A 44,573-nucleotide genomic window follows, 5' to 3' on the forward strand; every position below is an offset into this window, starting at 1 on the left:
GGGTTGGGGTGGGGTCCATCGGCCTTGCGCAAGGCCGATGGACCCCACCCGCGGAGACTAAAGCCAGCAAGCTGGCAAGTCTCGCTGCCCTCCCCTGAAGGGGAGGGCGTGGACATCAAACCGCGTCCAGCGCCTGTGCAAAATCGGCGATCAGGTCGCCGGCGTCCTCGATCCCAATCGAGATGCGGACCAGATTGTCGGTGATCCCCATCAGCGCCTTGCGCGCGTCGGGGACCGACAAATGCGTCATCGCCGCCGGGTGGCTGGCGAGCGTTTCGGTGCCGCCCAGGCTGACCGCGAGCTTGGCGATCTTGAGCGCGTCGAGGAAACGGAAGCTTTCGGTTTCGCCGCCCTTGATGAACAGCGAAAAGGTCGATCCGGCGCCGGTGCAATGGCGGTCGAAAATATCCTTCTGCGATCCTTCGGGCAGGAAACCGAGGTAACCCAGTCCTTCGACCTTGGGGTGCTCACGCAACCACGCGCAGACCTTTTCGGCATTTTCGCCCGCGCGGCTCATGCGCAGTTCGACGGTTTCCATCGAGCGCAGCAGCATCCACGCGGTATGCGGGTCGCAGATCGTGCCGATGGTGTTGCGCATCATGCGGATCGGGCCAAGCCAATGCTTTGCGCCGAGCACGCCGCCCGCGACCAGATCGCTGTGGCCGCCAGCATATTTGGTCAGGCTGTAGAGCACGATGTCGGCGCCATGTGCCAGCGGCTTGGACCAGAGCGGGCCAAGGAAGGTGTTGTCGATGGCGATCGGCGGCCGTGCGCCCTCAGCGAAAGCCGCGTCGGTCGCGGCGCGCATCGCCTGCACATCGACCAGCGCATTGGTCGGATTGGCGGGGCTTTCCAGATAGACCATGGCAACCTTGCCGCCTTGGTCTTCGGCCATTTTTTTGGCGCGGACGAGAATCGCGTCCATCTCTTCGCGCGACGCTTCGGCGGGGAAATCGACGTAGGTTGCGCCGAACCGCGACAGGATGCGCGCGATCAGCGTTTCGGTCGCGGCATAGAGCGGCCCCGAATGGACGATAACGTCGTTCATGCTGACATGCGCGAGGAGCAGGGTGGCGATCGCCGACATGCCGGACGAGAACACCAGTGCATCCTCGGCCTTTTCCCACACGCCTAGCCGCGCCTCGAGGATTTCCTGATTCGGACCGTTGAAGCGCGAATAGACGAGGCCGTCGGCGCCGCCGGGACGCTTGCCGGTGATGCCTTCGAAATGATGCTTTCCTGCAGCGGCGCTTTCGAAGGCGAAGGTCGAGGTCAGGAAGATCGGTGGTTTCAGCGACCCTTCGGACAGCATCGGGTCATAGCCATAACCCATCATCAGCGTCGCCGGTGACAGTTCGCGCCCGCCGATTTCGGTGACGTCCTGCTTGGGCTTGCGGCGCGGCGTAGTGCCGGTGAGGTCGCTGTTGTCGATCGGGGGCATGAAGATTTCCTTGGGGCCAGTTTAGTTTCGATTGCAACTAGCGTCCTTTGCCCCGCGCGTCACCCCAGCATTGCAATCGCCCAGATCACCCCGATCAGCAGCGGCACCCCGATGATGTCGAGCGCCAGCCCCGCCTTTAGCATCCGCGGCAGTGCGATATGGTCGGTCGCCCAGGCGAGCGCGTTGGGGCCGGTACCGCTGGGCAGCATGAAGCCCCAGCTCGCCGCCATCGCCACGGGCAGCGCGAGCAGGATCGGGTCGACCCCGGTCGCGGCGATCAGCGCCGCGAGTACCGGCATGATGCCGCTCGCCGTCGCAACGTTGCTGGCGAATTCGGTGATGAGGATAGTGAGCGCGACGATGATCGCGGCGAGCGCGATCGTCGGGATGCTGCCGAGCGGGGCGAGGACGGCGCCGAGCCACGCGGCCAGCCCGCTCGCGGTGATCGCCGCGGCGAGAGCCAGGCCGCCGCCGAACATCATGATGACGCCCCACGGCGCGCGGTCGGCTTCTTTCCAGACGAGCAGCGGGCGGCCGGTGCCGTCGGGAAGGACGAACAGCAGCAGGCTGCCCGCGATGGCGATGGTGCCGTCGGTCAATGCCCCTTTGGGCAGCAGGGGTTCGAGCCACGGCTGCGCCACCCAGGCGAGGAACACGAGCAGAAAGACGGGGACGACGCGGCGTTCGGCCGTCGTCCAGATCGCCTGCTTGCCGAGCGCGGCGGCAGCGCCCGGACCATCGAACGCATGGGCCGACAACCGCTGCACCCGCGCGATGATGAAAAGCGCCGCAGGGGTGGCGAGCAGCACGACGGGGACGCCGTAAAGCATCCAGTCGAGGAACGAGATGCGCAGTCCCAGCGCCTTTTCGATCAATCCCGCAGCGATTGCGTTGGTGGGGCTGCCGACCAGCGTGCCGAGCCCGCCGATCGATGCCGCAAAGGCGATGCCCATCATCACTGCGCCTGCGAAGCCTTCGGTCTCGCCCTCGCGAACGCCGCCGGCGCGGACGACGGCGAGGGCTATCGGGACCATGATCAGGGCGGTCGAGGTGTTCGAAATGAACATGCTGAGCAGCGCGGTCGCCGCCATGAAGGCAAAGAGCAGCCCGGTCGCGGTCGGCGCCGCGCGCTTGAGCAGCGCGAGCGCGAGGCGCCGGTGCAGCCCGACGCGCTCGATCGCCAGCGCGAGGAATGCGCCGCCCAGGATCAGGAACAGGATGGGCGAATAATATTCCTTGGCGATGGCATTGGCGTCCATCACCCCGAAGGCGGGGACGAGCAGGAAGGGCAGCAATGCGGTGACGGTCAGCGGCAGCGCCTCGGTCATCCACCAGATCGCCATCAGCACTGTCATCGCCGCGACGTGCCAGGCGGTCGTTTCCATCCCCGCGGGTGCGGGGAGGGCAAGCATGACGATGAAGGTCAGCAGGCCGCCGAGCAGTCCAAACAGGCGCGTGCGTGTCATCCGTCCCCCAAATGTGTCAATTCAGGCCGATCACCGATAATTGGCGGCCATAGGTGTTTTCTCCCTTATGGCACGCGCGGCGATAGCTGAAATAATCCTCTGCCTCGGCATAGGTGTCCTGCCCGCCGATGGCAATTCGCGCGACCCCCGCCGCGGCGAGCCGCGCGGCGACATAGGCGGCGATGTCGAACATTGCGTGGCCGGGCTTGGCCGCGGCAAAAAAGCGTTCGTTGGCGTGATCGTCGGCGGTGAAGCGCTGCACAAATCCATCATCGACCTCATAGGACGCCCGTGCGATGCACGGCCCGATTGCGGCGGCAATGTTGGCGCGGTTGGCGCCAAGGCTTTCCATCGCCGCGAGCGCGGCGTCGGTGACCCCGGCCAGCGCGCCCTTCCAACCCGCATGCGCGGCGCCGATTACGCCCGCGTCGCGGTCGGCGAAGAGCACCGGTACGCAATCGGCGGTGAGGATGCCGAGGATGATGCCCGCGGTGCGCGTTGCGAGCGCGTCGGCTTCGAGCCGCGCCGTCAGGTCGCTTTTGTCATCGACGATGACACAGCGATTGCCATGGACCTGATACACCCCGGTGAGCGTCCCTCCCGAAAGCACCGTATCGGCCACCCGTCGGCGGTTTTCGGCAATCAGCGCCGGATCGTCGCCCGAGCCAAGGCCGCAGTTGAGCGACGCGAGCTCGCCGCTCGACACCCCGCCGCGACGGCCGAAGAAACCGTGCGGAATGTCGGCGAGCGGCAGCGCAGTGGCGAACGGCGCGGTCACAGGTCGAGCCTGTAAAAGCGGTCTTCGTCGATATGATTGCCGACGTGAAATTCATTGCGGCCGACGTCATGGAAACCGTAGCGGCGGTAAAAGGCCTGGGCGCGCGGATTTTCGGTAAAGACCGACAGGTACAGGATCGACGCGCGCTGCCGCGCCCAGGCGATGCCCCAATCCATCAACGCCGCGGCAACGCCGGTGCCTTTGGCGGCTTCGGCGACATAGAGCTGGTGGAGTTCGACGGCATCGTCCGTTGGCTGGTCCGCGGGCAGGTCGAAATCGACCGGTCCCATCTTGATATAGCCAAGGATCGCGCCGGCGGCGTCACGGACCAGCCCGATATCATGGTCGTCGCTCGCGATCTGCGCGCGGACCCGCTCGGGTGGATTCCAGGTCGCGAGAAAGGCGGCAAGATCGGCCGGGTCGTAGATATGACCGAAGGTGCGGGTGAAGGAGTCGGTGGCGAAAGTCGCGATCGCCTCCGCATCGTCCGGGGTCGCGAGATGAACGATGGTCAAGCACTGTCTCCTGTAAACCCGGCAGGGGTGGGCCAGCCCGCTGCGGTGATGGCCATGACTTTGAACAATTCGCCCATCGCGTTCGCGGTAACAAGCCGGTCGCGCTGGCCTTGCAATTCCTTGGCGCGGTCGGGCGCCGCCGCCGCGAGCGATTGCAGCCGTGCGTCGATGCCCAGCCGCTGCAGCCAGTCGCCCTGGGTCGCGACAGCGCTGACGGCTGCCCCGCCGCTCCGCGCCGCGTCGGCGAGGGCGGTGAAATCGACATGGGTGGTCAGATCGACCTCGCCCGGATCGGCGAAGGGGTCGGCGAAACGATGCGCCTTCACCGCTTGCAGCGTGTCGCCCGCCGCCGGGCCGCTATAACCATAGTCGATCACCAGCATCGCGCCGCCTTGCCGCGCGATGCGAAAGGCACAGCGCTGCATGATCGCCGCCGATACGGGGGCGGTTTCGACGATCGTCCCGACATTTTTGCTGCGCAGCATTTCGGGGATCGCGGCCGCCGCATCGGCGTCGCCCGGCACCGCGGCAAACACTTCGCCGCGACGTTCGACCATCCGCTCGCGCCAACCGTCCATGGTGCGGATATATTGATGCACCGGCAGCGCGTCGAAAAATTCATTGGCCACGATTAGCAGCGGCAGATTGTCCGGCAGCGCGTCGACCTCGTCATGATGGGTCGCGGCGGGAAGGCGCGCCCATTGCGCGGCGCGCAGCGTCGGGCTGGTTTCAACGAGATCGATCCCCGCGGGGATGCAGCCGAAGCGCGCCATCGCGCGCAGCGCATCGGCGGCCAGCGTCCCGCGCCCCGGACCCAGTTCGACATAGTGAAAGGCGGGGCTGCCCGCGCGGCCCCACAGGTCGGCGATCCATACGCCGATCATCTCGCCGAACATCTGGCTGATCTCGGGGGCGGTGGTGAAATCGCCCGCGGCGCCGAGCGGATCGCGCGTCGCATAATAATGACTGTTCGCGGCGGCCATATAGTCGGCGACCGTCGTCGCCCGCGCCGCCGCGATGTTGCCGATCAGCTGTTCGGGGGTCGGCGGTCCTTCACGCAACGCTGTCGGGTCCGGCGACCGGCTCGACCCGCTGGCGGCGTCCCTTGGCGGTGGCGACGAGCCAGAAACCGATGAGCAGCATCGGGATGGTCAGCGTCTGCCCCATCGTCAGTCCCCACGGCAGGATGCCGAGCTGGACATCGGGTTCGCGCACGAACTCGACCGCAAAACGGCTAAGCCCATAAATAATCGCCGCCATGCCGAATAGGAATCCGGGCTTGTAGCGCGCATCGGTGCGCCAGAAGAGAAAGCCCAGGATAGCCATCATCAACAGTCCTTCCAGACCGGCTTCGTAAAGCTGGCTTGGGTGGCGCGCTTCCATAGATCCACTGTCGGGAAAGATGATCCCCCAAGGCACCTTCGTTTCGCGGCCCCACAATTCGCCGTTGACGAAATTGGCCATGCGGCCAAAGAACAGGCCGAACGGGATGACGCAGGCGACATAGTCGCAAAAGCGCAGGAAACTGAGCTTTTCCTTGCGCGTCACATACCAGATCGCGATCAGCACCCCGATGACGCCGCCGTGGAGCGACATGCCGCCATCCCACAAACGGAAGACGCCGAGCGGCTCCTTGATATATTCGCCCAGGTTATAGAATAGCACATAGCCAAGCCGCCCGCCGATGATGATCCCGAGCATGGCGTAAAAGATCATGTCGTCGGCATGGCGCCGCGCCATGGGCGCGCCGGGCTGCGCGATCAGCTTGAGCAGATACCAATAGCCGACGAAGATGCCGGCGAGATAGGCGAGCGCGTACCAGCGGATCGGCAGGCCAAAGACGCTGAACGCAATTTCGCTATTCTCTCCCATCAGATCATGGAAGTTCACATATTGCGTTGCTTCGGCTAGGGTTGCAAAAAGAAACATAAAGTCGCGCGGTCCTTCCCCAGGAGAGGCCTCCCCATAAGGGGTTAGGCCAGCGAGACCAAGAGGAGAGATACAAGATGCCATCAGCGCTCGATTTGCGCCTGGAAGCCGCCTATAATCTGATCACCGGTCCGGGCGGACCGATCCAGGTCGGGTCCGTCGAACGCTTCGGCCGGCAGCTTCCCTTCATTACCAACGCGCCGACGAATCTGGCCGACTATGTCGCCTATTTCGCCATGCAGCACGGAGACGCGACCTTTCTGGTTGAGGGCGACGAGCGACTTTCGTTCAAGCAGGTCTATATGGCGGCGCGCCAGGTCGCGGCGGGGCTGATCGAGGGCTATGGCGTCCAGCGCGGCGACCGCGTCGGGCTGGCGATGCGCAATGCCAATGCGTGGTGCGTTTCCTATATCGGCATTTTGCTCGCGGGCGGCTGCGCGACCCTGCTCAATGGGTGGTGGCAGGGCGGCGAGCTGGCGGCGGGGATCGTCGATAGCGAGACCAAGCTGGTGATCGCCGACGAACAGCGCGCGGCCCGGCTCGACGAAGTTGCGCATGGCGCCAAGGTCATCACGCTGGATATTCGCCAGCCGATCGATCAGGCGATCGCGCCGATCACCGGCGCTGGCGGCAGCGCCGCGACGGTATTGCCGGTCCTGACCGGACAGGATCTGGCGACGATCCTGTTTACCTCGGGCTCGACCGGCCAGTCGAAGGGCGCCTATTCGCGCCACGAAGCGGTGGTGCAGGCGATTTTCAACTATGTGACGCAGACCGCCAGCATCGTCCACCTGCTGACCGAAGACGGGCAGATGTCGGACATCCAGCCTGCGACCTTGATCTGCACCCCGTTGTTCCACGTTACCGCTGAAATCCCCGTGTTCCTGCAAAGCTTTGCGCTCGGCCGCAAACTGGTGCTGATGCCGAAATGGAATGCCGAAGAGGCGATGCGGCTGATTCAGGACGAGAAATGCAATTATTTCGTCGGCGTTCCGCTGATGAGCTATGAGATCATGATCCATCCCAACCGCAAAAATTACGACCTGTCGACGTGCAAAAGCTATGCGGGCGGCGGCGCGGCGCGGCCGCCCGAGCATGTCAAACGGCTCGCGACCGAAATGGGGGAGGGCAAGCCGCTGCTCGGCTATGGCCTTACCGAAACCAATGCGGTCGGGTGCGGGATCATCAACGAAAATTACCTCGCCAAGCCGATGTCGACCGGGCCGGCGTCGAAACCGCTGGTCGACATGGCGATCCTCGACGACAATGGCAATGAACTGCCGCAGGGCAGCGTCGGTGAAGTGTGCATTCGCTCGGTTGCCAATTTCGAAGGCTATTGGAACAATCCCGCTGCGACCAAAGCGGCGTTCTTCGACAATGGCTATTTCCGATCCGGCGACCTCGGTTATGTCGACGAGGACGGTTATTTGTTCATCGTCGATCGCAAGAAGGACATCATCATCCGCGGCGGCGAAAATATCAGCTGTCAGGAAGTCGAAGCGGCCATTTACGAACATGCCGAGGTCAACGAATGCGCGGTGTTCGGCCTGCCCGACGAGCGGCTGGGCGAGGTGGTCGGCGCGGTGATCTGGGTGAAGCCCGGCAGCAGCCTGACGGCTGAGGACATGTGCTCATTCCTCAGCGCGCGGCTCGCGCCGTACAAGGTGCCTTGCAAAATCTGGATGTCGAACGACGCGCTGCCCAAGCTGGGCAGCGAAAAGATCGACAAGGTCAGCTTGCGCAATCGCTATCGCGCCGAATATGCCGCGGAGGCCGTCGCGTAACTTTTTCTTGTCGGGGAGCGAACCGGGATCATGGCCATGGCTGAAACTCCCGCCGCTCCGACGGCAAACGTCGCAACGCCGCCGGTGCGCGTCTATCGCCACCGGCGGGCGACGCGCATCTGGCATTGGATCAATGCCGCGACGCTGCTGATCCTGCTGATGAGCGGGCTGATGATCTTTAACGCACATCCGCGGCTGTATTGGGGCGAATATGGTGCGAACAACGACCCCGCCTGGCTGGTGATCGGCTCGACGCCCGACACCGGCTATTTGCGCGTCGGCTCGCTCAGGGTCGAAACGACGGGCGTGCTGGGTCGCTGGACCGACGCAAAAGGGGTCGAAAAGACGTGGGCGTTCCCCGGCTGGGCGACGATTCCGACCAGTTACAATCTGGCCGACGCGCGGCGCTGGCACCTGTTCTTTGCCTGGGTGCTGTCGATCGGGCTGACGCTTTACATGCTGTGGGCGGCATTCGGCGGGCATTTGAAAAAAGACCTGCATGTTCGCCGCGGCGAATGGTCGCCGCGCCACATCTGGCATGACATCAAGCAACATGCGCGGCTACGCTTTCCACGGGGCGAGGAAGCTGCGCGCTACGGCATCCTGCAAAAATTAAGCTATATCGGGGTCATCTTCATCCTGCTGCCAATAATGATCGCGACCGGCCTGACCATGTCGCCGGGCGTCAATGCGGGGGCGCCATGGCTGCTCGACCTGTTCGGCGGGCGCCAGTCGGCACGCTCGATCCATTTCATCGCGGCATGGGCGCTGGTTGCGTTCTTTTTTGTCCATATCGCCATGGTATTGCTGGCGGGGCCAGTAAATGAGATCCGGTCGATGGTGACCGGCTGGTTCCGTCTGCCGCCCGAGCGAGGGGAGCGCGCATGACAAGCTTTACGATGCCACGGCGACAGCTGATTGCGCGGGTCGGCGGCCTCGCCGCGACGCTGCCGCTGCTGTCGGCATGCGATGCGATCAACGAAGCGCCCGCGGTGCGCAAGATCCTGTCGATGGGCGAGGAGATGAACCGCGCGAGCCAGCGCGCGCTGATCGACCGCAATGCCCTGGCGCGCGAGTTCAGCCGCGCGGATCTGTCGCCGATTTTTCGCGCCAATGGCACCCGCCTGCCAGCGGGGACAGCCTATGCCGCCCACGCGGCCAGCGGGTTTGCCGATTGGCGCGTCGCGGTGACCGGATTGGTGGCGCGGCCGCTGTCGCTGTCGCTGGCCGACATTCGCGCGATGCCGCAGCGCACCCAGATCACACGCCACGATTGTGTCGAGGGGTGGAGCGCGATCGGGCAATGGACGGGGGTGCAGCTGTCGCGCATCCTTGCCGCTGCCGGGGTCAAGGACAGCGCGCGTTACATCGTCTTCCGCTGCGCCGACCGCATCGGCGATGCGCTCTACTACGAAAGCTGCGACATGGTCGATGCGCGCCATCCGCAGACGATCCTGGCCTGGGCGCTGAACGATGCGGTCCTGCCGATCGCCAATGGCGCGCCGCTGCGGCTGCGGATCGAACGCCAGCTGGGTTACAAGCACGCCAAATATGTGACGGGGATCGAAGCGGTCGCCAGCCTCGACGGCATTGGCGCGGGCAAGGGCGGCTATTGGGAAGACCGCATCGATTATGAATGGTATGCGGGGATTTAGAGCGGCGTGCGTTAAATGTGAACCGTTCGCCCTGAGCTTGTCGAAGGGCCGTTCTTCTTTGGGACGCTGAAAGGAAGAGCGGTGCTTCGACAAGCTCAGCACGAACGGGTGGGGTGATGATCCAGATTTAACGCACGATGCTCTAGGCGGGGTAGAGGGTGTTCATGCTGTCCCAGCTGAGCGCCACCAGCTGTTCCAGAACCTCTAAATCGACGTCCGCCAGCTTGTTGATGTACAGACAAGACTTGCCCGTCTTGTGCTTGCCCAGCCGCGCGAACAGCGCGTCGGCCTCGGGTTGCCGGTCGCAATAATGGCCCATCAGATACAGCGTCAGCGCCGCCTTGCGCGGACTGAACCCGGCGCGGCACATCGTCCCCGAATGGCCGCTGTCATATGTATAGTCATAGCTGCCGTAACCGATGATCGACGGCCCCCACATCTTGGGGTCCAGCCCGGTTACGCGGCGGTGGATCGCGTCGATCACCGCCGCCTCTTCGCGCCGCCGCGCCTCGGGGACGGCGGCGATGAAGTCGGCGACGCTGATTTCGGTGGCTTTGGTTTTGATCTCGGTCTTGCCCATCGCATGTCTCCCCTTAGTGGAGGATAGCGCCGTGATGCCGAAAATCCAGTCGGCGCGCGGACGGGCCTGCCGTCCGCGCGCCGGAAACCCGTTCAGCGGCGAGCGCGCTTGCCGGCGAGTTCGGCGACGAGCGCCGGAGCGGGCCAGATTTTTTCCAGCCCTTCCTGAATCGCCGCGGTCGATACCGCGACGGTGCGGTTCAGCGTGCCGTCATAGCCGAAATTACCACCCAGTGAGTGGATGTTGCCGTCGAAGGCGGTCCCGATGACGCTGCCGTCGCGCGCGATCACCGGCGATCCCGAATTGCCGCCGATGATGTCGTTGGTGGTGACGAAATCATAGACGGTGTTCTTGTCGATGCGCGCCTCGGCTTTGACGAACCCGTCGGCCAATTTGTAAGGAAGCTGACCCGTCGCCCGGTCGTACGTCCCGCCCATCACGGTGGTCGCCGGCACCGGCTTGCCGCGCTCGGTCCAGCCCTTCACCTGGCCATAGGACAGGCGCAGCGTGAAGGTCGCGTCGGGATAGAGCTTGTCGCCATAAGCGGCGAAGCGCGCCTTTGCGAGCCGCGCCTGCGCCGCGGTGACCGGCGCGTCATAATCGCGGTCGAATGCTGTCTTGATTTCGCGCGAGCGCGGATCGAGCTGGGCGAAAAAGCGGATCATCGGATCGTCCGATGCAGCGATCGCCGCGGCGCCGCCTTCCCACAATTGCTTGCGATAGGCGGGATCGGCGAGCTTGGTTGCCTCGACCAGCCGCTTGCCCAGCGCCTCAGGGCTTTCCTTGCCGAGCAGCGCTTTGACGTCGGCATTGTCGGCGCCCAGATATTCGCGCGCCTTGCTGGCCCAGAAGCTGACACCTAGTTCCTCGAGCCACGGATAGGTTGGCACCGGGTCGGTCAGCCGCTTTTCGGTGAGCGGCAGTGCCGAGTCGGTAAAGCCTGGCAGGCGTTCGCTGTTCGGTTTGCCGCGCTCAGCCGCGGCGCGCACCAGCGTCTGGGCATAGCCGGCAAGCGTCGAATAGCTGGCAGGGCCGCTTTGCAGGAATACGCTGTCGAGATAGGTGTTGCGCCGCTCGGCCATGGCCTTGTCGATCTCCGACCAGGGATCGCCGATTTCGGCATTGCCTTTGACCCGCGTGCGCAGGTCGGCTTCCTCGGCCGCCAGCTTGGCAGTGAAGGCGGGATCGTTGAGCGCGCGCAGCTGTCCCGACAGCGCCTTGAAGCTGTTTTCATATCCGAACAGCTCGTCCCCGCCTTCGCGCGTCTTGGCGGCATCGCCCTCCATGTTGGCGATCAACCGGCCGCGAAATTCGGACAGCAGGATCAGCGTCAGCGGCAGACGCTCGGCACGCTGGAACTCGCGCTGCGTTTCGGTCAGCAGGCGCTGTGTCGAACCCGGATTGCCGACGACGAAGGTGATCTCGCCTTCCTGCGGCGCGCGCGGGTTCCATTTGAGGTGGGTGGGCGTCGCCACCGGCTTGCCGTCCTCATAGGCGCGCAGGAAAGCCGCATCCATCGCGTAGCGCGGGAAGTTGAAATTGTCGGGGTCGCCGCCAAAGAAGGCGGCCTGGAATTCGGGCGCCCATGCGATGCGGACGTCGCTGTACTTGCGATATTGATACAGCTTGTACTGGCCGCCGCCGAACAGGGTTACGACCTGGCACCGCGTCTTGGCGCGGTCGGTGCAGCCCGCCGACTCCAGTTCGGCGATGCGCGCGTCGCGCGCCTTGACCAATGCTTCACCGGTCAGCGCGGCAATGGCGCCCTGAATATCGCCGGTAACATCGGTAATCGACGTGACGACCTCGGCCTGCTGCCCCGGACATTGGCGCTCGCGCGCCCGATCGGCGGCGTTGAAGCCGCCCGCGACCAGATCGCTGTCGGCGGTCGACAGATTCTGCAGGCAGCTGATCACGCAATGATGGTTGGTCAGGATCAGCCCCTCGCCCGAAACGAACGACGCCGAACAGCCGCCGGTCAGCCGTACCGCCGCCGCTTGCGTGCGGTCCAGCCATTGCTTGTCGGGCGCCCAGCCATAGGCCTTCCGGATCGCGTCGGTCGGCACGCCGTCGAATGTCCACATTCCTTCTTCGGCGGCGGCCGGGGCGGCGGTGGCGAAAGCTGCGGTGGCGGCAAAGGTCAAGGCAAGGGTCAGGCGCATGAGGATCCTTTTCAGCGTTACAAGGTATCATTTGATACTAGCGACAGCGGCGAGGGCGGCCAAGCAAATAAAGCGCGCCGGAACCGTGATATACATGCGCCGGTTGCACGCTGCGCGGGGGGCTGCTAGCCGCGCCCGCGTCTGTCTTGTGCCAAAGGTGCCATCATGTCCGAGTCCTTCAAGCGCGTTGTTCTTGCCTATTCGGGCGGTCTCGATACCAGCGTCATCCTAAAGTGGCTTCAGGTTACCTATGGCTGCGAGGTCGTGACCTTCACCGCCGATCTGGGGCAGGGCGAGGAACTCGAGCCCGCGCGCGCCAAGGCCGAGCTGATGGGGATCAAGCCCGAGCATATCTATATCGACGATCTGCGCGAAGAATTCGTCCGCGACTTCGTCTTCCCGATGATGCGCGCCAACGCCCGCTACGAGGGCGATTATCTGCTCGGCACCAGCATCGCGCGGCCGCTGATTTCGAAGCGGCTGGTCGAAATCGCGCGCGAAACCGGCGCCGACGCGGTGGCGCATGGCGCGACGGGCAAGGGCAATGATCAGGTCCGTTTCGAACTGTCGGCCTATGCGCTGAACCCTGACATCAAGGTCATCGCGCCGTGGCGCGAATGGGATCTGACCAGCCGCACCGCGCTGATCGCCTGGGCCGAACAGCATCAGATTCCGGTGCCGAAGGACAAGCGCGGTGAAAGCCCGTTTTCGACCGACGCCAATTTGCTGCACACATCAAGCGAGGGCAAGGTCCTCGAAAATCCGTGGGACGAGACCCCCGACTATGTCTATTCGCGCACCGTCAATCCCGAGGACGCGCCCGACACCCCCGAATATATCACGGTGGATTTCGAGCGCGGTGACGGGGTGGCACTGAACGGTCAGGCGATGTCGCCCGCGACCCTGCTCGCCGCGCTCAACGACCTTGGCCGCAAGCACGGCATCGGCCGCCTCGACCTCGTCGAGAACCGCTTTGTCGGCATGAAGTCGCGCGGCATGTACGAGACGCCCGGCGGCGAGATTTATGCCCGCGCGCACCGCGGCATCGAAAGCATCACCCTCGACCGCGGCGCCGCGCATCTGAAAGACGAGCTGATGCCGAAATATGCCGAGCTCATCTACAACGGCTTTTGGTTCGCGCCCGAGCGCGAGATGTTGCAGGCGGCGATCGACCATAGCCAGGAAAAGGTCAGCGGTACCGTCCGTCTGAAGCTGTACAAGGGCAATGCCAATGTCGTCGGGCGCAAGTCGCCGAACAGCCTGTATAGCGAGCGCCATGTGACATTCGAGGATGACGCCGGCGCCTATGACCAAAAGGATGCGGCGGGTTTCATCAAGCTGAACGCGCTGCGCCTGAAGCTGCTGGCGAAACGCGACCGATAGGAAGACGCCGATGCGCTTGTTCGATTTTTCATCATGGCAAAGCATCGGCACCACGTTACTCGGTCTGGCGCTCGTCACCCTGATCGGGGTCGGCATCCGGCTAATGGTCATGATGACTATCCAGCAGCGCCGCGAACGGATGAACCGCCAGATCAACGAGCGGCTGCGCACGCTGATGGCGGCGTACAAGACGCTGGGCGGCTCGTTCACCGGCGACCTGACGGTCGACCCGCGGCATTTGCGCGACATGCGGCGGCCTGTGCCCGTCGACGGCGAAGCTGCGCCGCCCATCGACCTCTCGGGTGAAGCTGGGAACGGCGATTCGAGCGAGGGCGAATCGGATCGCCCGCGCCGGATCCGCGATGCCGTCGAAGCGTCGCTGTCCGATATCATCCTGCTCGGCACCGAGGATCAGGTGCGCCTCGCGAGCCGCGCCGCGCGCGAACTGGCCGATGGGCGGCCGGTGCATGTTCACGACCTGGTGATCGCGCTGCGTGATTTCATTCGACAGGCGCTCGATCTCGACCCCGTGCCCGATGATGTCGTTATCCCGCTGCAAGGTCCGACCCGCCCGTCGAGCGGCGGCGGCAAGGGCGGCGGTTCGGGGCGCGGTCAAGGTGGCGGCGGCGGTGGACGCGGTGGCGGCGTGGGCGGCGGCATGGGCGGCGGCGGCGTTGGCATGGCTGGCGGGCTGGGTGTCGCCGGGGGTGCAACAATTGCCGGGGGCGCTGCTGATGCGGCGGGCGGCGAGGCTGTCAATGAAACGCAACCGAAATGAAGGGTTAGCATGACCGACAGACCTACGCTAAGGCGCGATTCGTGACCGCGACCCGCTTTTTCTCCGACAATGCTGCAACGGTGCATCCGGTGGTGATGGAAGCGCTGGCGGCTGCCAATCATGTCGACACCGCTTATGACGGCGATGCGCTCAGCCAGTCACTCGACGCGACCTTTTCCGAATTGTTCGAAACCGACTGTGAAGTCGTGTGGATCCCCACGGGCACCGCCGCGAACAGCATCATTCTCGCCCATTTCGTGCGGCCGTGGCAGGGGATTCTCTGTTACGAGGAGGCGCATATCGAGGTCGATGAATGCGGCGCCCCGACCTTCTATTCCGGCGGGGCCAAACTGATGACGCTGCCGGGACGCGGCGCAAAGATCGACGCCGAAGCCTTGAAGACGCGGATCGCAGGGATTCGCCAAGATGTGCATCAGGTGCAGCCCGCGGCGATCAGCATCACCAATGCGACCGAATATGGCCTCGTCTGGCGCCCTGACGAGCTTGGCGAGATCAGCCAGATCGCGCGCGCCAACGGCATGAAGCTCCACATGGATGGCGCGCGCTTTGCCAACGCGGTGGCTTTCCTCGACTGCGCGCCGGCCGACGTCACCTGGCGCGCCGGAGTCGATGCGCTGTCGTTCGGCTTCACCAAAAATGGCGCGATGATGGCCGAAGCGATCGTGTTTTTCGGCGGCAGCGGCGGGGCGGGGGTTCGCGAGCTCAAGAAACGCGGCGGCCATTTGCTCAGCAAGGGGCGGTTCGTCGCCGCGCAGATCCGCGCGATGTTGACCAACGATTTGTGGCTCGACAACGCGCGTGCTGCCAATGCGGGTGCGGCGACGCTCGCCGCGGCGTGCGGCGACCGGTTGATGCACGCGGTCGAGGCGAATGAGCTGTTCGTGCGGCTGACGCCGGACGAGGCTGCAAAATTGCGCAGTGCCGGATTCGACTTTTACGATTGGGGCGAAGGCGCCGCGCGACTGGTGGTCAGCTGGGATCAGGACGCCGACGCAGTCGCGCCGCTCGCCGCCGCGATTGCGGCGCTGTGAGTGCGCCGCCCGGCCTGCTGACGCCGCGCGTTCTTTTTCCGTTTCTCTTCGTCACCCTGATCTGGGGATCGACGTGGATCGTGATCACCGGACAGCTTGGCGTCGTGCCGCCCAGCTGGTCGGTCGCCTATCGTTTCTTCGTCGGCGCCGCGGCGATGTTTGCCTATGCGATGTGGCGGGGCGAACGATTGACCTTGTCGGGCGCGGGCTGGGGCTTTGCCGCGCTGCTCGGCCTCGCGCAGTTCGCGCTTAACTTCAACTTCGTCTATCGCGCCGAACAGCATATCACATCCGGGCTGGTCGCTGTGCTGTTTGCGCTGCTAATCGTTCCGAACACCTTGCTCGGCCGCGTGTTCCTGAAAACCAAGCTTGAGGGCCGCTTCCTGCTCGGCGCCGGGATCGCGATCGTCGGCGTCGGCATGATGATCCTCCACGAATATCGCGCTGCAAACGTCGGCCCAGAAGAGGTGCTGATCGGTACTTTGCTGACGTTGTGCGGGGTGATGAGCGCGTCGGCGTCCAACGTCATGCAGGGATCGAACGTCGCACGCGCACAGTCGATGGTGGTGATGATCGCGTGGGCCATGCTGTTCGGCGCGCTGGGTGACGCGGTGTTCGCCTGGATAACCACGGGGCCGCCGACGATTGAAATGACCCCCAGCTATCTGGGCGGCGTACTTTATCTGGGCGTGATCGCGAGCGCGGTCACCTTCCCGCTCTATTTCAACATCATTCGCGCCGTAGGGCCGGGACAGGCGGCATGGTCGAGCGTCCTGATCCCGATCATCGCAATGGGTTTTTCAACGCTGTTCGAGGGTTATCGCTGGGCTCCGCTGTCGATCGGCGGCGGGGTCGTCGCGCTGATTGGACTGGTGATCGCGGTCGCCAAACGACCCGACCGGCCGTCGGTCAGCGGGAATATGGTTTCGGTTGCGGTGGTGGAGGCCAAGGACTCCTGATTTCCATTCGTGTCGAGCGAAGTCGAGACACCCATCCGACTTGCGCCACAACGATGGGTGTCTCGACTTCGCTCGACACGAACGGAAGAGGGGTGGTCTTTAACCCGCGCTGATCCGTTCGATGTCGGCGCCGACCGCCTGGAGCTTTTCTTCGAGCCGTTCGTAACCGCGGTCGAGGTGATAGACGCGGTTGACCTCGGTCATCCCTTGCGCCGCCAACCCGGCGATAATCAGACTCATCGAAGCGCGCAGGTCGGTCGCCATCACCGGCGCGCCGACCAGATGATCGACACCGCGCACGACGGCGCTGCGGCCGCGCACATCGATGTCGCAGCCCATGCGCGCCAGTTCGGGAACGTGCATGTAACGGTTCTCGAAGATGGTTTCGGTGAACAGTGACGCGCCCTTGCCCAGCGTCGCCATCGCCATGAACTGCGCCTGCATGTCGGTGGCAAAGCCGGGATAGGGCGCGGTCGACAGGGTCACGGGTTCGGCGCGGCCCGACATCGCGACGCGGATGCCGGTCTTGGTTTCCTCGACCGTCGCGCCTGCCTGACGCAGCGCCGATAGCGTTGCCTCCATCTCGTCGGCCTTGGCCCCGACCAGCTCGACGTCGCCCTCGGTAATCACTGCGGCACAGGCGTAGCTGCCCGCCTCGATGCGGTCGGCCATCACGCGGTAGGTCGCGCCGTGCAGGCGATCGACACCTTCGATCGTCAGCGTTTCGGTGCCGATGCCGTCGATATGCGCGCCCATCGCGACCAGGCAGTTGCACAGGTCAACGATCTCGGGCTCGCGCGCCGCATTCTCGAGCACGCAGGTGCCTTTGGCGAGGACCGCAGCCATCAGCGCGTTTTCGGTCGCTCCGACAGATACGACGGGGAAGGTAAACTTGCCGCCCGCAAGGCGTCCGCCGGGCGCGACGGCTTTCACATAACCCGACGTCAGCTCTATCTGGGCGCCAAAGGCTTCCAGCGCCTTCAAGTGCAGGTCGATCGGGCGATTGCCGATCGCGCAGCCGCCGGGAAGCGATACTGTTGCCTCGCCGGCGCGCGCGAGCAGCGGTCCAAGGACGAGGATCGAAGCGCGCATCTTGCGGACGATGTCATATGGCGCGACGGTAGAGGTCAGCGTCGTCGTCCGCGCGGTCATCACGCGGCCGAAATCTTCGGGCCGCGATCCCTCGATCGTCGTCGAGCAACCGAGCTGGTTGAGCAAATGACCAAAGCCGTCGACGTCGGCCAGTCGCGGCAGATTGCGCAGCGTCAGCGGCTCGTCGGTGAGCAGCGCGCAGGGCAGCAGGGTGAGCGCCGCATTCTTGGCGCCGGAGATGGGGATACGGCCCTTGAGTGGCTGGCCGCCGCGAATGACGATTTGATCCATTTTCTGTCTTTAGCGCACGAGCGCGGGCGCGCAAGCGGGCGCGCCTTTCGCCGTGGCTTTCCAGTGCGAAATGTGAAACTATCCATCACTATATTCAGGTCAAACACGGGCGGTGCGATCTGAGCGGCTTTTCATGGGGGGAGAAGGTCATGCGGAGCAATTTCGTCACGATCGTTACGTCAACGGCGTTGATCGCCAGCCAGTTAGCTGTCCCGGCGATGCCGCAATCGACCTATCCCTATCCTCAGCCGGGAGGGCCGCAGATCCAGCCGCCGCGACCGGGGTATCAGGGTTACGCGGGGACGATCCGTTGTGAATCGCGCAACAACAAGATCCAGCGCTGTAACGTCCGCACCGACAATCGCGTCGATCTGCTGCGCGTGATCGGCGGGCGCTGTTCGAAGGGGCGCGATTGGGGCTTCACCGCGAACCAGATCTGGGTGTCGGGCGGCTGCCGCGCCGAATTCGGCTATGGTTATGCAAGCGGTGGCGGTTATCCGACCCCGTTGCCGCAACCTGTCGATGACTATGCGGGCACGCTGCGCTGTGAATCGCGGGGCAACCGCTACGAGCAATGCAATGTGCCTACCAGCAACCGCGTCGATCTGCTGCGCAAGCTCGGCGGCAAATGCAATGCCGGGCGGCAGTGGGGTTACACCAATGACTATGTCTGGGTGAACAATGGTTGCCGGGCGGAATTTGGTTATGGGTACCGCAATGTGCGGCCGATCGCGCCCGAAAAGGACAAGGGGCCGAGCACCGGACTGATCATCGGCGGCATCGTGGTTGCTGGCGGGTTGCTGGCGTTGCTGGCGAGCCAGAAGAAAAAGAAGGCCGAAACCGTCGCACCTGACAGCGGCGAGGCGACCTATCCTCCGGGTCCGCCGGCGACGCTGAGCGCGAATCTGAGCAGCTTGCCGAGCGCGGCACGCCCGTCGGTGCAAAATTGCATGACCGATGCAGCGCGCCAGATCGGAGTGACGGGCGGCACGCGTCTGTCCTATGACAAGCTGGTCTCGCTCGAACAGGGCAATGGCGGCTGGCGGATCCGTGCGGCGATGACAGCGACCTACCCCGACGGCGCCCGCCCGATCGAAATGTATTGCCGCGCGACGCCGAGTGACATCATCCAGCTCGATTTTTCGTAGCGGGAGTTTTGCCCCTTTTTGTCGTCATCCCGGCGAAGGCCGGGATCTCGCCGTCGCGATATGACGCCGCGTGGAGATCCCGGCCTTCGCCGGGATGACGATGTAGGGGGCTGAGATTACCCCAACAGTGCCTCCTCGGCCTGTGGCAGCCGATCTTTGCCAAAAAACATCGCATCGCCGACAAAGAAGGTCGGGATGCCGAACACCCCGCGCACGACCGCGGCTTCCGTGTTGGCGACGAGCTTTGCCTTGATCTCAGGTTCCTGCGTCCGCGCGAGCAGCGCGGGGCCGTCGAAACCGTTTGCCGACAGGAAGGTCGCGATCACTTCGGGATCGTCCATCTTCAGCCCGTCCTCCCACATCGCGCGGTTCACCGCGTCGACATAGTCGTCGAGCACACCCTCGTCATCGGCGACGATTGCGCCGCGCATGATGGTCAGCGTGTTGACCGGGAAATGCGGGTTGATCCGGAATTTGCTCAGGCCATGTTTTTCGATGAAACGCCGCATCTCCAGATTCTCATAGGCGAGCTTGGCGGGGGCATCGGCATATTGGATCATCGGTGCCTTGTTGCCCGTGGCCTTGAAGATACCGCCGAGCAGGCACGGGGTGATGAGCAGGTCGGCGCCGGTGCGGTCGAGCAGTTCGGGCAGCGTCTTCATCGACAGATAGGCGTTGGGGCTGCCGAAATCGAAGATCAGTTCGAGCGTCTTGGTCACCATTTTTCTCCCCAGGGGCGAAGGTCGAGTTCGTGCGTCCAGGCGCTTTTCGGCTGATTGTGGAGCATCACATAATTGGCGGCGATCGCGGCCGGATTGAGGATCAGATCCTGCGCCTTGGCATTGTCGAAATCGGGATGGCGGCCCTTGATGAAGTCGGTGTCGATCGCGCCGTCGATCACGGTGTGCGCGACATGGATGCCCTGCGGTCCGAGTTCGCGCGCCATGGCCTGGGCGAGCATACGCAGCGCGCCCTTGGCGCCCGAGAAGGCGGCATAGCCCGATCCGCCGCGCAGGCTCGCGGTGGCGCCCGTGAAGATGATCGTGCCGCGGCCGCGCGGAGCCATGCGCTTCGCCGCCTCGCGCCCCATCAGGAAGCCGCCGAGGCACGCCATTTCCCAAACCTTGGTGTAAACACGCACCGTCGTCTCGGTGATCGGGAAATTGACGTTGGCGCCGATGTTGAACACCGCGACTTCGACCGGGCCGACCTCGGCTTCGACCTGATCGAACAGCCCGATCATCTCCGCTTCGTCGCGCGCATCGCCGGAGAAGGCGCGGGCGCTGTAGCCGTCTTCACGGATCGACTGCGCCAGCGCTTCGAGTTGGTCGGCGTTGCGTTCGCGGCGGTTGACGCAGGCCGTCAGGCCTTCGGTGGCAAAAGCGCGGGCAATGGCGCCGCCGGTAGCGTCGCCGGCCCCGATGATGATGGCTGCAGGATTGGGCATAAGCGACTCTCCTCTTGCGTCCGATAGTAACTATGATAATCATAGTGACAAGAGATTTTTCGGGGCACCAAAGAGAGCTGTTGAGGTTGCGCGTAAGAATGTCGTCATTGCGAGCGAAGCGAAGCAATCCACAGCGGTTTACGCTACCCTGGATTGCTTCGCTTCGCTCGCAATGACATAGGTCGATTAACTCGATGCCCAAACGCACCGTTCTATCCGACACCTTCTGCCCCGTTGGCCGCTCAGCCGAACTGCTCGGCGACCGCGCGGTGCTGCTGATCCTGCGCGATCTGTTCTTCGGCAATCGGCGTTTCGATGTCATCGCCGCCAATACCGGACTTGGCCCGCAGCTCGTCTCGGCGCGGCTCAAGCTGCTCGAAAGCGAGGGCGTGGTCGAACGGCGCGCGTATCACGCGCGTCCGCCCCGCCACGAATATTGGCTGACCGCCAAGGGCAAGGACCTGTTCGACGTGCTCTATGCGATGCGCGGGTGGGCCGAACGCTGGGCGTATCGCGACGGTGAAACTGGCGGCGGACCGGCGATGCGCTATATCCATCGCGCATGCGGCACCGATGTCGGGACGGCGATGATCTGTCCGGGCTGCGGCGAAACGCTGGGCTATGGCGATTTAAAGGGCGAGCCGTCGCCAGCGCTCAAGGCCGAACGGGCGCGGCGCGCGGGCTAGACACATGGCCGCATTCGGATAAGCTTTCGTCTCGATGCCAAGGGAGGCGAAGTTGCGCGGTCGGTCATTTGTCAGCCTTGTCGCTTTCTTGGCCTTTGCTATTGCTATGCCGGTTCACGCTATCCCGCCGCCACCGCCGGAACCCGACCCGGCGGCGGTGATCGAAGCCGATTCACTGGCCCATGAACTGATAGTCTTGAACGAAAGCGATTTGCAGGATCGAACCGGTTTCGCCGTTGCCAGCGAGGCGACGGGGTGGCTTACGGCGACACATCCCGAAGTTCAAGACCCTGCGGTTCTCCGCCGATTTCATCGCGCCATTCGAGCCAGAGTGGACGCTGTGTGGTTAGAGGAGCGGTCCAATATACAGGCGGTTCTAGCCAATCTTTATCGTCAATTGATGTCGGCGAACGACTTGGCCGCCACGCGTGCTTTCATCGCCAGCCCGGCCGGGCAGAATTTTGGACGGATGATTGTCGGGGCCGACATCCACGTGCTCGACGGTGCGGCGTCCGACGCCTTGTATCACCGGTTGTTCCCGGAATTGCCGGGCCTACTCGACGCCGCGCAAAAGCGGGCCGCTGAATAGGCGTCAGGCTTTCTCCAGCGTGCATTGCAGCGGGTGCTGGTTCTGCCGCGCGGCGTCCATCACCTGATTCACCTTGGTCTCGGCCACCTCATAGCTGAACACGCCGCACACGCCGACGCCCTGTTGATGGACGTGGAGCATCACCTGCGTGGCCTGTTCGATGTCCATGTTGAAGAAGCGCTGGAGCACCATCACGACAAATTCCATCGGGGTGTAGTCGTCGTTGAGCAGCAGCACCTTGTACATCGACGGCTTTTTGGCCTTGGCGCGGGTGCGCGTGGCGATGCCGACGCCGGGGGTGCCGGGCGCGCCGTCGTCCTTGTCCGCCATCGCGCGAACAGGCTGGGTGGTCGAAACTGGAAACATCATGGGCAGGAATATCGCAAGCCGCGGGCGAAGCGCAAGGGGCGTGCGCGCGGTTTTTAACCTCTTGTTCGCCAGCCGGGGTCGGCTGGTCGCACCAAAACAAGAACCGCCCGCTTCCAAGGGAAGCGAGCGGTCTTGAGAGTGTCGGCGCAGGCGGGGGGAGGGGGAGGGTGCCCGCGCCAACGGAAGGTAAAGCGCCTTACGCGGCCTTCATCTTCGAAGTGATCACCGAAACGCGGTTCGAGATCGGCGCGAAGCTGTCGTTGGCCATCTTGACGACCAGTTCGCTGGTCTTCGAGGTCTGGGCAACGGCGGCGTCAAACGCCTTCTTGCTGTTTTCGGCATAGAGCTTGAAGAATTCGGTCGGCGACTTGACCGAGGTGTAGCCCTTCAGCGCGGCGGTCGTGTCTTCAAAGCTCTTGCGAGCGAAGGTCACGCCTTCCTGGCCCAGAACTTCCATGTTCTTGGCAGCGATCTTGCCGGCTTCGACCATCGCTTCGATGTTCGCCTTGTTGAATTCGACGGCTTCTTCGGCCAGCTTGCTGGTCTTGCTCATCGCTTCCTTGGCCTTCTCGTTGAAGTCGGCGGTCAGGGCTTCGGTGCGGGTCTTCGCTTCGTCGGCGAACTTCTTGACGGTGTCGTTCATGGTCTTGATTCCTTTGCTGACGGCGGCAACCGGCTTCGGTGCGGCCTTGGGGGCAAGCTTGGGGGAAATTTTCTTCACGGCCGCCTTCTTGGGGGCGACCTTCTTGGCAACTGCCTTGGGAGCAGCAGCCTTTTTCGCGGCCGGCTTGGCTTTTGCCTTAACCGTCTTGATCTTGGCAGGGGCCGCAGCCTTCACCGCTGCGGGAGCAGCGACAACGGCAGGGGCAGCCGGAGCTTCCACCGGCTTGGCGGCGGTTTCCAGCGTCGCGGCTTCGAAAGCCTTTTCGGCACTATCCATCTTTGTAGCCATGGGTAAAACTCCTTTATGTTGCAGTGCACAATATAGGAGTGGCTCGGCTATTTCAAGGATATTTTTGTGCAGCGCACAAAAAAACTCTCATCGCCGTCCATAGGCACGATAATCGCTAGATATTACCGCTGTTTGACATAGCTACCGGGGGCGTCCTCGATAACCTTTTTGGCACCCTTTCCGGGAATGCGGGCGCCCTTGACCGCGACCTTTTCGTCATCCTGCGCCGCAATCCAGTCGATCCAGTGCGGCCACCAGCTGCCCTTGGTCTCGCTGGCGCTCGCGATGAACTCGTCCAGTGTCGCGGCGTTGCTGTCGCCGGTCCAGTATTGATATTTGCCTGCGGCGGGCGGGTTGACCACCCCGGCGATATGGCCTGATCCGGCGAGCAGGAACGTCTTGGCACCGGCCAGATTGTCCATCAACCGCCAGACGCTGGCGAGGGGGGCGATATGATCCTCGCGTCCCGCCTGGATATAGGCGGGGGTCTCGATTTTCCTGAGGTCGATCGGTGTGCCGCATGCCGACAGGCTGTTCGGGATCACCATGCGATTGTCGCGGTACAGGTCGACCAGATATTGGCGGTGCCATTTCGCCGGCAGGTTGGTCGTGTCGCCGTTCCAGTAGAGCAGATCGAAGGGCGGATAGTCATTGCCAAGCAGATAATTGCTGACGACATAATTCCAGATCAGGTCGCGCCCGCGCAGGCTGTTGAACGTCGCGGCCATATAGCGCCCGTCGAGGTAGCCGGGCGCCGAAAGCTGTTCGAGCAATGCCAGATAGCTTTCGTCGACGAACATCTTGAGGTCGCCCGCCTGCTCGAAATCGACCTGCGCGGTGAAGAAGGTGACCGACTTCACCCGATCGGCCTCGCCCTTTGCCGAAAGGATCGCGAGTGTTGCGGCCAGCGTGGTCCCCGCCACGCAATAGCCGATGGTGTGGACCGCGGGCACGTCGAGCGCCGCGCGCACCGTGTCGATCGCATCGACCTGCGCCGCGATATAGTCGTCCCACACAATGTCTTTCATCGATGCGTCGGCCGATTTCCACGACACCATGAACACGCTCAGCCCCTGTTCGACTGCCCAGGCGACAAAGCTTTTCGCCGGGTTGAGATCGAGGATGTAGAAGCGATTGATCCATGGCGGAAAGATGAGGAGCGGGACGGCGTAGACCTCTTTGGTCGTCGGCGTATATTGGATCAGCTGATAGAGGTCAGTCTCATGGATGACTTTACCGGGGGTGGTCGCGATATTCACCCCGACCTCGAACGCGTCCGGGTCGACATGGCTAAGCTGCCCGCGCGACAGGTCGGTCAGCATATGTTGCAAGCCCTTAAGCAGGCTTTCGCCGCGCGTTTCGACCGCGCGTTTGATCACTTCGGGATTGGTGAGCGCCAGGTTGGTCGGCGCCATCGCATCGGCGATGCTTTTTGCAGCGAACTCCATTTTGGCGCGCGCGGCGGGATCCACCCCCTCGAACTGGCGCGTCGTCGTCAGCATCTGTTCGGCGAGTAGACCGTAGGTCTGGCGGATCATTGCAAACACCGGGTTCGACGCCCAGTCGGGGTCAGCAAAACGGCGATCCTTCGTCGCGGTCTCCGACGCGGGCGGGGTCATCGGGTTCAGCGTTGCGAGCGAGGTCCAGAACGCGACCCCTTGTTCCCACATCTTCGACGATTGTTGCGCCCACATTTGCGTCGCCGGGTGTTCAAGCCATGTCGCGGGATCGAACATCGCCGCGGCGCTGATCTTGCCATCATTGGCCTGACCCAGCGCATATTCGAGCATCATCTGCTGCGCGCGCCCGATTACGCTGGCCCAATGCTGCATGTCGTCGGGCGACGGCAGAAACGGGTTGGGAACGTCGGTCGTGTCGCTTTTGTCTGCGTCGCTCATGCTCGTTCCTGCTGGTCAGTGCCGATAGAAGCCTATAACAAGCCGCGGTGCGGCTGGCGAGGCGCCGTTCGCACCTATACCGATAACGAAAAGGAGTTGTTCTAGTTTCCCATGTCCGAAGATGAATTCTACCGCATCAAGCGCCTGCCGCCCTATGTCATCGCTGAAGTCAATGCGATGCGTGCGGCCGCCCGCGCCGCGGGGGAAGACATCATCGACCTGGGGATGGGCAACCCTGACCTGCCGCCGCCGCAGCATGTCATCGACAAATTGTGCGAAGTCGCGATGAAGCCCGACGCGCACGGCTATTCGCAGTCGAAGGGCATCCCGGGGCTGCGCAAGGCGCAGGCCAATTATTACGCCCGCCGCTTCAACGTCGAACTCGATCCCGAGAGCGAGGTCGTGGTGACGATGGGGTCGAAGGAAGGGCTCGCCAGCCTCGCGACCGCGATTACCGGCCCAGGCGACGTGGTGCTGGCGCCGAACCCCAGCTATCCGATCCACACCTTTGGTTTCATCATCGCCGGGGCAACGATCCGCAGTGTGCCGACCACGCCGGACGAGAATTACTGGCGCGCGCTCGACCGCGCGATGGCGTTCACCGTCCCGCGGCCGTCGATTCTGGTGGTCAATTATCCGTCGAACCCGACCGCCGAAGCGGTGGACCTTGCTTTCTATGAGCGGCTCGTCGCGTGGGCGAAGGAGAATAAGGTCTGGGTGTTGTCCGATCTTGCCTATTCCGAACTCTATTACGACGGCAACCCTACCCCTTCGATCCTGCAGATCCCCGGCGCCAAGGATGTTGCGGTCGAATTCACGTCGATGTCGAAAACATATTCGATGGCGGGCTGGCGCATGGGTTTTGCGGTCGGCAACAAACGCCTGATCGCCGCGATGACGCGCGTGAAGTCCTACCTCGATTATGGCGCCTTCACCCCGATCCAGGCCGCGGCGTGTGCGGCGCTTAACGGTCCGCAGGACATCGTCCAGAAGAACCGCGAGCTGTATCAGAAGCGCCGTGATGTCATGGTCGAGAGCTTCGGTCGCGCCGGGTGGGACATCCCGAGCCCCAAGGCGTCGATGTTCGCTTGGGCACCCCTCCCGCCCGCGCTCAAAGAAATGGGCAGTTTGGAGTTCTCGAAGCAGATGCTTATCCACGCCAAGGTCGCGGTCGCGCCCGGCGTCGGGTACGGCGAAGATGGCGAGGGCTATGTCCGCATCGCGATGGTCGAGAATGAGCAGCGGATCCGGCAAGCGGCGCGCAACGTCCGCAAATTCCTGGCGATGCACGGCGTCAATACGCCGTCGGTCGCGTCGGTCGCCGAGGGATGAGCATGACCGGCTCGGCGATGATCGCCGAGACGATCCAGCTGTCGGTCACCCCGGTTTTCCTGCTCGTCGCGACGGGCAGCCTGCTCAACGTCTTCACCGGGCGGCTGGCGCGGGTCATCGACCGGTCGCGCGTCCTGATGGAGCGATGGGCCGACACCGAGGGGTTGGATCATGAGCGCATCGTCGCCGAACTGCGCGTGGTCGACCGGCGGATCGACGTCATCAACAATTCGATTGCGGCGGCGGTTGCGTGCGGCATCGTCGTTTGTTTTCTGGTCGCGCTGTTGTTCGCGCAGGCCTTTGCCGGGTTCAATCTGGGCTTGGCAGCGGCGTGGGTGTTTGCGCTGGCGATGCTGCTGTTGCTGGTGTCGCTCGTGCTGTTCCTGATCGAGGTCCGGCTGGCGATCCGCACCATCCATGTGCCGATGGAGTTGCTCGAGCTGGAAGAGATGGGCTGGCGGCGGCGGCGGGATAAACGGTAGCCCTCTATCACACCCATCCAGTTCCGTTCGCATCGAGCGAAGTCGAGATGCCTATCGTGGGCGCCTTCCTTCGCGGTGTCTCGACTTCGCTCGACACGAACGGACATGTTAAGTTCAGCTAGGGAGCAACACCAACCCGATAGGTTGGCACCACCCGCTTCCGGCTCGCCTGCTCATAACCCGCCGCCAACACGTCCGCATCGGTCCACTTGCCACCGATAAATGATACCCCGATCGGCAGCCCCTGCACCTGCCCCATCGGCACCGTCAGGTGCGGATAGCCAGCAACCGCCGGAAGCTGGCTGGCGCTGGGGCCGGTATAATGGTCGCCGTTCACCAGATCGCTCGTCCAGGCTGGGCCGTTGGTCACGCCGACAAGCACGTCGACGTCATGCTCTTTCATCAACCGGTCGATGCCTTCGGGGCCGGCGAGCCGGGCCGCCTTGTCGCGCGCCGTCACATAGGCGGGACTGTCGAGCCCGCCCTTCGACTCCGCCAGCTCGAACAACGACTGGTCGAACCATTTGAGTTCGGCGGGATTGGCCTTGTTGAACGCGATGAGGTCGGCAAGCGTTTTGGGGCCGTCCTTGGCGGGCAGTCCCGCAAGATAGGTCGCCATATCCGCCTTGAGCTCGGCCATCAGCACTTCAAACTCCGCAGCGCCCAATTCTTCCAGCCCTTTGCGGCTGTCGGCGATCTCCACCACCGTCGCGCCGAGATCGGTCATCTGCTTCAACGCCGCATCGAACAGCGCCGTGATGTCGGCGCGGTCTCCGATGCGGTCGCGCAGCACGCCGATGCGCTTGCCTTTCAATGCATCCGGCGACAGCGCCGCGGTGTAGTCGACCTTGCGCGCGTCGGCCTCGGCGGTCGCCGGATCGGCGGGGTCGCTCCCCGCGATCACTGTCATCACCGCCGCAGCGTCGCGCACGGTCAGGGTCATCGGTCCTGCAGTATCCTGGCTATGGCTGATCGGGACGATATGCGTGCGACTGACCAATCCCACGGTAGGTTTGAACCCGACGATCCCATTGACCCCGGCGGGGCAGGTGATCGATCCGTCGGTTTCGGTCCCGATCGCAAGCGGCGCCAGCGAAGCGGCCACGGCGGCGGCGCTGCCAGCAGACGAGCCGCAAGTGTTGCGATCGAGTGCGTGCGGGTTCTTGGTCAGCCCGCCGACCGCGCTCCACCCGCTGGTCGAATTGTTCGAGCGGATATTCGCCCATTCGCTGAGGTTGGTTTTGCCGAGAATGACGGCCCCGGCGTCGCGCAGCCGCGCCACCAGCGGCGCGTCGCGGTTCGTGATATTGTCCTTCAGCGCCAGCGAACCGGCGGTGGTCGGCAGTGCGCCTTTTGCCTCGATATTGTCCTTCAGCAAGATGGGGATGCCGTGCAGCAGCCCGCGCAGCTTGCCGCTGTGGCGTTCCCCATAGAGCAGCTTGGCTTCGCGCTCGACCGACGGAAAGGTAGCGATGACCGCGTTCAGTTCCGGACCATGGTCATCGATCTTCGATATCCGGTCGAGATAGAGGGTGGTCAGCAGGCTGTCGTACAGCGTGCCGCTGGTCATTTCGGTCTGCAATGTCGCAGCGTCCTTTCCCTCGACCGGCGGCAGGGGCGGCGGCATGGCTATGGCGGGAGCGATCGTCAGCAGGGCTGAGGCGGCGAGCAGCGAAATTTTTTGCATGGGCAACACGCTGCCAGCCGTAGCGGCAATTGCAAGCGGCGATTTTCGGGATGCCGCAACGGCGTTGACACCGATCCCCCCGGTCTGCTCCCATGGCGATGGGAGAATGATATGACTGACAAGCCTGCCCTTGCCACGGGCATCGCCGCGCCTTCCGTCGATGGTGTTTCCACGCAAACCCGGACGATGCTGTGGATCCTGCTGATCGTCTATATCTTCAATTTCCTCGACCGGCAGATCGTCAACATTCTGGCCGAACCGATCAAGGCCGACCTTGGGCTTTCGGACACCCAGCTCGGGCTGCTGGCTGGGCCAGCCTTTGCAGTCTTTTACGCCCTGCTCGGTATCCCGATCGCGCGCTACGCCGACAAGGACGGTACCAACCGGGTGCGGCTGATCGCCATTTCGCTGGCGATCTGGTCGGCAATGACCGCGGTGTGCGGGTTGGCGCAGAATTTCGTTCAGTTGCTGCTTGCGCGGGTCGGTGTGGGGGTCGGCGAGGCGGGATGTACGCCGGCGGCGCATTCCTTGATTTCGGATAGCGTCCCGGTTGAAAAGCGGTCGTCGGCCATTGCCTTTTATGGCCTTGGGGTGCCGATTGGTTCGCTGCTTGGGCTGATCATCGGCGGGGTGGTCAACGACATCTATGGCTGGCGCATCGCGTTGATGATGGTTGGCGCGCCAGGGATTTTGCTGGCGCTGGTGGTGCTATTTGTGATGCGCGAGCCGCGGCACAGCCGAACGGCGGAGGCGGTCGCGACGGCGCGAGCAGTCGTGCCGCTCTCGACCGGCGAAGCCCTGCGCGAAATTTTCAGCTCGCGCGCCTTCATCTACATACTGATTGCGGCGTCTGTCGTTGCCGTGCTCGGCTATGGCAAGGCGCTGTGGACGATCAGCTTCTTCATCCGCAGCCACGGGCTGTCGACGACCGAAGCAGGCCTGTCGATGGCGGTCGTGCTCGGGTTGGCGGGCGCGTTCGGTACCTGGCTCGGCGGCAAGATGGCCGACAAATATGGCCCGCGCGACAAGAAGCATCTGCTGACCTTTCCAGCTTATGGGATGGCGATCGCGGCGCCGATCCTGTTCCTAGGCTATTATATGGAGGACTGGCGCGTCGCGGTGGCGATGCTGATCATCCCGACGATTCTAAATTCAGCCTATTACGGCCCCGCCTATGGCTGTGTGCAGGGGCTGGTCCAGCCGCGCGCGCGGGCGGTCGCGGCGTCGATCATGCTGTTCGGGCAGAATTTGATCGGGCTGGGCCTCGGGCCGTTCCTGTTCGGAGTGCTTTCCGATGCGTTGCAGCCGGTAGCGGGGCAGGAAAGCGTGCGCTGGGTGTTGTATGGCGCCGCGTGGCTGGGGCTGATCCCGGCGTTTTTCTTCTGGCGCGCCAGCCTGCGACTCAAGGCCGAGCTGAAGTCGGGTTAATAGGGCGGATCGACCTTCGCGCGCTGCGCCTTGGCAGCATCGATCCACCAATTGAGGTCGTCGGCAAAGCGCGGGAAGCTCTTGACCAGCCGCGCCCCATCCTCGCCCGTCGGCTGACCATCGGCGTCGAACGCACCGCCGATCCGCCCGACCGGCAGGATCGAGCTGGTCACCGCCATCCCCATTTCCCCGAGCGTATCGCGCCAGCCCATCATCGCGCGCACCCCCGACCATGGCCCCGCCGAGTAACAGGCGATCGCCGCAGGCCGCCAGAACCATTCTTCGAGAAAATGGTCGGTCAGGTTCTTCAGCCCCGGCTGTGGCCCCCAATTATATTCGCCCGTGACGAACAGGAAGCCGTCGGCGGCGCGGATCTTGGCCGCGAGCTCGGCCATTGCGGGCGGCGCCGCGCCCTGTGGATATTCCTTGAACATGCGGTCGAGCATCGGCAGCCCCACCGCCTTCGCATCGATCAGTTCGGCGCTGTCGCCGCGTGCGACGATCGCGTCGATCAGCCACTGCGCGAGTTTGATCCCCTGCCGGTCGCGGCGATAGCTGCCGTAGAAAACGAGAATATGTCGGGTCATCGCGCGACGGTGGCACGGCTTGCGCTGCAACGGAAGTCCCCTAAGCTGCCCGTGACCAAGGGTGGGGGAGAATATGATGCGCGTTTATCGCACGCCGGACGATCGTTTTGCGGATTTGCCGGACTGGCCCTACACGCCAAACTATACCGAGATCGTCGACGGCCTGCGCGTTCATTATGTCGATCAGGGCGCGCCCGATGCCCAGCCGGTGCTTATGCTGCACGGCGAGCCGACCTGGGCCTATCTCTATCGCCATATGATCGGTCCGGCGGTCGATGCCGGGTTTCGTGTCGTCGCGCCTGACCTGATCGGCTTCGGGCGCTCCGACAAGCCGCTCGACCGCGCGGCGTACAGCTATGCGGCGCAGGTCGCATGGATGCGGCAATGGATCGAGGCGCTCGACCTCAAAAACATGATTCTCGCCTGTCAGGATTGGGGGTCGCTGATCGGACTGCGATTGGTTGCCGAAATGCCCGAGCGGTTTGCGGGCGTCGCGCTGTCGAACGGGGGGCTGCCCGAGGGCCAGCCTGCGCCGCGCGCCTTCGCCATCTGGCGTGCCTTTTCGCGCTACAGCCCGGTGTTCCCGATCGGCAAGATTATCAACGCGGGTGCCAAGCGCGAACTGAGCACGGCCGAGATCGCCGCCTATGACGCGCCGTTCCCGACCCGCGCGTCGAAGGTCGCCGCGCGGGTTTACCCGTCGTTCGTGCCGCTGGGCGACAATGTCGCGGTACCCGACCAGAAGCGCGCTTGGGCGGCGCTTGAGGCGTTCGACAAGCCGTTCCTGTGCTGCTTTTCCGACGGCGATCCGATTACGCGCGGCGGCGATGCGCTGTTTACCGGACGGGTGCCGGGCGCACAGGGCATGGCCCACCGGACTTTGCGTGGCGGGCATTTCATTCAGGAGGACGACCCGGTCGGCTTCGTCGCGGCGATCCGCGATGTGGCGGCTGCTGGCAGCTGATCCTCCCCATGGCTTCGCCTCAGGGAGGATCGGTTCAGTCGCTGAACGGGTCGCGGATCAGGATCGTGTCTTCGCGCTCGGGGCTGGTTGACACGAGCGCGATCGGGGTTTCGATCAGTTCCTGGACGCGCTGAATATATTTGATCGCCTGCGCGGGCAGGTCCGCATAGCTGCGGGCGCCAGCGGTCGTTTCCTGCCAGCCGTCCATTTCCTCGTAGATCGGCTCGACCTCGGCCTGATCGGCAGAATGGGCGGGGAAATAGTCGAGGATCTTACCGCGGAGGCGATAGCCTGTGCAGATGCGGATCGTGTCGAAGCCGTCGAGCACGTCGAGCTTGGTCAGCGCGATGCCCGTGACGCCCGATACGGCGCAGCTCTGGCGCACGAGCACCGCGTCGAACCAGCCGCAGCGGCGCTTGCGCCCGGTGACGGTGCCGAACTCATGCCCGCGCTCGCCCAGCTTTTGACCGATCGCGTCCTCAAGTTCGGTGGGGAAAGGGCCGCTGCCGACGCGCGTCGTATAGGCCTTGGCGATGCCGAGCACGAAGCCGACTGCGCCGGGGCCGAGGCCTGAACCGCTGGCGGCCGTGCCGCTCACGGTGTTCGAGCTGGTGACGAAGGGGTAGGTGCCATGATCGACGTCGAGCAGCACGCCCTGCGCGCCCTCGAACAGGATGCGCGCGCCCGCCTTGCGGACTTTCTTGAGCCGCTTCCAGACGGGCTGCGCATATTCGAGCACATAGTCGGCGATTTCGGTGAGGTCGGCGACCAGGCGTTCGCGGTCGATCGGTGGTTCGCCGAACCCGGCGCGCAGCGCGTCGTGGTGCGCAGTGAGGCGGTCGAGCTGCGGTTCGAGCTTGTCGAGGTGCGCGAGGTCGCAGACGCGCAGCGCGCGGCGTCCGACCTTGTCCTCATAGGCCGGGCCGATGCCGCGCCCCGTCGTCCCGATCTTGCCCGCGCCCGCGGCGGTCTCGCGCAGCGCGTCGAGATCGCGGTGGAACGGCAGGATCAGCGCGCAATTGTCGGCAATCGCAAAATTCTCGGCATTGATGACGACCCCCTGGCCGCGCAGCTTGGTGATTTCGTCGCGCAGCGCCCACGGGTCGAGCACGACGCCGTTGCCGATGATCGACAGCGTCCCGGTGACGATGCCCGAGGGAAGCAGCGACAGCTTGTACACCTGCTCGCCGACGACGAGCGTATGACCGGCATTATGCCCGCCCTGAAACCGGACGACGGCATCGGCGCGGCTGGCGAGCCAGTCGACAATCTTGCCCTTGCCCTCGTCGCCCCATTGCGACCCGATGACGGTAACATTTGCCATGATGCTGTCCTGCTGAACCGGGCCTAAAATGACCAATGCTGGCCCGGCGCGGCCTTAGCGGATTTGGCTGGAGAGGCAAGCACGCTGGGATGATTTTGCGACATTTGGGGCGGACAAGAGACAGGCGCCGGGGGGCGATGGAGGTGCAGATATGAGCAAGCGATACTGGATCGGCCTGTTCGCGGCGACCGCCGTGGTGGCAAGTGGCATGCCGGCGAGCGATGCGCGCGAAAAGCTGCGTGAACGCCTGCGCGAACGGATGGCTGAGCGCATGGGCGCGGACGAAGGGCCGCAGGTACCGGGTGGTGAGACGATAGCCTATGGCAGCGATCCGTTGCAGGTGCTCGATATCTGGCGCGCAAAGGGCGCGAAAGGGCCGGCGCCGCTGATCGTCTATGTCCATGGCGGCGGGTGGAAACGTGGCAGCAAGGACAATGCGACCGGGCGCTTCAAACCGGTGCATTATCCGGAGCAGGGCTATGCCTTTGCCTCGATCAACTATCGCCTCGTCCCCGCCGCGACGGTCGAGCAGCAGGCGGCGGACGTCGCGAGCGCGGTGAAAGCCTTGGTCGATCGCGCCAGCACGCTGGGCATCGATCGGCGGCGCATCGTCTTGATGGGGCACAGCGCGGGCGCGCATCTGGTCGCGCTGGTCGGGACAGACGAACGCTATCTGAAGGGCGCCGGGCTGTCGTTCGCTGACGTCGCGGGGATAATCCCCAATGACGGCGCCGCTTACGATGTGCCGGCGCAAATGAAGGACGGTCCGCCGATCATGCAAAAAACCTATGCGCAGGCGTTTGGCACCGATCCGGCGCGGCAAAAGGCCTTGTCGCCGACCGCGCATGCATCGGCACCTAACGCGCCCGACTTTCTGCTGCTTTATGTCCAGCGGCCTGATGGCGTTCGGCAGGCGAAGGCCTTGGGCTCCGCGCTGACAGCGGGTGGCAGCCGGGTCGAACATGGCAGTTTCCCCGGCGAGGGGCTGAAGGGCCATGCCGAGATCAACCGCAGCTTGGGCGATCCGGCTTACGCGGCGACGGGCGCGGTCGATGCATGGTTGAAACGGGTGTTCGGGAAATAGCCCTCGTCATTGCGAGCGTAGCGAAGCAATCCAGAGCAGAGTAAAGCCGCTCTGGATTGCTTCGCTACGCTCGCAATGACGAACGAAGGGGCAACGGAGCCAAGAGGAATACCGATGACAAACCCCGACGCCCCCTATCATGCCCACATCTATTATTACCCGACCGAGCGCCCCGCCGCGGCCGCGCTGCGCGACGCTTTCGGGCAGAATCCCGCTATCCTGTTCGTCGGCGCCATGACCGATGGCGCGGCGGGGCCGCATCCGATTGCGCAATATGAGGTGCATTTTCGGGCGCGTTCGCAAGCCGCGGTGGTGGCCGCCATCGAAGCGACCGGCCTGCGCGCGCTGGTGCATCCACTGACCGACGACGATTTGGCCGACCATACGACGTTGGCGCACTGGATCGGCGAGCCGGTAGTGCTGGATGTGACCGTGCTCGATCCACTGGGGGTCAATCAGGGCGTGCCGCGGTTCGGGATTTCGGATTTTTAGCTTGGGCCTTTAAACCCCGTTCGTATCGAGCGAAGTCGAGATACGTTGGGGCTGCCCAAGCGGTCGCGTGTCTCGACTTCGCTCGACACGAACGGATTTTGGGGGATGCCTCAGGCCTCGACCGGCCCATCGGCGCCCAGCCGCCACCCACATCCCAGCGCCTGCGCATCGTCGGCGTCGGACAGCGCCGCCACCGTTTGCCAGTCGTCGGCGCGCAGGCTGGCGGCGAGCGCGGGATCGTGGCCGAGTGGGAGAAAAATGCGGCGGTCGCGGTCGTCGTCAGCGCCGAGCCCCGCGTCGATGAGCGGGTCGGGATAAAGCGAGAAGCCGACGGCGGCCTCTTCCTGTTCGCCGACCGGAATTGCATAGCCGCCGCCGCGGCCGACCGCGTCGCCCTGGCCGGGGACGAAGATTTGGAACCCGAACCAGCTTTGATAGGCAAAGCCGTGGCGCTCGGTCGGGTCGAGGGTCAGCGTCACGCGGTCGCGCACCGGCGCCGCAATCGCTTCCAGCGCGTCGATGCGCGCGGTGAGGACGCCCGATGTGTCAAAGGCTCGCAGGTCGGCGATCGCCTGATCGAACGGCCCGGTGGCGCGGAGCAGCGGCAGATAGGCGGCGGCGCCGATGCGGGTCAGCGCGCCGGCGTCCTTGGCGTCGAGTTCGTCGCGCAGTTGCTGGATGTCGGTATCGACCGGCAGCGGGCCGTTCGCGAGCAGGTCGACGACGTCGGGCAGGGTGAAGTCGATCGTCACCGGGCCGATGCCGGCGGCTTCGAGCGCATCAATTGCGACACCAACGATCTCGCGCGCCGCGGCGACACTGTCGCTGCCGATCAGCTCGGCGCCGACCTGGAGCATTTCGCGCGCCGGGCGGAGCTGGCTGGCGCGCAGTTTGACGACCTGTCCGGCGTAGCAAAGGCGCAGGGGGCGGGGCGCATTGGCGAGCAGCGAAGTGGCAATGCGGCCGACCTGCCGCGTGATGTCGGGACGCAGTGCCAGCGTGCGCTGCGACACCGGATCGGTGAAGCGCAGCAGGTCGCGGACGGTGCGATCGTCATCGCCGCCCAGCGTTTCGCGAAATTCCGCGAGCGGCGGTGAGACGCGGCCATAGCCGTGCGCCCGCATCGCATCGACGAGCGCGCGGGTAACGCGCGATGCGGCCTCGGCCTGTTGGGGGAGGCGGTCGCGGAGGCCTTCGGGCAGCAGGGCGGGGGTGCGAGGCATGGTGAGGCCTTAGGCGGGTCGAAATCGGGATTCAACAATCCAGAATCTCCGTTCGCATCGAGCGAAGTCGAGATGCCTTGATGGCATAGTCTGCCAACGGGTGTCTCGACTTCGCTCGACACGAACGGAAATAGAGGGTGGTGCTAGAATTTGAGTCCCTTCACCGTCTTCACCCCCGGAAGTTGGCACAGCTGCCACAGAAGCGGCTCGGGCATTGGCGAATCGAGGCTCAAAAGCAGCACCGCTTCGCCGCCCGCGGCGCGGCGGCCGAGGTGGAAGGTGCCGATGTTGAGTCCGGCTTCGCCCAAGGCCGTGCCGATACGGCCGATGAAGCCCGGCGCATCCTCGTTGACGATGTAGAGCATGTGGCCGTCAAGATCGGCCTCGACCTTGATTCCGAACATTTCGACCAGCCGCGGGTCGCCGTTGCTGAACAGCGTGCCCGCGACCGAGCGGTCGCCCTGTTCGGTCGCGACGGTGACGCGGACGAGCGTGTGATAGTCGCCGTCGCGGTCATGTCGGACCTCGCGCACATCGAGCCCGCGCTCGCGTGCGAGGTGCGGGGCGTTGACCATGTTCACGCTGTCCGAATAGCGGCGCATCAGGCCCGTGAGCACCGCGGCGGTGATCGGCTTGAGGTTGAGTTCGGCGGCGGCGCCCTCGACCTCGACCGAAATGGTGGTGAGGTTGTCGTGCGCGAGCTGGCCGACGAGGCTGCCAAGCTTTTCGGCGAGGCTCATATAGGGGCGCAGCTTCGGTGCTTCCTCGGCCGACAGGCTGGGGACGTTGAGCGCGTTGGTGATGCCGCCGGTAAGCAGATAGTCCGAAATCTGCTCGGCGACCTGGATGGCGACATTGACCTGCGCTTCGTCGGTCGACGCGCCCAAATGCGGGGTGCAGATGAAGTTTGGCGCGCTGAACAGCGGGTGGTCGGCAGCGGGGGGCTCCTGCGCGAACACGTCGAGCGCGGCGCCCGCGACATGGCCCGATTCCAGCGCGTCCTTGAGCGCCGCTTCATCAATCAGCCCGCCGCGCGCGCAGTTGATGATCCGCACGCCCTTCTTTGCTTTGGCGATATTCTCGGCCGACAGGATGTTGCGCGTCTGGTCGGTCAGCGGGGTGTGCAGCGTGATGAAATCGGCCTTGGCGAGCAGAGTGTCGAGATCGGCTTTTTCGACGCCAAGTTCGATCGCGCGCTCGGGGGTCAGGAAGGGGTCGAAGGCCACGACCTTCATGCGCAGGCCCAGCGCGCGCTCGGCAACGATGCTGCCGATATTGCCGCAGCCGATCAGGCCGAGCGTCTTCGACGTCAGCTCGACGCCCATGAAGTCATTCTTCGGCCATTTGCCCGCCTGCGTTCCGGCGTTCGCTTCCGGAATCTGGCGGGCGAGCGCGAACATCATCGCGATCGCATGTTCGGCGGTGGTGATGCTGTTGCCGAACGGGGTGTTCATCACGATGACGCCCTGCTTCGACGCCTCGGGAATGTCGACATTGTCGACGCCGATCCCGGCGCGGCCGACGACTTTCAGGTTGGTCGCAGCGGCGAGCACGTCGGCGGTGACCTTGGTGGCCGAACGGATCGCGAGGCCGTCATAGGCGCCGATCATCGCGATCAGCTCGTCCTTGGTCTTGCCGGTGATGACATCGACGTTGATGCCGCGCTCTTTGAATATCTGCGCGGCTTTGGGGTCCATTTTGTCGGAAATCAGAACTTTGGGTGCGGTCATTGCAATGGCTTTCAAAACTCGGTTTGTCCTGAGCTTGTCGAAGGACAGTATTTCTCTTGGACGTCGGAAGAAAAGAGCGGCCCTTCGACAAGCTCAGGGCGAACGGTAGAGGGGAAGCGTCAGGCCGAAAGGCTCGCGTAGGCCCAGTCGAGCCACGGGCCCAGCGCTTCGATATCGGCGGTGTCGACGGTCGCGCCGCACCAGATGCGAAGCCCTGGCGGCGCGTCGCGATAGCCCGCGATGTCGTAGGCTGCGCCCTCGGCTTCGAGCAGCCCTGCGAATTTCTTGATGAAGCCCTCATCAGCCCCGGCGACCGAAAGACAGACCGACGTTTTCGACCGGCTGGCGGGATCGGCAGCGAGGTGGCTGAGCCATTCGCGATCCGCGACGATCTTGTCGAGCGCCGCCGCATTGGCATCGCTGCGCGCCTTCAGGCCGTCGAGACCACCGAGCGATTTCGCCCATTCGAGCGCGAAGATCGCATCTTCGACCGCGAGCATCGACGGGGTGTTGATCGTCTCACCCTTGAACACGCCTTCGGCGAGCGCGCCCTTGCTGACGAGGCGGAACACTTTCGGCAGCGGCCAGGCGGGAGTGTAATTCTCGAGCCGTTCGACGGCGCGCGGACCGAGGATCAGCACGCCATGGCCGCCTTCGCCGCCGAGCACTTTCTGCCAGCTGAAGGTCGCGACGTCGATCTTGTCCCACGGCATGTCGTAGGCGAACACCGCCGAGGTCGAGTCGGCGAAGGACAGCCCTTCGCGATCAGCCGGGATCCAGTCGCCGTTCGGGACGCGGACGCCTGATGTGGTGCCGTTCCAGGTGAACAGAACGTCGTTCGACCAGTCGACTTTTGTCAGGTCGGGAAGCTGGCCGTAATCGGCGCGGATCACGGTCGGATCGAGCTTGAGCTGCTTCGCTGCGTCGGTGACCCAGCCCTCACCGAAGCTCTCCCATGCGAGCGTCGTGACGGGGCGGGCGCCGAGCATCGTCCACATTGCCATTTCGAAAGCGCCGGTGTCGGAGCCCGGGACGATGCCGATGCGGTGCGTATCGGGCAGCTGCAGCATCTCGCGCATCAGGTCGATGCAATAAGCGAGCCGCGTCTTGCCGATCTTCGCACGATGCGAGCGACCCAGCGATTCGGTGGCTAGTTTGTCGGGGGACCAGACCGGCGGCTTGGCGCAGGGTCCGGACGAGAAAAACGGGCGCGCAGGGCGCAATTCGGGTTTCGGCACTTCACTCATTTAGTCTCTCCTTGCAGAGAGCTCGCGCGGCGTTGGGACCGCGTGGCCCGGCGCCGCCTTTAGGGTCGGACACGCAACTGTCAAACAAAATGCGTGGGCCGCGCCAGATTTCGGGTGAGTTGAGGCAAGTATAAAGAGCTTGTTAACCATCTTGTCGGTATTTTGACGCCATGCCGTTTCCGTCGTTCTTGCAGCCCCGGATCCTGATCGCCGCCACCGCAGCGCTGGCGCTCTCGGCGTGTTTCGGCAGCCCTGACGTGATGAAGCGTGGTGACCCAAAGCGTCCAACAGCCAGCGCGCCGAAGCGTCCGCAAGTTGCGCCGACTCCGTCCTTCACCAGCGCCGAAGCGCAGCAATGCGCCTTCGAACTGAAGCAGGCGGGGGTGCGCTTTACGCCGCTTCCCAATCAGGATCATGGCGGGGGGTGTAGCTCGATCGACTCGGTCAAGCTGCTCGACATCGGCACCCCGACGACAAATCTGGGCGCGATGACCTGTCCGCTGGCGAGGAGTTTCGCAGGTTGGGCGCAGTTTGCGGTAAAGCCCGCGGCGCGGAAATACTTTGGGCAAGAGGTGGTGAAGATCGAGACGTTCGGCACCTACAGCTGCCGCAACATTTACGGCGGCCGCTCTGGCCGACTGTCGCAGCACGCTTATTCGAACGCGGTCGATGTATCGGGTTTTGTGCTCGCCGACGGACGGCGGATCATGCTCGACGGCGGATGGCATGGCGACAAGGCGTCACAGGACTTCCTCCGCGCGCTGCACAAATCGGGCTGCCGCCGCTTTGGCACGGTGCTTGGGCCGGACTATAACGCCGCGCATTATAATCATTTTCACTTCGACATGAGCGGCAACGGTTATTGCCGGTAACTTAGCTGGCGCGCCTCATTACATCGTCATCCCGGCGAAGGCCGGGATCTCGCCGGTGCGTCAAGATTTGACGTTGAGATCCCGGCCTTCGCCGGGATGACGAAATAGTAAGAGACCGTAAAGGGCGCCGCTCAAATCGTCCCCGACTTGGCAAAGTCATGCCGAACGGCTAGCCGCTGTCCAATGGCAGAAGATAAACAACCCCATCGCTCGCGCTTCCACAAAGCCAAGGACGACGCGCAGTTCGCCAAGCAGGCGACCACCACCCCGCAGACCGCGAGCGCCGCGTACAAGCTGGCGTTTCAGGACAACGACTTCCTGCTGCGTGAAGATTTGCGACCGGTGCGGTTCCAACTGGAACTGCTCAAGCCCGAACTGCTGCTCGACGAGGCGAAGATCGAATCGATGCTGGTCATCTATGGCTCGGCGCGGATTCCCGAACCCGCAGAGGCCGACGCGCTCGAAGCCGCGGCGACCGACGATGTCCAGCGCAATATCGCGCGCCGCTTGAAGGCCAAGGCAAAATATTATGAAGAGGCGCGCAAGCTGGCGCGGCTGGCGAGCCAGGTGCCGCCCGACGAAAATGGCTGTCGCCACTTCGTTGTCTGTTCGGGCGGCGGGCCGTCTATCATGGAAGCGGCGAATCGCGGCGCCGATGATGTCGGCAAGGAATCGGTCGGGCTGAACATCGTGTTGCCGCACGAACAGGCGCCGAACCGCTTTGTCACCCCCGATCTCAGTTTCCAGTTCCACTATTTCGCGTTGCGCAAGATGCATTTCCTGCTCCGCGCGCGCGCGGTGTGCGTGTTTCCGGGCGGCTTTGGCACCTTTGACGAGATGTTCGAGCTGCTGACGCTGATCCAGACCGGCAAGATCAAGCCGATCCCGATCGTCCTGTTCGGCAAGGAGTTCTGGGAACGCGTCGTCAATTTCGAGGCGCTGGTCGAAGAGGGCGTGGTGAGCGCGCGCGACCTGGGGCTGTTCAAATTTGTCGAGACTGCCGAAGAGGCGTGGCAGATCGTCCAGGATTTTTACGCTGCGATTGAAGAATAGGGGTAACGAATCTGTCGCCCCCGCGAAGGCGGGGCCGCTACCGGCCTACTCCTGCGCCGCTGACTAAACCGTTTTGCGTTGAATCTGGATCATCATCCGACCCCGTTCGTGCTGAGCTTGTCGAAGCACCGCTCTTTCTTTCAGCGTTCCAAAGAAGAACGGCCCTTCGACANNGACAAGCTCAGGGCGAACGGTTCAAACTTAACGTACGCCGCTATAAACCAACAGCAGCCCCGCCTTCGCGCGGGCGACCATGTTATTTCTGGCTTTCCAGATACAGGATCAACGCCTTGCGATCCGCGGCGTCGATCACCCCGGCAAAGGCCATCCGCGTTCCGGGCACCGCCTTCATCGGCGCCTCAAGATAGGCGTCGAGCGCGGCCTCGTCCCAGACGCCGCCCTTGGCCTTCATGGCGCTTGAATAAGAAAAATCGGGCTTCGACGCGACCGCGGCGCCGACGACACCGTGCAGGTTGGGGCCGATGCCGTTACGGCCGCCCTTGTCGACCGTGTGACAGGCGACGCAGCGTTTGAAAACTTGCTCGCCCATCGCAGCGGTCGGCGCGACGGTAGCAGCCGACGCGTCCACCGCGTCGCCAGAGGCGACGTCGGCCGGAGGCGTTTCGCCTTTGCCGCAGCTGGCGAGGGCAAAGGCGCCTGCCAGCAGGACAGGCGCGAGGCGCATTATTTCTTGGCTTCGGCCGGAGCAGGAGCGGCGGCGGCCGCGTCGGCAGCCGGCGCAGCGGCGGCGCCTTCGGCGGGGGCGGCAGCCGCTTCGCCTTCAGCCGGGGCCGCACCTTCGGCAGGCGCAGCGGCTTCGGGGGCGGGCAGCGGCAGGTTCGAACCCTGCGTGTTCATATACAGGATCAGGTTCGCGCGGTCTTCGGCGCTGCTGAGACCCGCGAACGACATTTTGGTACCCGGCGCATATTTGCGCGGGCTGGCGAGCCAGGCGTCCATGGCTTCGAAGGTCCAGTTGCCGGGAACGCTCTTGAGCGCATCAGAATAGGCAAAGCCAGCGACATGGCCGTGCGACTTGCCAAGCGCGCCCCACAGATTCGGGCCGATGCCATTGGCGCCGCCCGAAGCGATGGTGTGGCAGGCGGCGCATTTTGCGAAGACCGCTTCACCCTTTACCGGATCGGCGGCGGCGAGCAGATTGGCGATCGGCACCGCAGCGGCGGCGCCCGCGCCAGCTTCGGCGTCTTCGATAGGGAAACCGGGCTTTTCCGGGCTATGGCCGGCAAACAACATGCTTGACCCGATGGTCAGGCCCAGCGCGCAAATGCCGGCGAAAAGCACCCAGCCAGCGATCGTGTTGTTGCGATTATCCATGCTCTTTGAGCCCCGTTAGCTGGCGCCCGCTTGCCGGACGCATATCTGATTTGGACGCTCCCTTACTGGCGCGGCGACGGCGGCGCAAGGGGATGAAATCGTCAAGCGCGACCGGTTGCGTCGTCCCGCCGCTGCCGCTATTCGCCGCCGCTCCAGCGCGGGAAGGCAATCATGGGCAGCTATTCGGCTTCGGCACAGCATCTGGTCGATACAATGCGCGCAGCGGCCTTGGCCGCGCCGGCGCGGGGACTGGCTTTTCAGGGCGCGCCCGGCGCGAACAGCGACCTCGCCGCGCGCGAACATGACGCGGACGCCCTTCCGATGCCCTGCTACGCCTTTCAGGACGCGATCGATGCGGTGCGCGACGGCCGCGTCGACCGTGCGATTATCCCGATCGAAAATAGCCTGCACGGCCGCGTCGCCGACATCCACTTCCTGCTTCCCGAATCCGGGCTGTCGATCGTCGGCGAGCATTTTTTGCGCATCCGCCACGGGCTGATGAGTCGCAATCTGGGCCCGGTGACGCGCGCGATGAGCCACGAACAGGCGCTAGGCCAATGCCGCCACTGGCTGCGCGCGCATCATATTTCGCCCGTCGCGCACAGCGATACGGCGGGCGCCGCTGCCTGGGTTGCGGACAGCGACGAGGTCGGGTTGGCCGCGATTGCGCCGCCACATGCCGCCGAACTCTATGGGCTGACGCTCCACGAAGCGGGGATCGAGGATGCCGAACATAATATGACGCGCTTTGTCGTTCTGGCGCGTGAACCGATGCCGCCGCCCGCGGGCGTGGCGTCAATGACGACCTTCATTTTCGAGGTGAAGAATATCCCGGCGGCGCTGTACAAAGCGCTGGGCGGTTTCGCGACCAACGGTGTCAACATGACAAAGCTGGAAAGCTATCAGGTCGGCGGCAGTTTTGCCGCGACAAAATTTTACGCCGACATCGTCGGGGCGCCGGGCGACGAGCGCGTCGATCGGGCGCTGGAGGAACTGGATTTCCAGACCAAGTCGCTCAGTCTGCTCGGCACCTATCCGCAGGCGCGCCCGCGGCCCTGACCCGCTCAGCCGCCGCGGCGGCGCAGCATTCGCGCGGTTGCCGACGTCTGGACAATGAACAATGTCACCAGAATGCTGGAGACGACCAGCGCGAACAGGTCGAACACCGAAAAATTGGTGCCGCCGATGTCGGCGCCGCCGACGATCGGCATCGCGATTGTCATCGCCATCAGCATCAACCGCAGCTCGGTCGGCCCGCCCGCCATATAGGACAGGCGAAACTCGCCGACGACCTTGGCGGCGATGAAGGTGTGGATCGACAACAGGAAATAGCCGATGACTGCCATCAGCGCTACGTCGAAGCGCATATAGGGGCTCATCCCGATCGCGCTGACCATCAGCAAGGTCGCGAGCGCATCAACGCTATGATCGACGAAATAGCCATAATTGGGGCGCTCGATGCCCCGCCAGCGGGCGAGACTGCCGTCGAGGGAGTCGCCGAACCAGTTGACGATGTAGCCCAGGAGGCAGAGCCCCAACCATTCGCTGTCGAGCCAGCTGAGCATATACCCGGCCGCGACCATGACGGCGCCCAAAAACCCGAGCGCGGTCAGCTTGTCGGGCGTCACCCATTGCGGCAGGTGCGGGCAGATCCAGTTGAGGAGGCGGCGTTCGCTGCGCGCGAGAATATTTTGCTGAATACGAACCGGCGCCTGCGCGACGGGCTGAAACTTGCTCATGGAAACCCTTTGATGCTGGCTGTCACATTATCGCCAGCCAAATGTCATCAACGCGTCATAGAGCGAAATGTCCGGGCGGGAAAGGGCGGTGCCGACAGCATGGCGCACCGGGGCGTCGTTCAGTCCTGCCAGGGACCGATTTCGCCGACGTCGCCCACGGTGCGATAGCGAACAGCGTCGTCGGTCCACGCGACCTCCCACATCGGGGCGGAGCGCGCCCATTCGCCGATCACGAACAGCGGTATCCGGTTCGCGGCGACGAACGCAAGGTCGCTCGCACTGGGGCCGGGGACGGGGGTTTCGTAGCGCTGGCGCAAGCGAACAACCGCGAGCGTGCCTTGTGGCGGAGTCGGCAATGCCTGGCGCGATGGAAAGCCGACACTGGTGGCGATAACGGGAAACCCCTTGTCGTCGCGGGTGATCAGCAGCACCTTGTCGGCGCTGGCAATCGGTCCGCCCACCGGACGCCCGGCAACCTTGCGTCCGGCGATCGCAACAAATTCGCGCAGATCCGCGTCGGCGATGGGCGCCGCAGCCGCCACAGCGGCCGGGGCCGACGCAGCGGCGGGATCGGCGGCGAGCGCCGCGATGAACAGCAGGGCGGCGATCAATGCGCTTCGCCCCAGCTTTTGCCGATGCCGATTTCGACCTCCAGCGGGACCGACAGCGTCAATGCGGGTTCGGCGGCGCCCATCATCACCGTGCGGATCACCTCGCCAGCGGCTTCGGCTTTGTCGGCGGGCGCCTCGAACACCAGTTCGTCGTGGACCTGCAGCAACATCTTGACGTCGGACAGCCCGGCGTCCGCCAGCGCCGCGGGCATCCGTGCCATCGCGCGCTTGATCAGGTCGGCGCTGGTCCCCTGGATTGGCGCGTTGATCGCGGCGCGTTCGCTGCCCGCGCGCTCGTTCTGGCTCGCCGCCTTGATGCGGGGAAACCAGGTTTTGCGCCCGAACAGCGTCTCGGTATAGCCTTTGGTGCGTACGCTTTCGAGCGTGTCGGTGATATAATCGGAAATGCCGGGGAAGCGCTCGAAATAG

The 44,573-nt window shown here is 64.1% G+C and carries 44 protein-coding genes; 19 read left to right on the forward strand and 25 right to left on the reverse strand.

Annotated features, from left to right (window positions below; genetic code table 11):
* Window positions 1-115: 115 nt before the first annotated feature.
* The 6 genes from B4F07_RS11055 to lgt are packed head-to-tail and all read right to left on the reverse strand — an operon-like array spanning window position 116 to window position 6,129.
* Window positions 116-1,441: a cystathionine gamma-synthase family protein gene (locus tag B4F07_RS11055; RefSeq protein ID WP_293703878.1), complete on the reverse strand. Its 1,326-nt coding sequence runs from the start codon at window positions 1,439-1,441 to the stop codon at window positions 116-118.
* A gap of 59 nt (window positions 1,442-1,500) precedes the next feature.
* A complete protein-coding gene (locus B4F07_RS11060) occupies window positions 1,501-2,907 on the reverse strand; it encodes an SLC13 family permease (protein WP_293703876.1) in 1,407 nt (468 codons plus the stop codon).
* Window positions 2,908-2,923: 16 nt separating this feature from the next.
* Window positions 2,924-3,685: a peptidoglycan editing factor PgeF gene (gene pgeF / locus B4F07_RS11065; protein ID WP_293703875.1), complete on the reverse strand. Its 762-nt coding sequence runs from the start codon at window positions 3,683-3,685 to the stop codon at window positions 2,924-2,926.
* The gene (locus B4F07_RS11070; protein WP_293703873.1) at window positions 3,682-4,200 is read right to left on the reverse strand and encodes a GNAT family N-acetyltransferase; all 519 of its coding nucleotides are present in this window, start codon (window positions 4,198-4,200) and stop codon (window positions 3,682-3,684) included. The genes pgeF and B4F07_RS11070 overlap by 4 nt, the downstream gene beginning before the upstream one ends.
* Window positions 4,197-5,261, reverse strand: a complete 1,065-nt coding sequence (locus B4F07_RS11075) for a class I SAM-dependent methyltransferase (protein WP_349681327.1) — start codon at window positions 5,259-5,261, stop codon at window positions 4,197-4,199. The genes B4F07_RS11070 and B4F07_RS11075 overlap by 4 nt, the downstream gene beginning before the upstream one ends.
* Window positions 5,254-6,129 (reverse strand): prolipoprotein diacylglyceryl transferase, encoded by an 876-nt coding sequence (gene lgt, locus B4F07_RS11080; RefSeq protein ID WP_293704785.1) that lies wholly within the window; start codon window positions 6,127-6,129, stop codon window positions 5,254-5,256. Before lgt ends, B4F07_RS11075 begins: the two co-directional genes overlap by 8 nt.
* A 77-nt stretch (window positions 6,130-6,206) precedes the next feature.
* Between lgt and B4F07_RS11085 the strand changes: the two genes are divergently transcribed.
* From B4F07_RS11085 to B4F07_RS11095, 3 genes are read left to right on the forward strand one after another with little or no spacing between them, the layout of a single operon-like run.
* A complete protein-coding gene (locus tag B4F07_RS11085; protein WP_293703871.1) occupies window positions 6,207-7,913 on the forward strand; it encodes a class I adenylate-forming enzyme family protein in 1,707 nt (568 codons plus the stop codon).
* Window positions 7,914-7,949: 36 nt separating this feature from the next.
* The gene (locus tag B4F07_RS11090; RefSeq protein ID WP_293703869.1) at window positions 7,950-8,801 is read left to right on the forward strand and encodes a cytochrome b/b6 domain-containing protein; all 852 of its coding nucleotides are present in this window, start codon (window positions 7,950-7,952) and stop codon (window positions 8,799-8,801) included.
* Window positions 8,798-9,568: a molybdopterin-dependent oxidoreductase gene (locus B4F07_RS11095; protein ID WP_293703867.1), complete on the forward strand. Its 771-nt coding sequence runs from the start codon at window positions 8,798-8,800 to the stop codon at window positions 9,566-9,568. The genes B4F07_RS11090 and B4F07_RS11095 overlap by 4 nt, the downstream gene beginning before the upstream one ends.
* A gap of 142 nt (window positions 9,569-9,710) precedes the next feature.
* Here the strand turns inward: B4F07_RS11095 and B4F07_RS11100 are convergent, their stop codons facing one another.
* Together B4F07_RS11100 and B4F07_RS11105 are read right to left on the reverse strand one after the other, a co-directional pair.
* Window positions 9,711-10,148: a DUF1801 domain-containing protein gene (locus tag B4F07_RS11100; RefSeq protein ID WP_293703865.1), complete on the reverse strand. Its 438-nt coding sequence runs from the start codon at window positions 10,146-10,148 to the stop codon at window positions 9,711-9,713.
* Between the two features lie 92 nt (window positions 10,149-10,240).
* The gene (locus tag B4F07_RS11105; protein WP_293703863.1) at window positions 10,241-12,310 is read right to left on the reverse strand and encodes a S46 family peptidase; all 2,070 of its coding nucleotides are present in this window, start codon (window positions 12,308-12,310) and stop codon (window positions 10,241-10,243) included.
* A gap of 165 nt (window positions 12,311-12,475) precedes the next feature.
* Here B4F07_RS11105 and B4F07_RS11110 point away from each other — a divergent pair, with 165 nt between their 5' ends.
* From B4F07_RS11110 to B4F07_RS11125, 4 genes are read left to right on the forward strand one after another with little or no spacing between them, the layout of a single operon-like run.
* Window positions 12,476-13,693: an argininosuccinate synthase gene (locus B4F07_RS11110; RefSeq protein ID WP_293703862.1), complete on the forward strand. Its 1,218-nt coding sequence runs from the start codon at window positions 12,476-12,478 to the stop codon at window positions 13,691-13,693.
* Window positions 13,694-13,703: 10 nt separating this feature from the next.
* On the forward strand, window positions 13,704-14,471 hold the full coding sequence (locus tag B4F07_RS11115; protein WP_293703860.1) for a hypothetical protein: 768 nt from the start codon (window positions 13,704-13,706) through the stop codon (window positions 14,469-14,471).
* Window positions 14,472-14,512: 41 nt separating this feature from the next.
* The gene (locus B4F07_RS11120; RefSeq protein ID WP_293703859.1) at window positions 14,513-15,523 is read left to right on the forward strand and encodes a threonine aldolase family protein; all 1,011 of its coding nucleotides are present in this window, start codon (window positions 14,513-14,515) and stop codon (window positions 15,521-15,523) included.
* Window positions 15,520-16,482 (forward strand): DMT family transporter, encoded by a 963-nt coding sequence (locus tag B4F07_RS11125; RefSeq protein WP_293703857.1) that lies wholly within the window; start codon window positions 15,520-15,522, stop codon window positions 16,480-16,482. The genes B4F07_RS11120 and B4F07_RS11125 overlap by 4 nt, the downstream gene beginning before the upstream one ends.
* Window positions 16,483-16,581: 99 nt before the next feature.
* Here the strand turns inward: B4F07_RS11125 and murA are convergent, their stop codons facing one another.
* Window positions 16,582-17,865 carry a UDP-N-acetylglucosamine 1-carboxyvinyltransferase gene (gene murA / locus B4F07_RS11130; RefSeq protein ID WP_293703855.1) on the reverse strand — a complete coding sequence of 428 codons (1,284 nt, stop codon included), beginning with the start codon at window positions 17,863-17,865 and terminating at the stop codon, window positions 16,582-16,584.
* A 149-nt stretch (window positions 17,866-18,014) separates the two neighbouring features.
* Between murA and B4F07_RS11135 the strand changes: the two genes are divergently transcribed.
* A complete protein-coding gene (locus B4F07_RS11135) occupies window positions 18,015-19,013 on the forward strand; it encodes a DUF3011 domain-containing protein (RefSeq protein WP_293703853.1) in 999 nt (332 codons plus the stop codon).
* 116 nt (window positions 19,014-19,129) lie between these two features.
* Here B4F07_RS11135 and B4F07_RS11140 read toward each other — a convergent pair whose 3' ends face one another.
* On the reverse strand, window positions 19,130-19,735 hold the full coding sequence (locus tag B4F07_RS11140) for a 2-hydroxychromene-2-carboxylate isomerase (protein WP_293703851.1): 606 nt from the start codon (window positions 19,733-19,735) through the stop codon (window positions 19,130-19,132).
* A complete protein-coding gene (locus B4F07_RS11145) occupies window positions 19,729-20,460 on the reverse strand; it encodes an SDR family oxidoreductase (protein ID WP_293703849.1) in 732 nt (243 codons plus the stop codon). The genes B4F07_RS11140 and B4F07_RS11145 overlap by 7 nt, the downstream gene beginning before the upstream one ends.
* A 194-nt stretch (window positions 20,461-20,654) precedes the next feature.
* Between B4F07_RS11145 and B4F07_RS11150 the strand changes: the two genes are divergently transcribed.
* Together B4F07_RS11150 and B4F07_RS11155 are read left to right on the forward strand one after the other, a co-directional pair.
* A complete protein-coding gene (locus tag B4F07_RS11150) occupies window positions 20,655-21,146 on the forward strand; it encodes a winged helix-turn-helix transcriptional regulator (protein ID WP_293703848.1) in 492 nt (163 codons plus the stop codon).
* A gap of 88 nt (window positions 21,147-21,234) precedes the next feature.
* Window positions 21,235-21,735 carry a hypothetical protein gene (locus B4F07_RS11155; RefSeq protein ID WP_293703846.1) on the forward strand — a complete coding sequence of 167 codons (501 nt, stop codon included), beginning with the start codon at window positions 21,235-21,237 and terminating at the stop codon, window positions 21,733-21,735.
* Between the two features lie 3 nt (window positions 21,736-21,738).
* Here B4F07_RS11155 and clpS read toward each other — a convergent pair whose 3' ends face one another.
* From clpS to B4F07_RS11170, 3 genes are all read right to left on the reverse strand, one after another.
* On the reverse strand, window positions 21,739-22,101 hold the full coding sequence (clpS, locus tag B4F07_RS11160; protein ID WP_414711736.1) for an ATP-dependent Clp protease adapter ClpS: 363 nt from the start codon (window positions 22,099-22,101) through the stop codon (window positions 21,739-21,741).
* 199 nt (window positions 22,102-22,300) lie between these two features.
* Window positions 22,301-23,056, reverse strand: a complete 756-nt coding sequence (locus B4F07_RS11165) for a phasin family protein (RefSeq protein WP_293703842.1) — start codon at window positions 23,054-23,056, stop codon at window positions 22,301-22,303.
* Window positions 23,057-23,178: 122 nt separating this feature from the next.
* Entirely contained in the window at window positions 23,179-24,954 is a 1,776-nt protein-coding gene (locus B4F07_RS11170) for a PHA/PHB synthase family protein (protein ID WP_293703840.1), read from the reverse strand.
* A gap of 111 nt (window positions 24,955-25,065) precedes the next feature.
* On the opposite strand from B4F07_RS11170, the gene B4F07_RS11175 reads away from it, so the two are divergent.
* Together B4F07_RS11175 and B4F07_RS11180 are read left to right on the forward strand one after the other, a co-directional pair.
* Window positions 25,066-26,286 (forward strand): LL-diaminopimelate aminotransferase, encoded by a 1,221-nt coding sequence (locus B4F07_RS11175; protein WP_293703838.1) that lies wholly within the window; start codon window positions 25,066-25,068, stop codon window positions 26,284-26,286.
* Window positions 26,287-26,288: 2 nt separating this feature from the next.
* A complete protein-coding gene (locus tag B4F07_RS11180) occupies window positions 26,289-26,768 on the forward strand; it encodes a DUF2721 domain-containing protein (protein WP_293703836.1) in 480 nt (159 codons plus the stop codon).
* Between the two features lie 118 nt (window positions 26,769-26,886).
* Here the strand turns inward: B4F07_RS11180 and B4F07_RS11185 are convergent, their stop codons facing one another.
* The gene (locus B4F07_RS11185) at window positions 26,887-28,455 is read right to left on the reverse strand and encodes an amidase (protein WP_293703834.1); all 1,569 of its coding nucleotides are present in this window, start codon (window positions 28,453-28,455) and stop codon (window positions 26,887-26,889) included.
* 111 nt (window positions 28,456-28,566) lie between these two features.
* Here B4F07_RS11185 and B4F07_RS11190 point away from each other — a divergent pair, with 111 nt between their 5' ends.
* On the forward strand, window positions 28,567-29,883 hold the full coding sequence (locus B4F07_RS11190; RefSeq protein ID WP_293703832.1) for a spinster family MFS transporter: 1,317 nt from the start codon (window positions 28,567-28,569) through the stop codon (window positions 29,881-29,883).
* Here the strand turns inward: B4F07_RS11190 and B4F07_RS11195 are convergent.
* Window positions 29,880-30,470: an NADPH-dependent FMN reductase gene (locus tag B4F07_RS11195; protein ID WP_293703830.1), complete on the reverse strand. Its 591-nt coding sequence runs from the start codon at window positions 30,468-30,470 to the stop codon at window positions 29,880-29,882. The genes B4F07_RS11190 and B4F07_RS11195 overlap by 4 nt on opposite strands.
* A 73-nt stretch (window positions 30,471-30,543) precedes the next feature.
* Here B4F07_RS11195 and B4F07_RS11200 point away from each other — a divergent pair, with 73 nt between their 5' ends.
* Window positions 30,544-31,434 carry a haloalkane dehalogenase gene (locus tag B4F07_RS11200; protein ID WP_349681328.1) on the forward strand — a complete coding sequence of 297 codons (891 nt, stop codon included), beginning with the start codon at window positions 30,544-30,546 and terminating at the stop codon, window positions 31,432-31,434.
* Between the two features lie 34 nt (window positions 31,435-31,468).
* Here B4F07_RS11200 and B4F07_RS11205 read toward each other — a convergent pair whose 3' ends face one another.
* On the reverse strand, window positions 31,469-32,758 hold the full coding sequence (locus B4F07_RS11205; RefSeq protein WP_293703829.1) for an adenylosuccinate synthase: 1,290 nt from the start codon (window positions 32,756-32,758) through the stop codon (window positions 31,469-31,471).
* A 151-nt stretch (window positions 32,759-32,909) separates the two neighbouring features.
* Here B4F07_RS11205 and B4F07_RS11210 point away from each other — a divergent pair, with 151 nt between their 5' ends.
* The gene (locus B4F07_RS11210) at window positions 32,910-33,842 is read left to right on the forward strand and encodes an alpha/beta hydrolase (protein WP_293703827.1); all 933 of its coding nucleotides are present in this window, start codon (window positions 32,910-32,912) and stop codon (window positions 33,840-33,842) included.
* Window positions 33,843-33,956: 114 nt separating this feature from the next.
* The gene (locus B4F07_RS11215; protein ID WP_293703825.1) at window positions 33,957-34,334 is read left to right on the forward strand and encodes a DOPA 4,5-dioxygenase family protein; all 378 of its coding nucleotides are present in this window, start codon (window positions 33,957-33,959) and stop codon (window positions 34,332-34,334) included.
* 110 nt (window positions 34,335-34,444) lie between these two features.
* Here the strand turns inward: B4F07_RS11215 and B4F07_RS11220 are convergent, their stop codons facing one another.
* From B4F07_RS11220 to B4F07_RS11230, 3 genes are all read right to left on the reverse strand, one after another.
* Window positions 34,445-35,557, reverse strand: coding sequence for an ATP phosphoribosyltransferase regulatory subunit (locus B4F07_RS11220; protein WP_293703823.1), 1,113 nt, complete (start codon window positions 35,555-35,557; stop codon window positions 34,445-34,447).
* A gap of 143 nt (window positions 35,558-35,700) precedes the next feature.
* Entirely contained in the window at window positions 35,701-37,287 is a 1,587-nt protein-coding gene (gene serA, locus B4F07_RS11225) for a phosphoglycerate dehydrogenase (RefSeq protein ID WP_293703822.1), read from the reverse strand.
* Between the two features lie 119 nt (window positions 37,288-37,406).
* Window positions 37,407-38,534 carry a phosphoserine transaminase gene (locus tag B4F07_RS11230; protein ID WP_293703820.1) on the reverse strand — a complete coding sequence of 376 codons (1,128 nt, stop codon included), beginning with the start codon at window positions 38,532-38,534 and terminating at the stop codon, window positions 37,407-37,409.
* A 170-nt stretch (window positions 38,535-38,704) separates the two neighbouring features.
* Here B4F07_RS11230 and B4F07_RS11235 point away from each other — a divergent pair, with 170 nt between their 5' ends.
* Window positions 38,705-39,406 (forward strand): extensin family protein, encoded by a 702-nt coding sequence (locus B4F07_RS11235; protein ID WP_293703819.1) that lies wholly within the window; start codon window positions 38,705-38,707, stop codon window positions 39,404-39,406.
* Between the two features lie 183 nt (window positions 39,407-39,589).
* Window positions 39,590-40,459 carry an LOG family protein gene (locus B4F07_RS11240; RefSeq protein ID WP_293703817.1) on the forward strand — a complete coding sequence of 290 codons (870 nt, stop codon included), beginning with the start codon at window positions 39,590-39,592 and terminating at the stop codon, window positions 40,457-40,459.
* A 256-nt stretch (window positions 40,460-40,715) separates the two neighbouring features.
* Here the strand turns inward: B4F07_RS11240 and B4F07_RS11245 are convergent, their stop codons facing one another.
* Window positions 40,716-41,144, reverse strand: coding sequence for a c-type cytochrome (locus B4F07_RS11245; protein WP_293703815.1), 429 nt, complete (start codon window positions 41,142-41,144; stop codon window positions 40,716-40,718).
* Window positions 41,144-41,794: a c-type cytochrome gene (locus B4F07_RS11250; RefSeq protein ID WP_293703814.1), complete on the reverse strand. Its 651-nt coding sequence runs from the start codon at window positions 41,792-41,794 to the stop codon at window positions 41,144-41,146. Before B4F07_RS11250 ends, B4F07_RS11245 begins: the two co-directional genes overlap by 1 nt.
* A 171-nt stretch (window positions 41,795-41,965) precedes the next feature.
* Here B4F07_RS11250 and B4F07_RS11255 point away from each other — a divergent pair, with 171 nt between their 5' ends.
* Window positions 41,966-42,853 carry a prephenate dehydratase gene (locus B4F07_RS11255; RefSeq protein WP_293703812.1) on the forward strand — a complete coding sequence of 296 codons (888 nt, stop codon included), beginning with the start codon at window positions 41,966-41,968 and terminating at the stop codon, window positions 42,851-42,853.
* A gap of 5 nt (window positions 42,854-42,858) precedes the next feature.
* On the opposite strand, the gene B4F07_RS11260 is transcribed toward B4F07_RS11255, so the two are convergent.
* The 3 genes from B4F07_RS11260 to B4F07_RS11270 all read right to left on the reverse strand — a co-directional run.
* Window positions 42,859-43,533 (reverse strand): CDP-alcohol phosphatidyltransferase family protein, encoded by a 675-nt coding sequence (locus B4F07_RS11260; protein WP_293703811.1) that lies wholly within the window; start codon window positions 43,531-43,533, stop codon window positions 42,859-42,861.
* 119 nt (window positions 43,534-43,652) lie between these two features.
* Window positions 43,653-44,144 (reverse strand): hypothetical protein, encoded by a 492-nt coding sequence (locus B4F07_RS11265; RefSeq protein WP_293703809.1) that lies wholly within the window; start codon window positions 44,142-44,144, stop codon window positions 43,653-43,655.
* The coding region (locus tag B4F07_RS11270; protein WP_293704787.1) for a DNA polymerase at window positions 44,141-44,573 on the reverse strand (433 nt) is incomplete at its 5' end. The genes B4F07_RS11265 and B4F07_RS11270, both read right to left, overlap by 4 nt.

The organism is Sphingopyxis sp. UBA6723 (genome assembly GCF_002454115.1).
In the GTDB taxonomy this organism is placed as follows: domain Bacteria; phylum Pseudomonadota; class Alphaproteobacteria; order Sphingomonadales; family Sphingomonadaceae; genus Sphingopyxis.

What these genes read in the sequence shown, in the direction of transcription:
- B4F07_RS11145 (WP_293703849.1), bottom strand. Translation starts at nt 20,460, where the DNA reads ATGCCCAATCCTGCAGCCATCATCATCGGGGCCGGCGACGCTACCGGC.
- B4F07_RS11085 (WP_293703871.1), top strand. Translation starts at nt 6,207, where the DNA reads ATGCCATCAGCGCTCGATTTGCGCCTGGAAGCCGCCTATAATCTGATC.
- B4F07_RS11190 (WP_293703832.1), top strand. Translation starts at nt 28,567, where the DNA reads ATGACTGACAAGCCTGCCCTTGCCACGGGCATCGCCGCGCCTTCCGTC.
- B4F07_RS11200 (WP_349681328.1), top strand. Translation starts at nt 30,544, where the DNA reads ATGATGCGCGTTTATCGCACGCCGGACGATCGTTTTGCGGATTTGCCG.
- B4F07_RS11115 (WP_293703860.1), top strand. Translation starts at nt 13,704, where the DNA reads ATGCGCTTGTTCGATTTTTCATCATGGCAAAGCATCGGCACCACGTTA.
- lgt (WP_293704785.1), bottom strand. Translation starts at nt 6,129, where the DNA reads ATGTTTCTTTTTGCAACCCTAGCCGAAGCAACGCAATATGTGAACTTC.
- B4F07_RS11095 (WP_293703867.1), top strand. Translation starts at nt 8,798, where the DNA reads ATGACAAGCTTTACGATGCCACGGCGACAGCTGATTGCGCGGGTCGGC.
- B4F07_RS11100 (WP_293703865.1), bottom strand. Translation starts at nt 10,148, where the DNA reads ATGGGCAAGACCGAGATCAAAACCAAAGCCACCGAAATCAGCGTCGCC.
- B4F07_RS11055 (WP_293703878.1), bottom strand. Translation starts at nt 1,441, where the DNA reads ATGCCCCCGATCGACAACAGCGACCTCACCGGCACTACGCCGCGCCGC.
- B4F07_RS11090 (WP_293703869.1), top strand. Translation starts at nt 7,950, where the DNA reads ATGGCTGAAACTCCCGCCGCTCCGACGGCAAACGTCGCAACGCCGCCG.
- B4F07_RS11235 (WP_293703819.1), top strand. Translation starts at nt 38,705, where the DNA reads ATGCCGTTTCCGTCGTTCTTGCAGCCCCGGATCCTGATCGCCGCCACC.
- clpS (WP_414711736.1), bottom strand. Translation starts at nt 22,101, where the DNA reads ATGTTTCCAGTTTCGACCACCCAGCCTGTTCGCGCGATGGCGGACAAG.
- B4F07_RS11170 (WP_293703840.1), bottom strand. Translation starts at nt 24,954, where the DNA reads ATGAGCGACGCAGACAAAAGCGACACGACCGACGTTCCCAACCCGTTT.
- B4F07_RS11245 (WP_293703815.1), bottom strand. Translation starts at nt 41,144, where the DNA reads ATGCGCCTCGCGCCTGTCCTGCTGGCAGGCGCCTTTGCCCTCGCCAGC.
- B4F07_RS11140 (WP_293703851.1), bottom strand. Translation starts at nt 19,735, where the DNA reads ATGGTGACCAAGACGCTCGAACTGATCTTCGATTTCGGCAGCCCCAAC.
- B4F07_RS11165 (WP_293703842.1), bottom strand. Translation starts at nt 23,056, where the DNA reads ATGGCTACAAAGATGGATAGTGCCGAAAAGGCTTTCGAAGCCGCGACG.
- B4F07_RS11110 (WP_293703862.1), top strand. Translation starts at nt 12,476, where the DNA reads ATGTCCGAGTCCTTCAAGCGCGTTGTTCTTGCCTATTCGGGCGGTCTC.
- B4F07_RS11180 (WP_293703836.1), top strand. Translation starts at nt 26,289, where the DNA reads ATGACCGGCTCGGCGATGATCGCCGAGACGATCCAGCTGTCGGTCACC.
- B4F07_RS11135 (WP_293703853.1), top strand. Translation starts at nt 18,015, where the DNA reads ATGCGGAGCAATTTCGTCACGATCGTTACGTCAACGGCGTTGATCGCC.
- B4F07_RS11230 (WP_293703820.1), bottom strand. Translation starts at nt 38,534, where the DNA reads ATGAGTGAAGTGCCGAAACCCGAATTGCGCCCTGCGCGCCCGTTTTTC.
- B4F07_RS11220 (WP_293703823.1), bottom strand. Translation starts at nt 35,557, where the DNA reads ATGCCTCGCACCCCCGCCCTGCTGCCCGAAGGCCTCCGCGACCGCCTC.
- B4F07_RS11105 (WP_293703863.1), bottom strand. Translation starts at nt 12,310, where the DNA reads ATGCGCCTGACCCTTGCCTTGACCTTTGCCGCCACCGCAGCTTTCGCC.
- murA (WP_293703855.1), bottom strand. Translation starts at nt 17,865, where the DNA reads ATGGATCAAATCGTCATTCGCGGCGGCCAGCCACTCAAGGGCCGTATC.
- B4F07_RS11205 (WP_293703829.1), bottom strand. Translation starts at nt 32,758, where the DNA reads ATGGCAAATGTTACCGTCATCGGGTCGCAATGGGGCGACGAGGGCAAG.
- B4F07_RS11195 (WP_293703830.1), bottom strand. Translation starts at nt 30,470, where the DNA reads ATGACCCGACATATTCTCGTTTTCTACGGCAGCTATCGCCGCGACCGG.
- serA (WP_293703822.1), bottom strand. Translation starts at nt 37,287, where the DNA reads ATGACCGCACCCAAAGTTCTGATTTCCGACAAAATGGACCCCAAAGCC.
- B4F07_RS11060 (WP_293703876.1), bottom strand. Translation starts at nt 2,907, where the DNA reads ATGACACGCACGCGCCTGTTTGGACTGCTCGGCGGCCTGCTGACCTTC.
- B4F07_RS11175 (WP_293703838.1), top strand. Translation starts at nt 25,066, where the DNA reads ATGTCCGAAGATGAATTCTACCGCATCAAGCGCCTGCCGCCCTATGTC.
- B4F07_RS11215 (WP_293703825.1), top strand. Translation starts at nt 33,957, where the DNA reads ATGACAAACCCCGACGCCCCCTATCATGCCCACATCTATTATTACCCG.
- B4F07_RS11210 (WP_293703827.1), top strand. Translation starts at nt 32,910, where the DNA reads ATGAGCAAGCGATACTGGATCGGCCTGTTCGCGGCGACCGCCGTGGTG.
- B4F07_RS11240 (WP_293703817.1), top strand. Translation starts at nt 39,590, where the DNA reads ATGGCAGAAGATAAACAACCCCATCGCTCGCGCTTCCACAAAGCCAAG.
- B4F07_RS11260 (WP_293703811.1), bottom strand. Translation starts at nt 43,533, where the DNA reads ATGAGCAAGTTTCAGCCCGTCGCGCAGGCGCCGGTTCGTATTCAGCAA.
- B4F07_RS11185 (WP_293703834.1), bottom strand. Translation starts at nt 28,455, where the DNA reads ATGCAAAAAATTTCGCTGCTCGCCGCCTCAGCCCTGCTGACGATCGCT.
- B4F07_RS11150 (WP_293703848.1), top strand. Translation starts at nt 20,655, where the DNA reads ATGCCCAAACGCACCGTTCTATCCGACACCTTCTGCCCCGTTGGCCGC.
- B4F07_RS11255 (WP_293703812.1), top strand. Translation starts at nt 41,966, where the DNA reads ATGGGCAGCTATTCGGCTTCGGCACAGCATCTGGTCGATACAATGCGC.
- B4F07_RS11250 (WP_293703814.1), bottom strand. Translation starts at nt 41,794, where the DNA reads ATGGATAATCGCAACAACACGATCGCTGGCTGGGTGCTTTTCGCCGGC.